58 protein-coding genes (2 of these 58 running past the window's edge) are annotated in these 55,024 nt (G+C 68.4%); 33 read left to right on the forward strand and 25 right to left on the reverse strand.

The features are described from left to right. The 6 genes from ACODSC_RS12600 to ACODSC_RS12625 form a co-directional block, all read right to left on the reverse strand. A protein-coding gene (locus ACODSC_RS12600) for a murein hydrolase activator EnvC family protein (RefSeq protein ID WP_488814308.1) crosses the window boundary here: on the reverse strand, positions 1–1,046 show its 5' portion. Its footprint begins 34 nt before the window's first position; 1,046 of the gene's 1,080 nt are visible here — the first part of the coding sequence; it begins with the start codon at positions 1,044–1,046; the stop codon falls past the left edge of the window. A 1-nt stretch (position 1,047) separates the two neighbouring features. After that, positions 1,048–1,512: a 23S rRNA (pseudouridine(1915)-N(3))-methyltransferase RlmH gene (rlmH, locus tag ACODSC_RS12605; RefSeq protein WP_488814310.1), complete on the reverse strand. Its 465-nt coding sequence runs from the start codon at positions 1,510–1,512 to the stop codon at positions 1,048–1,050. 4 nt (positions 1,513–1,516) lie between these two features. After that, positions 1,517–1,942 (reverse strand): ribosome silencing factor, encoded by a 426-nt coding sequence (gene rsfS / locus ACODSC_RS12610; RefSeq protein WP_488814312.1) that lies wholly within the window; start codon positions 1,940–1,942, stop codon positions 1,517–1,519. 144 nt (positions 1,943–2,086) lie between these two features. Further along, positions 2,087–2,752 carry a nicotinate-nucleotide adenylyltransferase gene (locus ACODSC_RS12615; protein WP_488814314.1) on the reverse strand — a complete coding sequence of 222 codons (666 nt, stop codon included), beginning with the start codon at positions 2,750–2,752 and terminating at the stop codon, positions 2,087–2,089. 79 nt (positions 2,753–2,831) lie between these two features. Beyond that, positions 2,832–3,734, reverse strand: a complete 903-nt coding sequence (locus ACODSC_RS12620) for an alpha/beta fold hydrolase (RefSeq protein ID WP_488814477.1) — start codon at positions 3,732–3,734, stop codon at positions 2,832–2,834. A 2-nt stretch (positions 3,735–3,736) separates the two neighbouring features. Then, on the reverse strand, positions 3,737–4,225 hold the full coding sequence (locus ACODSC_RS12625; protein ID WP_488814315.1) for a Fur family transcriptional regulator: 489 nt from the start codon (positions 4,223–4,225) through the stop codon (positions 3,737–3,739). A gap of 117 nt (positions 4,226–4,342) precedes the next feature. Here ACODSC_RS12625 and ACODSC_RS12630 point away from each other — a divergent pair, with 117 nt between their 5' ends. Then, a complete protein-coding gene (locus ACODSC_RS12630) occupies positions 4,343–5,122 on the forward strand; it encodes a SapC family protein (RefSeq protein WP_488814316.1) in 780 nt (259 codons plus the stop codon). A 58-nt stretch (positions 5,123–5,180) separates the two neighbouring features. On the opposite strand, the gene ACODSC_RS12635 is transcribed toward ACODSC_RS12630, so the two are convergent. From ACODSC_RS12635 to phyR, 3 genes are all read right to left on the reverse strand, one after another. Beyond that, a complete protein-coding gene (locus ACODSC_RS12635; protein ID WP_488814317.1) occupies positions 5,181–5,588 on the reverse strand; it encodes an acyl dehydratase in 408 nt (135 codons plus the stop codon). A 23-nt stretch (positions 5,589–5,611) separates the two neighbouring features. Then, positions 5,612–6,643 (reverse strand): NADP-dependent oxidoreductase, encoded by a 1,032-nt coding sequence (locus ACODSC_RS12640; RefSeq protein WP_488814318.1) that lies wholly within the window; start codon positions 6,641–6,643, stop codon positions 5,612–5,614. 328 nt (positions 6,644–6,971) lie between these two features. Continuing rightward, the gene (gene phyR / locus ACODSC_RS12645) at positions 6,972–7,766 is read right to left on the reverse strand and encodes an anti-anti sigma factor/receiver protein PhyR (RefSeq protein WP_488814319.1); all 795 of its coding nucleotides are present in this window, start codon (positions 7,764–7,766) and stop codon (positions 6,972–6,974) included. Between the two features lie 198 nt (positions 7,767–7,964). Here phyR and nepR point away from each other — a divergent pair, with 198 nt between their 5' ends. The 7 genes from nepR to obgE all read left to right on the forward strand — a co-directional run bounded on the left by nepR (position 7,965) and on the right by obgE (position 14,664). Beyond that, on the forward strand, positions 7,965–8,168 hold the full coding sequence (gene nepR / locus ACODSC_RS12650) for an anti-sigma T factor NepR (protein ID WP_488814320.1): 204 nt from the start codon (positions 7,965–7,967) through the stop codon (positions 8,166–8,168). After that, complete coding sequence (locus ACODSC_RS12655) at positions 8,165–8,776, forward strand: sigma-70 family RNA polymerase sigma factor (RefSeq protein WP_488814321.1); 612 nt, start codon at positions 8,165–8,167, stop codon at positions 8,774–8,776. Before nepR ends, ACODSC_RS12655 begins: the two co-directional genes overlap by 4 nt. 102 nt (positions 8,777–8,878) lie before the next feature. Further along, entirely contained in the window at positions 8,879–10,543 is a 1,665-nt protein-coding gene (gene phyK, locus ACODSC_RS12660; protein WP_488814478.1) for a sensor histidine kinase PhyK, read from the forward strand. Positions 10,544–10,625: 82 nt separating this feature from the next. Next, positions 10,626–10,763: an entericidin A/B family lipoprotein gene (locus tag ACODSC_RS12665; protein ID WP_008264300.1), complete on the forward strand. Its 138-nt coding sequence runs from the start codon at positions 10,626–10,628 to the stop codon at positions 10,761–10,763. A 90-nt stretch (positions 10,764–10,853) separates the two neighbouring features. Then, positions 10,854–12,308 (forward strand): NAD-dependent succinate-semialdehyde dehydrogenase, encoded by a 1,455-nt coding sequence (locus ACODSC_RS12670; protein ID WP_488814323.1) that lies wholly within the window; start codon positions 10,854–10,856, stop codon positions 12,306–12,308. Between the two features lie 121 nt (positions 12,309–12,429). Then, positions 12,430–13,548 (forward strand): alanine dehydrogenase, encoded by a 1,119-nt coding sequence (gene ald, locus ACODSC_RS12675; protein WP_488814325.1) that lies wholly within the window; start codon positions 12,430–12,432, stop codon positions 13,546–13,548. 69 nt (positions 13,549–13,617) lie between these two features. Further along, positions 13,618–14,664: a GTPase ObgE gene (obgE, locus tag ACODSC_RS12680; RefSeq protein WP_488814327.1), complete on the forward strand. Its 1,047-nt coding sequence runs from the start codon at positions 13,618–13,620 to the stop codon at positions 14,662–14,664. Here obgE and ACODSC_RS12685 read toward each other — a convergent pair whose 3' ends face one another. Continuing rightward, positions 14,665–15,792: an AI-2E family transporter gene (locus tag ACODSC_RS12685; RefSeq protein WP_488814329.1), complete on the reverse strand. Its 1,128-nt coding sequence runs from the start codon at positions 15,790–15,792 to the stop codon at positions 14,665–14,667. A 110-nt stretch (positions 15,793–15,902) separates the two neighbouring features. Here ACODSC_RS12685 and ACODSC_RS12690 point away from each other — a divergent pair, with 110 nt between their 5' ends. The 12 genes from ACODSC_RS12690 to ACODSC_RS12745 all read left to right on the forward strand — a co-directional run bounded on the left by ACODSC_RS12690 (position 15,903) and on the right by ACODSC_RS12745 (position 25,709). Beyond that, entirely contained in the window at positions 15,903–17,471 is a 1,569-nt protein-coding gene (locus ACODSC_RS12690; RefSeq protein WP_488814331.1) for a helicase HerA-like domain-containing protein, read from the forward strand. A 49-nt stretch (positions 17,472–17,520) separates the two neighbouring features. Next, positions 17,521–18,081, forward strand: a complete 561-nt coding sequence (locus ACODSC_RS12695; RefSeq protein ID WP_425981774.1) for a NifU family protein — start codon at positions 17,521–17,523, stop codon at positions 18,079–18,081. A gap of 235 nt (positions 18,082–18,316) precedes the next feature. After that, positions 18,317–18,670, forward strand: coding sequence for a hypothetical protein (locus ACODSC_RS12700; RefSeq protein WP_488814333.1), 354 nt, complete (start codon positions 18,317–18,319; stop codon positions 18,668–18,670). Between the two features lie 123 nt (positions 18,671–18,793). Beyond that, on the forward strand, positions 18,794–19,123 hold the full coding sequence (locus tag ACODSC_RS12705; protein ID WP_426024510.1) for a helix-turn-helix domain-containing protein: 330 nt from the start codon (positions 18,794–18,796) through the stop codon (positions 19,121–19,123). 10 nt (positions 19,124–19,133) lie between these two features. Beyond that, entirely contained in the window at positions 19,134–19,814 is a 681-nt protein-coding gene (gene tsaB / locus ACODSC_RS12710; protein ID WP_488814335.1) for a tRNA (adenosine(37)-N6)-threonylcarbamoyltransferase complex dimerization subunit type 1 TsaB, read from the forward strand. Continuing rightward, on the forward strand, positions 19,811–20,254 hold the full coding sequence (locus ACODSC_RS12715) for a GNAT family N-acetyltransferase (RefSeq protein WP_488814337.1): 444 nt from the start codon (positions 19,811–19,813) through the stop codon (positions 20,252–20,254). The genes tsaB and ACODSC_RS12715 overlap by 4 nt, the downstream gene beginning before the upstream one ends. Before the next feature lie 27 nt (positions 20,255–20,281). Further along, positions 20,282–20,767 (forward strand): Fur family transcriptional regulator, encoded by a 486-nt coding sequence (locus ACODSC_RS12720; protein WP_159847368.1) that lies wholly within the window; start codon positions 20,282–20,284, stop codon positions 20,765–20,767. Positions 20,768–20,811: 44 nt separating this feature from the next. Further along, the gene (miaB, locus tag ACODSC_RS12725) at positions 20,812–22,209 is read left to right on the forward strand and encodes a tRNA (N6-isopentenyl adenosine(37)-C2)-methylthiotransferase MiaB (protein ID WP_488814339.1); all 1,398 of its coding nucleotides are present in this window, start codon (positions 20,812–20,814) and stop codon (positions 22,207–22,209) included. Further along, complete coding sequence (locus ACODSC_RS12730; RefSeq protein WP_488814340.1) at positions 22,209–23,195, forward strand: PhoH family protein; 987 nt, start codon at positions 22,209–22,211, stop codon at positions 23,193–23,195. The genes miaB and ACODSC_RS12730 overlap by 1 nt, the downstream gene beginning before the upstream one ends. Then, positions 23,192–23,641 carry an rRNA maturation RNase YbeY gene (gene ybeY, locus ACODSC_RS12735; RefSeq protein WP_488814342.1) on the forward strand — a complete coding sequence of 150 codons (450 nt, stop codon included), beginning with the start codon at positions 23,192–23,194 and terminating at the stop codon, positions 23,639–23,641. Before ACODSC_RS12730 ends, ybeY begins: the two co-directional genes overlap by 4 nt. 4 nt (positions 23,642–23,645) lie before the next feature. After that, entirely contained in the window at positions 23,646–25,283 is a 1,638-nt protein-coding gene (gene lnt, locus ACODSC_RS12740; RefSeq protein ID WP_488814344.1) for an apolipoprotein N-acyltransferase, read from the forward strand. A 12-nt stretch (positions 25,284–25,295) separates the two neighbouring features. Further along, positions 25,296–25,709, forward strand: coding sequence for a helix-turn-helix domain-containing protein (locus ACODSC_RS12745; protein ID WP_488814346.1), 414 nt, complete (start codon positions 25,296–25,298; stop codon positions 25,707–25,709). Between the two features lie 3 nt (positions 25,710–25,712). Here the strand turns inward: ACODSC_RS12745 and greA are convergent, their stop codons facing one another. Next, positions 25,713–26,192: a transcription elongation factor GreA gene (greA, locus tag ACODSC_RS12750; protein ID WP_488814347.1), complete on the reverse strand. Its 480-nt coding sequence runs from the start codon at positions 26,190–26,192 to the stop codon at positions 25,713–25,715. A 64-nt stretch (positions 26,193–26,256) separates the two neighbouring features. Between greA and ACODSC_RS12755 the strand changes: the two genes are divergently transcribed. Beyond that, a complete protein-coding gene (locus ACODSC_RS12755) occupies positions 26,257–27,486 on the forward strand; it encodes a BaiN/RdsA family NAD(P)/FAD-dependent oxidoreductase (protein WP_488814349.1) in 1,230 nt (409 codons plus the stop codon). Between the two features lie 39 nt (positions 27,487–27,525). Continuing rightward, the gene (locus tag ACODSC_RS12760) at positions 27,526–29,169 is read left to right on the forward strand and encodes a M28 family metallopeptidase (protein ID WP_488814351.1); all 1,644 of its coding nucleotides are present in this window, start codon (positions 27,526–27,528) and stop codon (positions 29,167–29,169) included. 8 nt (positions 29,170–29,177) lie between these two features. Here ACODSC_RS12760 and ACODSC_RS12765 read toward each other — a convergent pair whose 3' ends face one another. Next, a complete protein-coding gene (locus ACODSC_RS12765; protein ID WP_488814352.1) occupies positions 29,178–31,499 on the reverse strand; it encodes a sensor histidine kinase in 2,322 nt (773 codons plus the stop codon). Between the two features lie 127 nt (positions 31,500–31,626). Here ACODSC_RS12765 and ACODSC_RS12770 point away from each other — a divergent pair, with 127 nt between their 5' ends. After that, positions 31,627–32,022, forward strand: coding sequence for a metallopeptidase family protein (locus ACODSC_RS12770; protein WP_488814354.1), 396 nt, complete (start codon positions 31,627–31,629; stop codon positions 32,020–32,022). Between the two features lie 2 nt (positions 32,023–32,024). Here the strand turns inward: ACODSC_RS12770 and ACODSC_RS12775 are convergent, their stop codons facing one another. Continuing rightward, positions 32,025–32,720: a MarC family protein gene (locus tag ACODSC_RS12775; RefSeq protein ID WP_488814355.1), complete on the reverse strand. Its 696-nt coding sequence runs from the start codon at positions 32,718–32,720 to the stop codon at positions 32,025–32,027. 83 nt (positions 32,721–32,803) lie between these two features. Here ACODSC_RS12775 and pyrF point away from each other — a divergent pair, with 83 nt between their 5' ends. Then, positions 32,804–33,535, forward strand: coding sequence for an orotidine-5'-phosphate decarboxylase (gene pyrF / locus ACODSC_RS12780; RefSeq protein WP_488814357.1), 732 nt, complete (start codon positions 32,804–32,806; stop codon positions 33,533–33,535). Between the two features lie 50 nt (positions 33,536–33,585). On the opposite strand, the gene ACODSC_RS12785 is transcribed toward pyrF, so the two are convergent. Next, complete coding sequence (locus ACODSC_RS12785; protein WP_488814358.1) at positions 33,586–34,779, reverse strand: hypothetical protein; 1,194 nt, start codon at positions 34,777–34,779, stop codon at positions 33,586–33,588. Positions 34,780–34,877: 98 nt separating this feature from the next. Next, the gene (locus tag ACODSC_RS12790) at positions 34,878–35,135 is read right to left on the reverse strand and encodes a DUF1674 domain-containing protein (protein ID WP_488814359.1); all 258 of its coding nucleotides are present in this window, start codon (positions 35,133–35,135) and stop codon (positions 34,878–34,880) included. A gap of 96 nt (positions 35,136–35,231) precedes the next feature. Here ACODSC_RS12790 and htpX point away from each other — a divergent pair, with 96 nt between their 5' ends. Further along, positions 35,232–36,206 carry a zinc metalloprotease HtpX gene (gene htpX, locus ACODSC_RS12795; protein WP_488814479.1) on the forward strand — a complete coding sequence of 325 codons (975 nt, stop codon included), beginning with the start codon at positions 35,232–35,234 and terminating at the stop codon, positions 36,204–36,206. A 107-nt stretch (positions 36,207–36,313) separates the two neighbouring features. Then, a complete protein-coding gene (locus ACODSC_RS12800; RefSeq protein ID WP_488814361.1) occupies positions 36,314–37,918 on the forward strand; it encodes a M20/M25/M40 family metallo-hydrolase in 1,605 nt (534 codons plus the stop codon). Between the two features lie 174 nt (positions 37,919–38,092). On the opposite strand, the gene ACODSC_RS12805 is transcribed toward ACODSC_RS12800, so the two are convergent. Further along, a complete protein-coding gene (locus ACODSC_RS12805; protein ID WP_488814362.1) occupies positions 38,093–39,268 on the reverse strand; it encodes an acetyl-CoA C-acetyltransferase in 1,176 nt (391 codons plus the stop codon). A gap of 160 nt (positions 39,269–39,428) precedes the next feature. Between ACODSC_RS12805 and trhA the strand changes: the two genes are divergently transcribed. The 3 genes from trhA to ACODSC_RS12820 all read left to right on the forward strand — a co-directional run bounded on the left by trhA (position 39,429) and on the right by ACODSC_RS12820 (position 41,221). Then, complete coding sequence (gene trhA / locus ACODSC_RS12810; RefSeq protein ID WP_488814363.1) at positions 39,429–40,145, forward strand: PAQR family membrane homeostasis protein TrhA; 717 nt, start codon at positions 39,429–39,431, stop codon at positions 40,143–40,145. A gap of 102 nt (positions 40,146–40,247) precedes the next feature. Next, positions 40,248–40,871 (forward strand): polyhydroxyalkanoate synthesis repressor PhaR, encoded by a 624-nt coding sequence (phaR, locus tag ACODSC_RS12815; RefSeq protein WP_488814365.1) that lies wholly within the window; start codon positions 40,248–40,250, stop codon positions 40,869–40,871. Further along, positions 40,868–41,221 carry a hypothetical protein gene (locus tag ACODSC_RS12820; protein ID WP_488814367.1) on the forward strand — a complete coding sequence of 118 codons (354 nt, stop codon included), beginning with the start codon at positions 40,868–40,870 and terminating at the stop codon, positions 41,219–41,221. The genes phaR and ACODSC_RS12820 overlap by 4 nt, the downstream gene beginning before the upstream one ends. A gap of 212 nt (positions 41,222–41,433) precedes the next feature. On the opposite strand, the gene ACODSC_RS12825 is transcribed toward ACODSC_RS12820, so the two are convergent. The 3 genes from ACODSC_RS12825 to ACODSC_RS12835 all read right to left on the reverse strand — a co-directional run bounded on the left by ACODSC_RS12825 (position 41,434) and on the right by ACODSC_RS12835 (position 44,543). Further along, positions 41,434–41,859 (reverse strand): hypothetical protein, encoded by a 426-nt coding sequence (locus ACODSC_RS12825; protein ID WP_488814480.1) that lies wholly within the window; start codon positions 41,857–41,859, stop codon positions 41,434–41,436. An 84-nt stretch (positions 41,860–41,943) separates the two neighbouring features. Further along, complete coding sequence (locus ACODSC_RS12830) at positions 41,944–42,858, reverse strand: hydroxymethylglutaryl-CoA lyase (protein ID WP_488814369.1); 915 nt, start codon at positions 42,856–42,858, stop codon at positions 41,944–41,946. Further along, entirely contained in the window at positions 42,858–44,543 is a 1,686-nt protein-coding gene (locus ACODSC_RS12835) for an ArnT family glycosyltransferase (protein WP_488814370.1), read from the reverse strand. The genes ACODSC_RS12830 and ACODSC_RS12835 overlap by 1 nt, the downstream gene beginning before the upstream one ends. Positions 44,544–44,619: 76 nt before the next feature. Between ACODSC_RS12835 and ACODSC_RS12840 the strand changes: the two genes are divergently transcribed. After that, a complete protein-coding gene (locus ACODSC_RS12840; protein WP_488814371.1) occupies positions 44,620–45,348 on the forward strand; it encodes a glycosyltransferase family 2 protein in 729 nt (242 codons plus the stop codon). 247 nt (positions 45,349–45,595) lie between these two features. Here the strand turns inward: ACODSC_RS12840 and groL are convergent, their stop codons facing one another. Both groL and groES read right to left on the reverse strand, forming a co-directional pair. Further along, entirely contained in the window at positions 45,596–47,242 is a 1,647-nt protein-coding gene (gene groL / locus ACODSC_RS12845) for a chaperonin GroEL (RefSeq protein WP_488814372.1), read from the reverse strand. Between the two features lie 108 nt (positions 47,243–47,350). Then, positions 47,351–47,638: a co-chaperone GroES gene (gene groES, locus ACODSC_RS12850; RefSeq protein WP_008259448.1), complete on the reverse strand. Its 288-nt coding sequence runs from the start codon at positions 47,636–47,638 to the stop codon at positions 47,351–47,353. Positions 47,639–47,924: 286 nt separating this feature from the next. On the opposite strand from groES, the gene ACODSC_RS12855 reads away from it, so the two are divergent. Further along, on the forward strand, positions 47,925–48,353 hold the full coding sequence (locus ACODSC_RS12855; RefSeq protein WP_488814373.1) for a YMGG-like glycine zipper-containing protein: 429 nt from the start codon (positions 47,925–47,927) through the stop codon (positions 48,351–48,353). Between the two features lie 57 nt (positions 48,354–48,410). On the opposite strand, the gene pgi is transcribed toward ACODSC_RS12855, so the two are convergent. After that, positions 48,411–50,018 (reverse strand): glucose-6-phosphate isomerase, encoded by a 1,608-nt coding sequence (gene pgi / locus ACODSC_RS12860; protein ID WP_488814374.1) that lies wholly within the window; start codon positions 50,016–50,018, stop codon positions 48,411–48,413. Positions 50,019–50,124: 106 nt separating this feature from the next. Between pgi and ACODSC_RS12865 the strand changes: the two genes are divergently transcribed. Beyond that, positions 50,125–50,601 carry a hypothetical protein gene (locus ACODSC_RS12865; RefSeq protein ID WP_488814375.1) on the forward strand — a complete coding sequence of 159 codons (477 nt, stop codon included), beginning with the start codon at positions 50,125–50,127 and terminating at the stop codon, positions 50,599–50,601. Positions 50,602–50,608: 7 nt separating this feature from the next. On the opposite strand, the gene recQ is transcribed toward ACODSC_RS12865, so the two are convergent. Both recQ and ACODSC_RS12875 read right to left on the reverse strand, forming a co-directional pair. Then, positions 50,609–52,504 (reverse strand): DNA helicase RecQ, encoded by a 1,896-nt coding sequence (recQ, locus tag ACODSC_RS12870; RefSeq protein ID WP_488814376.1) that lies wholly within the window; start codon positions 52,502–52,504, stop codon positions 50,609–50,611. A gap of 102 nt (positions 52,505–52,606) precedes the next feature. Beyond that, positions 52,607–53,584, reverse strand: coding sequence for a complex I NDUFA9 subunit family protein (locus ACODSC_RS12875; RefSeq protein ID WP_488814377.1), 978 nt, complete (start codon positions 53,582–53,584; stop codon positions 52,607–52,609). Between the two features lie 114 nt (positions 53,585–53,698). Here ACODSC_RS12875 and ACODSC_RS12880 point away from each other — a divergent pair, with 114 nt between their 5' ends. After that, positions 53,699–54,130 (forward strand): DUF488 domain-containing protein, encoded by a 432-nt coding sequence (locus ACODSC_RS12880; RefSeq protein ID WP_488814378.1) that lies wholly within the window; start codon positions 53,699–53,701, stop codon positions 54,128–54,130. A gap of 405 nt (positions 54,131–54,535) precedes the next feature. Here the strand turns inward: ACODSC_RS12880 and ACODSC_RS12885 are convergent, their stop codons facing one another. Further along, positions 54,536–55,024, reverse strand: partial view of a M1 family metallopeptidase gene (locus ACODSC_RS12885; RefSeq protein WP_488814379.1) — the 3' portion only. It continues 1,467 nt past the right edge of the window; only the last 489 of its 1,956 coding nucleotides appear in the window; its start codon lies off the right edge, out of view — the gene reads right to left on this strand; its stop codon occupies positions 54,536–54,538.

The raw sequence follows: 55,024 nt of genomic DNA on the forward strand, positions 1-55,024 counted from the left end.
TCGTCGCGGCGCAGCTCGAAATAGACGTCGCCGTCGGGACCGCTGCGGCCCAGGGTCTGGCCGTCGGCGACGCGGGCGTCGGCCTGGACGTCCACGCTTTCCAGTCCGGCGATGACCGCACGCCAGCCGGGGCCCAGATCCAGCACGACCACCTGGCCCCAGCCGGTCAGCGGCCCGGCGTAGGCGACCTTGGCGTCGGCCGGTGCGGCGACGGTCGCGCGGTCGGCCCGCCAGCGCCAGCCGGACGTTCCCTCGCCCCAGGTCTGGCTGGGATCGCCGGCGACGGGCGAAGAAAGCCGCGCGCGACCGGCGGGCAGGCGGGCCGTCGGCGCCTCGGGCGCCTCGGTCGCCGGCACGGCCCCGCCCAGTTCGCGGATGCGGCGTTCCAGCACCTGGGCGGCGCGTTCGGCGGCGCGCGCCTCCGCGTTCAGGACGGCGGTCAGGGCGGTCTTGCGCGCGGTCAGGTCCTCGATTTCGGCGCGGCGATCGCCTTGCGCGCTCTCGGTCGTCAGCAGACGTTCGGACGACAGGACGGCGAGACGACGGATGCGCATGATCTCCACCTGACGATCGGACAGGGTCTTGGCGCGCTTTTGAAGGTCCGGGGTCATCGCCTTGAGCAGGATCGAGGCGCGCACCGTGTCGATGGCCTTGTCGGCGGGCACCAGCAGGGGCGGCGGCGGGCGGCGGCTCATCATCTGCAAGGCGCTGAGCAGACGGCCCTGGGCGCCGCGCTCGCGAGCCATCTGGGCGACCAGTTCGGCCTCGCGCGCGCTGAGCTGGCGCAGACGCGCGCGCTGGTCCTCGATCTGGCGGTCGTCGGTCTGTTCGTCGGCACGCAGGTCGGCGAGACGGCGCTCCAGCCGCGCGAGTTCGTCCTTGGCCGCGTCCGCGTCGGCGCGCAGGCGACGCGCGCGCACGGCCTCGTCGCGATATTGGGCCTGAATGCGCGACAGCTCGCTCTCGGGCGCCTGCCTGCCCGCAGCCGGCGCGGCGCAGACGAAGCCCGTCAGCAGGGCGAGGGAAAGAGCGGTGGCGCGACGCATGTCAGTCGCGATGATAGGGCGATCCGGCCAGGATGGTCACGGCCCGATAAAGCTGTTCCGCCAGCATGGCGCGCGCCAGGGCGTGGGGCCAGGTCTGGGGCCCGAAGGCCAGGGTGGAGGCGGCGGCGGCGCGCACGCTCTCGTCCAGTCCGTCCGCCCCGCCGATGGCAAAGATCAGGCGGCGTTCGCCCTGGTCGCGCAGTTTGGCGATGTGGTCGGCGAAGGCGCGCGATGAATAGGTCTTGCCGCGTTCGTCGCAGGCGATCAGATGCGATCCTTCCGCAGCGGCGAGGATCAGCTCGGCCTCCGGCGCCTTGCCCGGCTTGCGGGCCTCAAGGTCGATCAATTCGAGGGGGCCGAGGCCCAGCACGCGTCCCGCAAGGGTGGCGCGCCGGGCGTAGTCGTCGGCGAGCGTCGCCTCAGGCCCCCGGCCCGGTCGGCCGATGGCGACGACGCTCAGCTTCACGGTCTTAGTCGCGGACCATGCGGTGGGCGGAATCGACGGCCCAGATCTTCTCGATATTGTAGAAGGTGCGCACTTCCGGGCGGAACAGGTGGACGATCACGTCGCCGGCGTCGATCAGGACCCAGTCGCAGTGCGGCAGCCCCTCGACCTTGGCCTTGCCCAGACCGTTTTCCTTCAGCGTGCGCAGCAGGTGATCGGCGATGGCGCCGACGTGGCGGTGCGAGCGGCCGGAGGCCACGATCATGGTGTCGGCCATGGCGCTTTTGCCCTTCAGGTCGATCAGGACCATGTCCTGGGCCTTGTCCTCGTCGAGGCGGCTCAGCAGGGCTTCTTCGAGCGGGGTGGAGCCGATCGGACGCGGGGCGGAATCGCCGAACGCGTGGGAGGATTCAGATCCGTCTTCGGAATGGAGAGGTTCGATAGCATCCATCTCGTGCGCCGTGTTCGAAACGGCGGCGTCTTGCGTATCATACGCGGGCGAGGGGGTCAGCGGAGGGCTCCGGGAGCATTGACTAAAGAAGCCCTTTAGCACGGATGGGCCGCAACGTGAACCGGCGCCCGAATCATACGGCGATCACGAGGTGGCGTGTCGCCCTGTCGAGGTCCGGATCGCGGTGGAGGACAGAGGATTGAGCGGCGCCGTCAGATAGGTCCAGGCGGGCGCGGCGAGCGTGGGCAGAAGGCCGGCCTGCTGGGCGGGAATGCGGAACCCGGCGAACCGGGCGGCGGCCGGGGCGGTGCGGCTGTCCAGCAGGGAACCCGGCCGGGCGATCACCGCGACGGGCATCAGCCGCATGATGTCGGTCCAGCCCCTCCAGCGATGGAAGCTGGCCAGATTGTCCGACCCCATCAGCCAGACGAAATGCACGCCCGGATGACGCGCGACCAGGAGGCGAACCGTATCGACGGTCCAGGTCACGCCCGCGCGCGTCTCGAAATCCGAAACGATCATGGACGGGCCGCGGGCCTGGGCGCGGGCCGAGGCCATGCGGTCGGCCAGGGGGGCGCTGTGGCGGGCGTCCTTCAGAGGGTTCTGCGGCGAGACCAGCCAGACGACGCGGTCCAGGTCCAGCCGGCGCATCGCCGTCTCGCCCACGTGCGCATGGCCCTCGTGGGCGGGATTGAAGGAGCCCCCGAACAGGCCGACCTTCATACCCGGCGTCAGGATCAGTCCATCGCGCAGCGCCCCGGATCGGGGGCCGGCGCCTTTGGGCGCGGGACCGGCGTGGAAGAAGGACAAGCGGCGTCTCGGGCGGCGGGAGTTTTGCTCAGCGGCGCCCTTATAGCGCGGGTCTTTGTTCAGCCTACAGAAATCATTCTCAGACGGCGGCTTCGAACAGGGCGTCGCGCGCGACGTCGGCGTGGGTCATGGGAAATAGGTGGCCGCCGCCGGACACGACCTCGACCGTGACGTTGGGCGACACGCGCGGCGAGACCGGCGCCTGGGTCAGGGCGCCGTGTTCGGCCTTCAGGATTCTGACCGGCCCAGGATAGCGCCGCAGCGCTCGCCAGGGATCGTGCGCCTGGGCCGCATAGTTGGCGGCCTCCCAGGCCGGCGTGGCGGTGAGGCTTAAGCCGCCCTCCCCTTCGCCCTTTTGCTCACTCAGGCCTTCCGACAGATAGTCGGCCAGCACCATGTCGGGCCAGCCCTTGAAGGCGCCGCGCCCGCGATAGGCGGCCATGGCCTGTTCGCGGCTGTCGAAAAGGCTGCGGCGGCGCAGGGTCGCCTTGGCGATGGGAATCGCCGCCATCAGCCGATGGGCGAAGGGCAGGTTGAAGGCGAAGACCGCCGAGCGTTTCCAGATCACCGGATCGAACAGCACCAGGCTGGAGACCCGGTCCGGCCGTTCCGCCGCCGCCAAAAGCGAGGCCGTGCCGCCCATCGAATGACCGGCCATCACGACCGGCGGACCGTCGATGGCCTCGAGCAGGGCCAGCAGGTCGTCGCGGTGATCCAGCCAACTGGTCTTGGGTCGCGTGAACACCGGCAGGGTCGAGCGGCCGTGCCCGCGCAGGTCCGGCGCCCAGATGCGAAGCGAGGCCGAAAGCGGCGACAAAAGGCTGCGATAGGTGGCGGCGTTGAAGCCGTTGGCGTGGGAGAAGACCAGATCGACCGGTCGGTTCGGATCGCCGAAATCCAGCACCGCCATCTCGCCGGCGCCCCAGCGATTGTCGATCGGCACGGTCAGGCGGCGCGGCGGAGACATCAGCGCCGCATCCATGCTCAGGCCGCCTCGCGGCAGGCGGCGCAACGGCCGTGCGCCTCGATCGTGGTGCGGGCGATGGCGTAGCCGGCGGCGGAGGCGGCGGCGGTCATGGCGCTCTGGTCCGGCCCGCTGACCTCACGTGTCGCGCCGCAGCAGTCGCAGATCAGGAAGGCGGCGGCGTGGGCGGCGTCCCCGTCGTCGCTGCAGGCGACATAGGCGCTGATGGAGGCGATCCGGTGCGCCATGCCCAGCCGCTCCAGAAACTCCAGGGCGCGATAGACGGTCGGGGGCTTTGCGGCCTGGCCGTCCTCGCCGAAGCGCGCGATCAGGTCATAGGCCTTGACCGGCTCGCCCGCCGCCAGCAGCAGCGACAGGACCCGACGGCGCTGGGCGGTCATCCGCTCACCGGCCTGGGTCGCGCGCGCCTCGGCTGACGCCAGGGCGCGGTCCAGCGCGCCGCCGTTCAGGCCTGAGTGGTCATGATCGTGATCGCAGGCGGAACCCATGCGCCACAGCTAATGGCTGGGAGCCCCTACTGCAACCGACGCATCGCGGGTTTGCCGCTGGGACAGGGTTGGGCTAGAAGGCCCGCCTCATATCTCCATCCAGAGCGTCCTCGCTTCATGACCGACACGAACAACTCGCCGCTCGAGGGCAATGTCCTCTTCTATATCAACCCCGAGCCGCTGGATCAGGGCGTGCACGGCGCGCTGGGCGTCAATCCGGCCGACAAGCCCTACGCCTTTGTCGCCCAGACCAATATCGTGCCGCTGACGGTGACCGAGTTCGCCGCCGCCGCCCTGTCCTATCCGATCATCTTCACCGGCGAGAACCGCCAGCCCGTCGTGGTCATGGGCCTGCGTCAGGGCGAGAACCTGTTCGTCGCCGACGACGGCGAGTTCCGCGGCGACGCCTATGTGCCCGCCTATGTTCGCCGCTATCCGTTCGTCTTCGCCGACGACAAGCAGAACCAGCGCCTGATCCTGTGCATCGACCGCGGCGCGGCCATCGTCGCCGAGGGCGGCCAGAACCCGCTGTTCGTGGATGGCAAGCCCAGCGACTACACCAATATGGCGATGGAGTTCTGCAACAACTTCGAGCAGGAGCGCCAGCGCACCGAAGGCTTCGTCAAGCTGGTCAACGACCTGGACCTGCTGGACATCCGCGAGGCCCTGTTCACCCCGCGCAACGCCGACGGCACGCCGGGCGAGCCGCAGAAGCTGGCCGAATACTACGCCGTTTCGGAAGACAAGCTGCGCGCCCTGCCGGCCGAGAAGCTGGCCGAACTGCGCGACAACGGCGCGCTGGGCCAGATCTACGCCCACCTGGTGTCGCTGCTGGGCTGGGACCGCCTGATCGCCCTGACGTTCCTGCGTCAGGCGCAACCGGCGACCGTCAACTAGGCGATCGACGATCCGAGACGTTCAGCCCCGCCGGTCGCCGGCGGGGCTTTTCTTTGGCTCAACGCCGCGAGAACAGGGCGCGCGTCAGGCAGGAGAAGACCAGCCGCCCGGCCTCGTCCAGCAGGTCGTGCGAGGCGATGACGATGCCCTTCTCGTCGCCGACCGGATCCTTGCCCATCACCGTCATCCGCCCGCGCAGCAGTTCGCCGGCGGGCGGATTGCGCATGTAACGCAGGCCGTCGACGGCCAGGACCTTGGTCTGGGCCCAGCCGCCGGACTTGTCGGCCGCCAGACGGCTCCACAGCACATAGACCATGGCGTCCGGCGCGCCGTAGGCGGCGTCCCACCCCGGCGAGAACCGCTCGATGAAGACGTCCATCGCCGCCTGATCGACGGCGCAGGCGCCTAGCGGCACGACCTGCCCCACTTCCAGATCCTCGAAATGGACGTGCAGCGGATCGCTCATGGACGCGGCTTTCTCTGAGGGCTTCAGGCGGGTTCTTCGGAAACGCGGACCAGCAGCTTGCCGTCGTGATCGCCGGTGAACAAGCGGTTCAACGAGTCCACCGCCCCCTCCAGCCCGTCATCGACGTGAACCTTCCACTTCACCCGGCCGTCCGCCAGCCACGGCCCCATCTCGGCGACCATTTCGCGGGCGCGTCCCGCATAGTCCAGAACCAGGAAGCCCTGGACGTTCAGTCGGTGGGTGATCAGGCGGGCGAAGTTCGGCGACGGCGGCGCCTTGGTCGCATTGTAGGCCGACACCAGGCCGCAGACGGCCATTCGGCCGTGAATCTTCAGACGGTTGAACACGGCGATCATGATGTCGCCGCCGACATTCTCGAAATTCAGGTCCACGCCGTCCGGCGCCAGGCGGTCCAAGGCCTCGCCCACGTCCTCGTTCTTGTAGTCGATGGCGGCGTCGAACCCGAGATCGTCTGTCAGCCACGCGCATTTCTTGGGTCCGCCTGCGATGCCGATGACGCGGCAGCCGCGCTGCTTGGCGATCTGGCCGGCGATCGAGCCGACGGCGCCCGCCGCCGCCGAAATCACCAGGGTCTCGCCAGCCTTGGCCTTGAGCACGTCGGTGACGCCGAAATAGGCGGTCATGCCCGTCATGCCGAGCACCGACATATTCGCCGTCAGCGGCAGGCCGGGCGCACGATGAACCGGCCGAAGCCCACCCTCGGGCACGGCGGCATAGTCGGCCCAGCCGCCGGACGTCGGCGTGACGACGTCCCCGACCTTGAAGCGGTTCGACCGGCTGGATTCGACGACGCCCAAGGTCAGGCCGCGCATGACCTCGCCGAGCCCCACCGGCGGCAGATAGCCTTCGGAATCGTTCATCCAGGTCCGGTTGGTTGGGTCCAGCGACAGATAGACAGTGCGGACCAGCACTTCGGATTCCTTCAGATCCGGAATCGGGGTCTCGACCAGTTCCAGGTCGCCCGGCTGGATCAGGCCTTTGGGCCGCTGGCGCAGCACCCACTGGCGGTTCGTCTTGCCATTCGCCGAAGCCATGCCGGTCTCTCCTGTCCGCTCGTTCTTGAACTTTACCTTGGCGCGTGCGCGCGTCGGGGTCGATACCAAAGAAAAAAGCGGCCCTTTCGGACCGCTTTGGAGTGGCATCATCGAGAATGAGGCGCGGAGGCGACAGATCGGCTTTCGCCAATCTTTTAAGTCGGGGGGCGTCGCCGCCTCCGCATGCCGATAACGACGAATTCAGGCGCCGGTTCCCCACCCCTGCTGAATTTCTTCCAGGCGAGATGCCGCCTGCCCAGGGCGACCGTCTGAGCGCGCAAAGGCCCCGGCTCATGACAGCGACCGGGGCCTAGGAAGACGCCTGGATTTAGGCTGCGACTTTCTGGCGCGACGGGTGGAAGAACAGCGCCTGGCTGATCGCCGCCTTCACCGTTTCCGGCTGGAAGGGCTTGGTGATCAGGAAGGTCGGCTCGGGCCGTTCGCCGGTCAGCAGCCGTTCCGGGAAGGCGGTGATGAAGATCACCGGCACGTCCATGTTCTTGAGGATGTCCTTGACCGCATCGATGCCCGAGGACCCGTCGGCCAGCTGGATGTCGGCCAGGACCAGACCGGGCTTGTGACGCGCGACCGCCTCGATGGCTTCGTCATGGGTCGTGGCGGTGCCGGTGACGCGGTGGCCCAGTTCCTTGACCAGGCTCTGGATGTCGGCCGAGATGATGGCCTCGTCCTCGATCACCAGCACATCGGTGGCCAGTTCGGCGTCGATGTCAGACTGGGCGTCGGCGATCAGCCGCTCGACGTCGCGGGGATCGGCCGACAGGATCTGCGCGGCCTCGGAAGGCGTGAACCCTTCAAGCGCGGTCAGCAGAAAGGCCTGGCGCGAACGCGGCGCGATCCGCAGCAGGCGCTGAGACGCATCATTGCCCGTCGTCTCAAGCGCGCCGGTCTCAAGCTGGGCGCCGGTCGAGGACCAGATGGCGTGGAAGACATGATAGAGAGCCACGCGCGGCGTCATATCCGGCGAAAGCTGCTGCTCGCCGGCGGCCAGGGCTTCGAGTGCGACGCGGACATAGTTGTCGCCCGTGGATTGATCGCCCGTCAGAGCGCGTGCGTAGCGACGCACATAAGGAAGATGCGGCGCAAGTCTGGCCAGAAGGCTCATTAAGGTAGTCCCCGACAAATCGCGGCCCGGCTCACAAGGCAAGGCGCTACAGAGGCAGACAACGTCCCAAACGCAGCCCGGTTCCGCCACGTCTGAAGAAGCTTGAGCATAAAATGCGTCGGAGATAGGAACCCCAGAGCGTCGGCGACGTTACCGACCGCGTGTTTTACGCTGCATCCTGGGTGGGCGGTTCTGTCTATGATTGATTCTACCGACGCCTCGCGGCGCAAAGGCGCCGATAAAACGGGGGAGGCGGGGCTGGAAGAAGCTCGACTTCGTCAACAGGCCATCGGCGTCAAGCTGCGGCACATGTTCGACGAGGTCGTCAACGAGCCCGTGCCTGACGAGTTCCTTGAAATCCTGAAACGCGCCGACGCCAAGGCGTCGGGCGGTGGCGCATGAGCGGGTCTCGCCTCGGCGCCGCGCCGAAGCCTGCTTCCGCCGACGACGAAGGCTTCAAGCGCGAACTGGTTCAGCTGATCCCGCACCTGCGCGCCTTCGCTCGCACGCTGACCGGCGATCCGACCGCCGCCGACGATCTGGCGCAGGACGCCATGATGAAGGCGTGGGACGCGCGCGCCAGCTATCAGATGGGCACGAACATGAAGGCCTGGACCTTCATGATCCTTCGCAACCAATTCTATTCGGAGAAGCGCCGGTCGTGGCGCCAGTCACAGCTGGACCAGGAGGCCGCCGAGCGGACCCTGGTCGCCGTCGACGATCCCGAGGCGCCGGTCGCCCTGGACGAACTGCGCCAGGCCTTGAAGACCCTGCCCGAGGAACAGCGTGAAGCGCTGATCCTGGTCGGCGCCGGCGGCTTCGCCTACGAAGAAGCCGCCGAGATCTGCGGCTGCGCGGTCGGCACGGTCAAGAGCCGCGTCAGCCGGGCGCGGCGCGCCCTGCAGGCCACGCTCGAAAAGGGCGGCTACGGTCGCGACGGCAAGGCGGCGGGCGACGCGATGCGCTCCATCCTCGGCGAGGCCGACAGGCTGGCCGGCGCCAGGAACTAAGGCGCGGTGTCCGAGCCGACCAGAGCCGAACCTTGGCCGCGCCTCGGTCGAAAGTGGAATGCAGACCGGTTTCAGGGCATCCGCTTTCGGCTGGGCGCCGCCATGGCCATGGCGCTGTTGCCGATCTTCGTGCTCAGCCTGATTCAGACCCAGGCGGACTTTCGTCGTCAGGCTCAGGATCGCCAGGTCGATCTGCAAGTGGCCGCCGAACGCAGCGCATCGGACGCCAAGTCCCAGCTGGACAGCGCCCAGGTGCTGTTGCGCGCGCTCAGTCCCGACGCGGTCGGCCCCTATTGCACCCCGCGCCTGACGTCCCTCGTCGGTCAGCTGGAAGGTTACGAAGGCCTCTATCGCATCAGTCCGACAGGAGAAGCGGTCTGCGCGTCCGGCCGGGCTGATGTGCGTTCCGGCGTGGCCCCCGCCGCCCAATCACAGTGGTTCCAACGGCTGCGCAGCGGCGAAGAGCTGGTGGTGACGCGGGCGCCGGACGACGCCGGCTATAAGACCGCGCTTATCGTGGCGATCCGCGCCGAGCGGCCCATGGGCCGGTTCGACGGGGCCATGGCCGCCGTCATCCCTCTGTCCGCGCTTCAACCGGACATCGACGACCCCGCCCTGCCCTCCGGTTCGCAGGCCGCCCTGACCGACAGCGCCGGAAACATCCTGGTCGCCAGCGACGCCGACGCCTTCCGGCTGGCGGGCGGGGGTGACCTGTCCGGCTGGGTGGCGCGGGCCCGGGACGAGGGGTCGGCCGTGTTCGAGGCCAAGGATATTCAGAACCAGCGTCGCGACTACGCCGGCGCGGCGCTGGCGGGCGGCGACCTTTACGTCCTGCTGTCGGCGCCGGCGCCGGGCCTGCTGTCCTGGGCGCGGCTCAATCCGATCGGGACGTTGCTGCTGCCGTTGGGCGCGTGGCTGACGGCGTTCGCTGCGGTGATGTTGCTGTCCGAGCGTATCTTCATTCGCTGGCTGGACTATCTGGAGCGGGTCGCGGCCATCTATGCGCGGGGCCGGTTCTCGGTTCGGCCGTTGCAGGCGATGAACGCCCCTGCCGAAATCCGCACCATGGCCCGCACCCTGGATGAGATGGCCGAGGCCATCACCGTCCGGGACCGGGAACTAACCGACGCCCTGGCGGAAAAGGACGCGCTGATGCGCGAGATCCACCACCGGGTGAAGAACAATCTGCAAATCATCTCGTCCCTGCTGTCGATGCAGCAACGGGCCCTGACGGACGCCCCGGCCAAGGCGGCGTTGGGCGATACGCGCCAGCGTATCTCGGCCTTGGCCCTGATCTACCGCACCCTGTATCAGAGCAACGACATCCGACACGCCGACGCGCGCGAGTTCCTGAACGAGCTGGTCGGTCAGCTGATCGCCAGCGAGGCCGGGCGCGGGCCCGTAGTGATCAGTTCGGTGGACGCCGATTCCCTCTATGTCGATCCCGACAAACTGGCGCCCCTGGCCCTGTGGCTGGTCGAGGCGGTGAGCAACGCCCAGAAGCACGCCTTCTTCGGGCGCGGCGGCGAGTTGAAGGTGCGGTTCCGCGTTCACGGCGAGACCTCGGTGCTGGAGGTCGAGGATGACGGACCCGGCGCGCCGCCGAGCGCGGAGGCCGGGGTGGGTCGCACCCTGATGAGCGCCTTCGCCAAACAGCTGCGCGGCGAGACCGAGTTCGCGGCGGCGCCGGGCGGGGGCACCATCGCCCGCATGACCTTCGCCACGCCCGAGGCGCTGACGCCGGTGGATCCGGCCGACAAGGCCTGATCGCACGGAACCGTAACCGTGGCGCCGCGTTGTTGTGGCAAGACCGGCGGAGTTCACCCCGGCTAACCTCGGAGCTTTACTCATGCGCAAGATTTTCGTTCTGGTCGCCGCCGCCGCCGCCCTGACCACCGCCGCCTGCAACACCGTCGAAGGCGTGGGTCGCGACACCCAAGCCGCCGGCTCGGCCGTTTCGGGCGCCGCTCAAGACGCCAAGAACTGATCACGACGCAGCCTCGGCTGCATCTGGACACTTGCAAGGCCCCGCTTCGTCGGGGCCTTGTTCGTTTCAGGACTTCATCAGGAGATTTCCGTGAACCAGACCGCTCGTAACGCCGGCCTCGCCCTGCTTCGCCAGCACGCGCTGATCGCCGGAGAACCTGTCGCGGCCAACGGCGGCGGCATCGCGGTGGACGATCCGGCGACGGGTGAGATTATCGGCCATGTTCCCGACCTGGGCGCCGCCGAGACCGAACGCGCCATCCAGGCGGCGGCCGACGCCTTTCCCGCCTGGTCCCGCTCTGATCCGCACAAGCGCGCGGCCTTCCTGCGCAAATGGGCCGAACTGATCGACGAGAACACCGAGGGCCTGGGCGCCCTGATGGCGCTGGAGAACGGCAAGCCGTTCGAGGAGGCCAAGGGCGAGGTGACCTACGCCAACGGCTTCATCAAATGGTTCGCCGGGGAAGCGGAACGCCTGATCGGCGAGACGCAGGACAGTCCGCTGGGCCATCTGCTGCTGACCTACCGCGATGCGGTGGGGCCGTGCGCCCTGATCACCCCCTGGAACTTCCCGGCCGCCATGCTGACGCGCAAGCTGGGGCCCGCCTTCGCTGCGGGCTGCACCGCCGTGGTCAAGCCGGCCAGCCAGACCCCCTTCACCGCCATCGCCCTGGCCGAATTGGCCTATCAGGCCGGCCTGCCCAAGGGCGCCCTATCCATCGTGACTGGCGAGGCGTCGGTGATCGGCAAGACGCTGACCGAAAGCCCCCTGATCCGCAAACTGTCCTTCACCGGCTCGACCGGGGTCGGCCGCAAGCTGGCGGAACAGTGCGCCCCGACCCTCAAGCGGGTGTCGATGGAACTGGGCGGCGCCGCCCCTTTGATCGTCTTCGCCGACGCCGACCTGGACCTAGCCGTCGCCGAGACCATCAAGGGCAAGTTCAGAAACTCGGGCCAGACCTGCGTTTGCCCCAACCGGGTCTATGTCGAACGGTCGGTCTCGGAGGCATACGCCGAAAAACTCGCCGCCGAAGTGGCCAGGATCAAGGTCGGCAACGCCTTCGACGACGGGGTCAAGGTCGGCCCCCTGATCGAGGACAAGGCCATCAATAAGGTCGAGAGACACGTCGCGGCGGTCAAGGCCGACGGCGGGCGGGTGCTGACCGGCGGATCGCGCCACGCCCTGGGCGGCCGCTTCTTCCAGCCGACCGTGACCCTGGGCGGCGACGACGCCCTGTTCCGCGAGGAAGAGACGTTTGGGCCGATGATCCCCGTCTTCGCCTTCGACACCGAGGAGGAGGCGCTGGACAAGGCCAACGCCAGCGAGTTCGGCCTGGCGTCCTATCTGTTCACCCGCGACCTGGACCGCGCCATGCGGTTCAGCCGCCGGATCGAGGCAGGCATGTGTGGGGTCAATACGGGTCTGATCTCCACCGCCGTCGCCCCCTTCGGCGGGGTCAAACAGTCCGGCTACGGCCGCGAGGGCTCCATCCACGGCATCGACGAATATGTGGACGTCAAGACCGTCACCTTGGCGCTGAAGTAAAAGGCAGCGTCCACGCCGGGTCTGGAAAAGAACGCGCGTCTTTCCCGGCCCCGGCGCTATATCTTCGGCCGCGCGATCCGCCCGCAGAGGCGGACCGTTCACCACCCCAGGAGAGGTTTTCATGCGCGTCGGCGTTCCCAGCGAGATCAAGACGAACGAACACCGGGTCGGCCTGACGCCGACGGCGGTGCGCGAATATGCAGCCCACGGCCACGACGTCTCGGTTCAGCGCGGCGCCGGCCTAGGCGCCGGCTTCACCGACGCCGACTACGAAAAGGCGGGCGCGACCCTGGTCGCCGACGCCGCGACGATCTTTGCGAACAACGACATGATCGTGAAGGTCAAGGAGCCGCAGAAGGTCGAGTGGGAGATGCTGCGCGAGGACCAGATCCTCTACACCTATCTGCACCTGGCGCCCGATCCCGAACAGACCAAGGGCCTGCTGGCGTCGAAGTGCGCCGCCATCGCCTATGAGACCGTGACCGACGCGCGTGGCGGCCTGCCGCTGCTGGCGCCCATGTCGGAGGTGGCCGGCCGGATCGCCGTCTTCTCGGCCGCCGAGACCCTGCTGAAGCACAATGGCGGCATGGGCCTGCTGTTCTGTGGCGTGCCGGGCGTGGCCCCGGCGCGGGTGCTGGTTCTGGGCGGCGGCGTGGTCGGGCTGAACGCGGCGCGGATGGCCATGGGCCTGGGCGCCGAGGTGGTGGTGCTGGAGCGGTCGATCCCGCGCATGGCCTATATCGACGAGATCACAGGCGGGCGGGTCATCACCCGCTATTCCTCGATCGGCGCGATCGAGGAAGAACTGATCAAGGCCGATGTGGTGATCGGCGCCGTCCTGGTGCCGGGCGCCTCGGCGCCGAAGCTGGTCAAGCGTGAACATCTGAAGACGATGAAGCCGGGATCGGTCCTGATCGATGTCGCCATCGATCAAGGCGGCTGTTTCGAGACCTCGCACGCGACGACCCACCAGGACCCCACCTATGTCATCGACGGCGTGGTCCATTACTGCGTCGCCAACATGCCGGGCGCCGCGCCCCGCACCAGTTCCGAAGCCCTGAACAACGCCACCCTGCCCTTCGGCCTGGCTCTGGCGGACCACGGTCTTGAGGCGCTGAGGAAGGACCCGCACCTGGCGCGCGGTCTGAACGTGCTGAAGGGCGAGATCACCTATCCGGCGGTGGCCCAGGCCCTGGGGATGGACTGGAGCGATCCGTTCGGGGTGTGGGCGAAGGGGTGACGCGCTATCCTTGTCCTGCAAGGGAGAGGGCGGCTGTAAATTTTCGTCGTCTTGCGGCATAAGCCCGCGATGAAGTTCCTCGACCAGGCCAAGATCTATATCCGCTCCGGCAACGGCGGCGCGGGCTCCGTGTCGTTTCGACGCGAGAAGTTCATTCCCAACGGCGGCCCGGACGGCGGCGACGGCGGCAAGGGCGGCGACGTCTGGATCGAGTCCGTCGATGGGCTGAACACCCTGATCGACTATCGCTACCAGCAGCATTTCAAGGCCCAGACCGGCCACCACGGCCAGGGTCGCCAGATGCACGGCGGCAAGGGCGAGGACATCCATCTGAAGGTGCCGGTCGGCACCCAGGTGCTGGACGAGGACAAGGAAACGGTCCTCTTGGACATGGATGCGCCCGGCAAGATGGAACTGCTGCTGAAGGGCGGCAACGGCGGCTGGGGCAATGTGCGCTTCAAGGGTCCGACCAACCAGGCCCCGACCTACGCCAACCCCGGCCAGGACGGTCAGGAACGCTGGATCTGGCTGCGGCTGAAGCTGATCGCCGACATCGGCCTGGCGGGTCTGCCGAACGCGGGCAAGTCGACCTTCCTGTCGGCCGCCAGCGCCGCCAAGCCCAAGATCGCCGACTATCCCTTCACCACCTTGGCGCCGAACCTGGGGATGGTGGACCTGTCGCCGTCCGAAAGGTTCGTCATCGCCGACATCCCCGGCCTGATCGAGGGCGCCAGCGAGGGCGCAGGCCTGGGCACGCGCTTCCTGGGTCACGTCGAACGCTCGGCCAGCCTGATCCACCTGATCGACGGCACCCAGGACGATGTGGTCGAGGCCTACCGGATCATCCGGGGCGAGCTGGAAGCTTACGGCGAAGGCCTGGCCGACAAGGCCGAGATCCTGGCCTTGAACAAGATCGACGCCCTGACGCCGGAAGCCCGCGAGGAAAAGGCCGCCGAGCTGGAGGCGGTCGCCGGGCGGCGGCCCATGCTGGTGTCGGGCGTGTCGGGCGAAGGCGTGCCCGCCCTGCTGCGCGCCGCCTGGGCCGAGGTGAAGAAGACGCGCGGCGCCCTGGCCGGCGACAGCGAGGCGGACCAGACCAGCGGCTGGCAGCCCTGATCAGCCCTCGGGTGCAGTTTCCGACTTAGGCCGGGCTCTTTTCGGCGCATCGGTCTTCTTGGTCTCGTCGGCATAGGGTTCGCCGTCGCCGGAAAGCAGGATCGCCATCCAGCGCGAGCCCCTGAACTCGGCCAGGATGGCCATGGCCATGACCGCCAGCGGCGTGGACAGGAACATGCCGACCACGCCCCACATCTTGCCGCAGAAGGCCAGGGCCAGCAGCACCACGACCGGATCGATGTTCTGGTTGTCGCCCTGCATGCGCGGCTGAATCAGATTGCCGACGATGAACAGGATGGCCTGCAGCCCGATCAACAGGATCAAGGCCGGCCAGTAGCTGGGAAACTGCACCAGGGCGAACAGCGGCGGCGCCAGCCCCGCGACCGCCCCGCCCAGCACGGGGATGAAGCCGACGATGAAGATGACGAAGGTCCAGAACTCGGCGTTCTGAAGCCCGACTGCGCGCATCAGAATCCAGGCCACGACGCAGATCATCGCCCCCGTCACCGACTGCACCCAGATATAGCCCTCGACCCCGCCGCGCACGCGCTGGAACACCGCCACCGCCTCGTCGCGCTGGGCCTTCTGGGGGAACATGGCGACGATCTTCTTTCGAAAGCCGACCTGCGAGGCCAGAAGGAACCCGAGATAGACCAGGACGAAGAAGGCGCCCGACGCCACGCCCTGCACCTGGAAGGCCATGGAGGTCAGATAGCCGCGTACATCGACGCCGTTGATCAGGTCCTGGGCCGTCGGCGGATTGTCGAGCCGAACAAGGCCATAGACGTCGCGGATAATCTGATCGATGCGCGGGCCGATGTTCTGGGACACGCCCGAGGCCTCGCCGAAGAAGCTGGCCGCGCCGTTCACGATGATGGCGATGGAGGCGAAGAAGGCCAGGACCACCAAGGTCAGGGCTGCGATCCCGGCCCAGCGGTGGTTCAGCGGCGTGCGCGCCTCGACCGAGCGCTTCACCCCGTCGATCATGATCAGCAGGAAGATGGCCATGGCCAGCGGGGTCAGGATGTCCCGCAGCCAGTAGATGGCCGCTCCCGCCGCCACCGTGGCGATGACGCCCAGGGCGTTGCGCGACACGGCCGACGACGGCATGGAAACGGGGTTCTTCATGGCTTCGCTTGTCGGCGGCGCAGCGGACGGCGTCAACACGCGCTGAACGGCGACGGTTCCGGCGCGAACGGCTCTGCGCTAGACCTAGGCGATCATATCCGGAGACCTGCATGTCCGACGCCCTTCTCGGCCTGTTCCTGGGCCAGTCCGACGCCGCCGAGCCGCAGTCGCTGCTGTTCAACCGCGCCAACCGCCACGGCGTGGTCGCTGGCGCGACCGGCACCGGCAAGACGGTGACGCTGCAGATCATGGCCCAGGGCTTTTCGGACGCGGGCGTGCCGGTCTTCTGCGCCGACGTGAAGGGCGACCTGTCGGGCATCTCCCAGGTCGGAACGCCGAACGAGAAGCTGACCGCCCGGGCCGAGGGAATGGGCCTGACCCTGACGCCGCGCTCCGCCCCGACGGTCTTCTGGGACCTGTACGGCCAGAAGGGCCATCCGATCCGCACCACGATCAGCGAGATCGGCCCGGTGCTGATGGCGCGGATCCTTGACCTGAATGACGTGCAAGAGGGCGTGCTGACCGTGGCCTTCCATGTGGCGGACAAGGAAGGTCTGCTTCTCCTCGACTTCGACGATCTGAGAAGTCTTTTGGCCTATGTTGGAGAAAACGCTAGCCGGATCGGCCGGGAAGTCGGCGCCGTCGCTCCTACGTCAATCTCCGCCATTCAGCGAGCGCTGCTGCAGTTGGAACAACAGGGCGGGGCCGCCTTCTTCGGCGAGCCGGCGTTGAATCTGAACGACATGATCCGCGTCGGCCTAGACGGCCGCGGCCAGGTCAATGTTTTGGACGCCACCCGGCTAATGAATAACCCGCGCCTATACGGCGCTTTCTTGCTTTGGTTGCTGTCAGAGCTGTTCGAGCAGATGCCCGAGATCGGAGACCCTGAAAAGCCGCGCTTGGTGTTCTTCTTCGATGAAGCACATCTTCTTTTCCGGGATTCTCCCAAATCCCTCCTCGAGAAGATCGAGCAGCTTGTCCGTTTGATCCGATCTAAGGGGGTAGGCGTGTATTTTGTTACGCAGAACCCGGCCGACGTCCCGCCAACGGTGCTGGGACAGTTGGGCAACCGTATCCAGCACGCCTTGCGGGCTTATACGCCGTCGGAGCAGCGCGGCCTAAGATCAGCTTCCGAGAGCTTTCGGCCCAATCCAGCCTTCGACACGGCCGAGGCCATTCAGGGTCTGGGCGTGGGCGAGGCCTTGGTCTCGGTGCTGGACGAGAAGGGCGCGCCCACCATCGTGGCCCGCACCAAGATTCGCCCGCCCGCCTCGCGCCTGGGTCCCGCGACCGACGCCGAACGCGCCGCCATCATGGCCGCCAGCCCGGTGCGCGGCCTGTACGACCAGGTGCTGAACCGCGAATCCGCCGCAGAAATCCTGGCCAACCGCCACAGCGCCGCCGATCAGGCCGAGGCGCAGGCCCAGGCTCAAGCGAAGGCCCAGGCCGACGCCGCCAAGGCTGCGGACATTCAGGCGAAGGCCGACGAGAAGGCTGAAAAGGAACGGGCCAGGGAACAGGCCCGCGCCGCACCGCGTCCTGCGCCCGCCCCGCGCGCGCGCGCCTCCAACCGTCAGACGCCGATGGAGGCCCTGACCAAGTCGGTGTTGCGCACCGCCGGATCGACCCTGACCCGCGAACTGATGCGCGGCATTCTGGGCGGGCTGAAACGGCGCTAGGTCGGGGCAGGGTCTTGCAACGCGGCGGGGGCGAGCGCATCTCCCGCCCATGTTCATCCAGACCGAACCCACGCCCAATCCGAACGTGCTGAAGTTCCTGCCCGGCCGCGACGTGTCGCCGGCCGCCGCGCTGGAATACCGCACCATCGACGAGGCGACGGCCTCGCCCCTGGCCGAGGCCCTGTTCGAGCTGGAAGGCGTCGACGGCGTCTTCTTCGGCGCCGACTATGTGTCGGTCACCCGCCAGCCCCAGGGGCCGGACTGGTCGGAGATGAAGGCGCCCATTCTGGGCGTCGTCATGGATCATTTCGTCTCGGGTCAGCCGCTGACGCGGGGCGCGAGCGCCGAGGCCGACGGCCATGCCGAGGACGACAGCGAGATCGTCGCCGAGATCAAGGCCCTGCTGGACAGCCGCATCCGCCCGGCCGTGGCCCAGGACGGCGGCGACATCCTGTTCGATTCCTTCGACGAATCGACCGGGGTTCTGAACCTGCGCATGCGCGGCGCCTGCGCCGGCTGCCCGTCGTCGTCGGCGACGCTGAAGGCGGGCGTCGAACAGATGATGCGCCACTATGTGCCGGAAGTGACGCGGGTCGAGCAGACGATCTGATCGACAGAACGGTTTCGTCCTCGCCAGACTCGCCGTCGGGCGCCATCCTAGGTTGGTGCCCCGTTCGTTCCTGATCCTGAAGTTCTCCGCCTCGGCGAAGCCCTCGCCGCCCTGCGACGCGAGCGCGGCCTGTCGCAGGCCGAAGCGGGCGCCCGGGTGAACATGACCAGCCAGGGCTGGGGCTTGTACGAATCCGGCCGACGCCCCGGCCTGTTCCGACGCCCTGGCGCTGCTGGTGTCCGGCAAGGCCGAACCGCCGACGACAGCCGTTTCAACTGGTGTGGAAGGCCGGGGGCGCACCTTCGACGGCGGACCTGCGACCCTGAACCGTATTCGGGTCGGCAACCTAGACCTGTCGCCCTGGGCGGAACCCGGCGTCCAATTGGAATACGAGCCGAATCTGTGGCCCCGGCAGGGCCAGGGCTGTGTGATCGAGATGTCGGACGGGACGACGCGGGTGCGGCTCTTCGAACGGGCTGACGAGCGGGAGCTGCACGTGCGCGGGGCGGGAGGGCTGGACCGAACCGAGACCATAGACCGCCGTCTGATCGTGCGAACCTCCGCAATCGTCGCCCGACTAGAACAATGAAACGAAAACGTTGCCTTCTCGGTTAGGTTGTGAAACTGTCCGCTTATGGACAAGGCTGACGTTAAAACACGCAGGACGGCTCGCGCGGTCGAGCCTCTTGATGCTCTTGTCGGCGGGCGGATCATGGCCCGCCGCACGGCGCTCGGCCTGTCGCAGACGGCCCTTGGCGAAATGGTTGGCGTCAGCTGCCAGCAACTTCAGAAATACGAAGGCGGACGAAATCGGATTTCGGCGGCGCGTCTGCATCGCCTCGCCCTGGCCTTGGGACTTCCCGTCGAGGCCTTCTTTCCCGATCGACCCGAGGCGAGCGACAATCCCGAACTGGTATTGATCCGGTCCCTGGCCACCACGCCCGAAGGGCGGGCCATGGCCGACGGCTTTTCCCGCATCGACGACCGCGCCGTGCGCCAGGCCCTGACGCGACTGGTGGAGGTTCTCGCCAGAGCGGCCTAGAAGGCCGTTCATGAGACTTCTGGTAATCGATACGGCGCTTGGCGCCTGCACGGCGGCGGTGTTCGAGGACGGCCGCCCCCTGGCGATGCGGTTCGAACCGATGACCAAGGGCCATCAGGAGCGTCTGGGCGGTCTGGTGCGTGATGCGATGGCCGAGGCCGGCGGCGAACTCGACGGCCTGGACCGGATCGGCGTCACGGTCGGGCCGGGGTCTTTCACCGGTCTTCGCGTCGGATTGGCTTTCGCACAGGGCCTGGGCGCGGCCTTGGATCGACCGGTGGTCGGCGTCTCGGCGCTGGACGCCCTTGCCGCCTCGCTGGACGAGGTTGCAGGCCCCGTCGCCGCCCTGATCGACGCCCGCAGGGGCCAGGTCTATGCGCGCATGTTTTCGGACGGCCTTCCCCTCGGCCCCGACGAGGCCCTGGCGCTGGAAGACGCGGGGGTAACAATCACGCAACTCGGGCCTGATGTCCGTCTGGTCGGCAATGGTGCGGCCGTGCTGGTCGCCGCCTTCCCCCAGCTGAAGTTCGCCCCGCTGGACGACCGCGTCGCGCCCTCCCCCCAGGCGCTGGCCCGTCTGGTCGCCGCCGCCGATCCCGAAACGCATCCGCCGCGGCCGCTCTATCTTCGCGCGCCGGACGCCACGCCGCCCAGCCGCTTGCCCGGCCAGCCGCGCCAAGCCCTCGCATGACGGAGACCGACCCGGCCGTTCTCGCCGACATCCATGCGGAGGCCTTTGCGGCGTCCTGGAGCGAGGCGGAGTTCGCGGACCTGCTGGCCCAGCCCGGCGTCTTGGCCGTGGTCGAGGCCGACGGCTTCATCCTGATCCGCGTCGTGCTGGACGAGGCGGAGATATTGACCCTGGCGGTTCGTCCAAAGGCGCGGCGGCTAGGCTTTGGCGGGGAGTTGGTCGGGCGCGGCGCCGTGGCGGCGACGGCCGCCGGGGCGGCGCGCCTGTTCCTGGAGGTGGCCGAGGACAACGTCGCCGCCCGCGCCCTGTATGACCGCGCTGGTTTCGGCCCGATCGGTCGTCGCAAGGCCTATTACGCCCAGCCCGACGGCGGCCGTACCGACGCCCTGGTCCTGGCCCGCGATCTCTCTTCCGATCAGAGCAAGGTGGCGCTTCCCTGATGCCGCTCAAGCCCCTATTCTAGCACCATGGACCGGATCGAAAAACTCTGCGCCGACCGCGGCATGCGTATGACCGAACAGCGTCGGGTGATCGCCCGCGTGCTGTCGAACGCCGAAGACCACCCCGATGTCGAGGAGCTGTACCGCCGCGCCTCGGCCATCGACCCCCACATCTCGATCGCCACCGTCTATCGCACCGTGCGCCTGTTCGAAGAGGCGGGCGTGGTCGAGAAGCATGACTTCGGCGATGGCCGCAGCCGCTACGAAGAGGCGGGCGACGACCACCACGACCACCTGATCGACACCAAGTCGGGCGAGGTGATCGAATTCTTCGACGCCGAGATCGAACGCCTGAAGTCCGAGATCGCGGAGCGGCTGGGCTTCCAGCTTATCGGCCACAAGCTGGAGCTTTACGGCGTGGCGATCGAGGGCGCCGAGCCGTCCAAGCGCGAAGGCCTGATCTTCACCCGCCACGCCGCACGGGTCGATCCCGCCGACGTGGATGCAGGCTGACCACCTGTCTTGTCGCCGCACGTCCGGGCGATCATAAGCCCCGGATGACCGAGACACTGGCTCCACACGCCGAGACGATGGCCGCGCCCGAGAAGCGTCTGTTCATCAAGACCTACGGCTGTCAGATGAACGTCTATGATTCGGAGCGCATGGCCGATGTGCTGCGTCCGCTGGGCTATGCCGTCACCGAAGACGTGAAGGCCGCCGACTTCGTCATCCTGAACACCTGCCACATCCGCGAGAAGGCGGCGGAGAAGATCTACTCCGAGCTGGGCAAGCTGCGCGAGATGCGCGACGTCCGGCGCGAAACCGGCAGCGACCTGACCATCGCCGTCGCCGGCTGCGTCGCCCAGGCCGAGGGCGAGGAGATTATGCGTCGCCAGCCGGCCGTGGACATCGTCGTCGGCCCCCAGGCGTACCATCAGCTGCCCGAGCTTCTGACCCGCACGGCGCGGGCGCGGGGCGAGCGGATCGGCGCCGACTTCGCCCCCGACGACAAGTTCGACGCCCTGCCCGCGGCCCGTTTCACCGAGGGACCGACCGCCTTCCTGACGGTGCAGGAGGGATGCGACAAGTTCTGCACCTTCTGCGTCGTGCCCTATACGCGCGGCGCCGAATGGTCGCGGCCGATGGCCTCGGTGCTGGAAGAGGCGCGGCGTCTGGCCGGACGCGGCGTGCGCGAGGTCACCCTGCTGGGCCAGAACGTCAACGCCTATGACGGCGAACGGCCGGACGGGAAAAAGGCGACCCTGGCCGAACTGGCCTATGCCCTGGCCGAGATCCCCGGCCTGAACCGCATCCGTTATACGACCAGCCACCCCAACGATATGGCCGACGAACTGATCGCCGCCCACGGCGAGCTGGACGCCCTGATGCCCTATCTGCACCTGCCGGTTCAGGCAGGGTCGGACCGAATCCTGCGGGCGATGAACAGAAAGCACGGCCGCCAGAAATATTTCGACCTGATCGACCGCATCCGCGCCGCGCGACCGGACATCGCCATCGCGGGCGACTTCATAGTCGGCTTCCCCGGCGAGACGGACAAGGAGTTCGAGGACACGCTGGATCTGGTGCGGCGCGTGAACTACGCGGGGGCCTTCGCCTTCGCCTATTCGCCGCGTCCGGGCACGCCCGCCGCCGGCATGGGCAAACAGGTCGAGCCGGAAGTCGCCAAGGAGCGGCTGCACCGCCTGATCGCCCTGCTGACCGAACAGCAGACCGCCTTCAACCTCGCCCAGGCCGGCCGGACCCTAAATGTGCTGTTCGACAAGCCCGGCCGACACGGCCACCGTCGCCAAGCGATCGGTCGATCCCCATATCTGCAATCTGTCCACGTCGATGACGCGGATCATCTGATCGGACAGATCGTTCCGGTCGAGATCGTTGCGGGCCAGCAGAACAGTCTGATGGGCCGGCTTATTGCTCAAGAAAAGGCGGCCTAGTGGCGCGAGAATCCGAATTCGTCCCGTTGAATGACGCCGAGCTGCGTGCGGTCGTCGGGCCGAACAGTCGTCACGTCGCCCTGATCGAGGACGCCTTCAAGGTGCTGGTCGAGGCGCCGGGCGGCGGGGTTTCGGTCAACGGCGGCACGCGTGACCGCACCGACGCGCGCCAGGTCATCGAGGATCTTGCCAAGCGCGCGGCCCTGGGCGCCGAGGTCACCGAGGCCGACGTGCGCGCGGCCCTGGGTCAGGCGCGGGGCGGCAAGGGTACGCCGGGCATGGCGGCGGCGGGGGTGTCGCTTCCGGGCGGCAAGCGCGGCTCCATCGTGCCCAAGACCAAGGCCCAGGCCGCCTATCTGGACATGCTGGGGCGGTGCGAACTCTCGTTTGGCGTCGGTCCGGCCGGCACCGGCAAGACCTTCCTCGCGGCCGCCTATGGCGCTTCGCTGCTGCGGCGGGGGCAGGTGGACCGTCTGGTCATCACCCGCCCTGCGGTCGAGGCGGGCGAGAAGCTGGGCTTCCTGCCAGGCGACCTGAACGAGAAGGTCGATCCCTATCTGGCGCCGATCTGGGAGGCGCTGAACGACATTCTGGGCGCCGAGGACGTGCAGCGCCGCCGCGACAAGGGCGAGATCGAGGCCGCCCCCATCGCCTTCATGCGCGGCCGCACCCTCAGCCACGCTTTCGTCATCGTCGACGAGGCGCAGAACACCAGCCGTCTGCAGATGAAGATGGTCCTGACCCGTCTGGGCGAGGGCGCGCGGATGGTAGTGACGGGCGATCCGTCGCAGATCGACCTGCTGAACCCGCGCGATTCCGGCCTGGCCCACGCCCTGCGCATCCTAGACGGGGTCAAGGGCGTCGGTATCCTGAAGTTCGAGGCCTCGGACGTCGTGCGCCACGCCATGGTCGAGCGGATCGTGCGCGCCTATGACGCCGACGCCGCAAAAGGTCGTCCGGCCCCGGACCTCGAAGATCCCGCATGATCGAGATTGAAGTCGAGGCCGAGGCCTGGACCGGCGCCCTGCCGGACGCCGAGGCCGTGGTGGACAAGGCGGCGAAGGCGGCCTTGGGCGTCGTTGAGGGCGACATCGTCATCCTGCTGACTGACGACGAAAGTGTTCGCGCGTTGAACGCTCGGTTCCGCGACAAGGACAGGCCGACCAACGTCCTGTCCTTCCCTGCGCCGGAAAACGCCGCGCCGCATTTGGGCGACATCGTCCTGGCCTACGGCGTCTGCGCGACCGAAGCCGAGGCCCAGGGCAAGACCCTAGCCGATCATCTGAGCCATCTCGTCGTTCACGGCGTGCTGCACCTACTGGGCCGCGACCACGAGGACGACGGCGAGGCCGAAGAGATGGAGGCCGAGGAGCGCGAGATCCTGGCCCAGATCGACGTCGCCGATCCCTACGCCTCCGAGCAGCAGGACTGACCCCATGTTTCCCGACGCCCTGCTGGACCGTTTCGCCGCCCCGATCCGCGCCCTGCCCGACAAGAAACGCGCCCTGACCTGGCGGCTGATCCGCATCGGTCTGGCGCTGCTGGCCGGCGCCGGGACCGCCTTCGCCCATCCGCCGTTCGGCGTGCTGATCGGCTTGCTGGGCTATCCGCTGCTGATGATCCTGTCGGAGCGATCCGCCACCGTGCGCGGCGCCTTCTGGATGGGTTGGCTGGCGGGCTTCGCCTATTTCTTCATCGGCTGCTGGTGGGTGGCCGAGGCCTTCTTCGTCAATCCCGAACAGGCGTGGATGGCGCCCTTCGCCGCCAGCTTATTGCCGGCCGGTCTTGGTCTGTTCTGGGGCGCGGCCTGCGCCCTCTATCGCCGGTTTGCACCGCTGGGCGCGGTTAGGGTGTTGTTGTTCGCGGCCCTGTTCTGCGCCGCCGAATGGCTGCGCGGCCATGTGCTGACCGGCTTTCCCTGGAACCCGGCCGGCGCGACCTGGCGTGCGGGCGGCGGCATGTCCCAGTTCGCCTCGGTCTTCGGCGTCTATGGGTTGAGCCTGGTCACGGTCGCTGCGACGGCCGCCTTCGCCCCGCTGATCGGACCGGGCGCCAGGCGCAGCCGACTGATCTCCGCCGGCTTGGGGGCGCTGGCCCTGATCGCTGTCGGGTCTTTCGGCGCCGTCAGACTGGCGCAAGCCGACCTGCAGTTCACCGATACGATCGTACGTCTGGTCCAGGCCGACGTGAAGCAGGAGACCAAATGGTCGCCAGAGGCCTATCGCTCCATCGTCGATCGTTACGTCGCCCTGACGGGACAGGCGGCGGCGCGCACGCCCGATGTCGTGGTCTGGCCCGAGGGCGCCCTGCCCGCCTCGGCCAACGACGTCTTCGCCTCGACCGACGCCCAAGCCATCGCCGGCGCCTTGCGGCCCGGACAGACCCTGCTGATGGGTCTGGCGCGCGGCGAGGCGGACCCGACGGCGCCGGACGGCGGGCGCTATTACAACAGCCTGTTCGCCTTAGCCGACGAGGGCGGGGCGGGCCTGAGGGTCGCCGCCGTCTATGACAAGCACCGGCTGGTGCCGTTCGGCGAATATCTGCCGCTGGGCGGGATCATGACCAAGATCGGCCTGCGCAGCCTGGTGCATATGCCCAGCGATTTTTCCGCCGGACCCACGCCGGCGCCGATTTCGATTCCAGGCGCGCCGCCGGCCCAGGTGCTGATCTGTTACGAGAGCCTCTATCCCGGCTTCACCCCCGGCGCAGCGGGTCGGCCCGAGTGGATCGTCAATGCGTCCAACGACGCCTGGTTCGGCGCCACATCCGGCCCGCGTCAGCACCTGAACCTAGCCAGCTACCGCGCCATCGAGACCGGCCTGCCCATCGCGCGCGCCACGCCGACGGGCATTTCAGCCATGATCGACCCCTGGGGCCGGATCGTGGACGGCCAGCGGCTGGACCCCGGCGTCATGGGGGTGATCGACGCGCCGCTGCCTCGCCCCACCGACATCACGCCCTATGGTCGGTGCGGCGACTGGCTGTTCCTGGCGGGCCTGCTGGCGGCCTGCGCCCTATCCTTGTGGCCGTGGGTGTCGCGATCTAGGGTAGGTTCGAATCGGTCTGCGATCTGAGCGGGGAAAGATATGGCGCGCGAAAAGGACGAGGATCCGCACCCCGTTGATCGTCACGTCGGTCGTCGCGTCCAGGAGAAGAGGCTGAACCTCGGCCTGACCCAGACCGCCCTGGCCAAGGCCGTGGGCGTCAGCTTCCAGCAGGTCCAGAAATACGAGAAGGGCACGAACCGCGTCTCGGCCTCGAAACTGTTTGAAATGGCCGAGTTCATGAAAGTGGGCATCCCCTTCTTCTTCGACGGCTATTCCGCCCATCAGCCGGGTATGGCCGAGGAGGCCGCCGCCGACTTCGACCACGACTATCCCATGACCAAGCAGAGCCAGGAAATCGCGCGACTGGCGCCCCGCCTGCCGCCGCGAAAGCAGAAGGCGGTCGTCCAGATCATGCGCGAGATGCTGGACGAAGGCGGCGACAACGACGCCTGAGGTCTAGCCGACCGCCACGACCTCGACCGACTGTCCCGCCACCACCGCCTCGTCGCCGACCCGCTTGCCCATCAGGGCCCGGGCCAGGGGCGAGACGTGGCTGACGGAGCCCCTGGCCGGATCGGCTTCGTCTTCGCCGACGATGCGCCAGGTCTGGGCGCGGCCATCGTCGCGCTCGATGGAGACCGAGCCGCCAAACCGCACCGCGCCGTCGTCCTCGGTCGGCTCGACCAGTTGGACAGAAGCCCGGCGGGCGGACCAGTAGCGCAGGTCCCGTGTCGCACGCGCCATGGCGGTGCGGTCGCTTTCGATGGACCCCTGAACCTGGGCGGCGGTGTAGGCGGCGCGGGCCGAGGCCAGTTCGGCCTCGATCAGGGCCAGCCCCTCGGGCGTGACCAGATTGGGATGGGGCGAGATCGGGCGGTCCGCCAGGTCGGCGGCCGTGGCCTCGAGATCTTCTTCGCGGGTGAATGCAACGCTCATGGCACGGAACATAGCGATGACGGCGCCTATAGCCAGCGGCGCCGCAAGCGCGCAAAGCCACGCCATGCAACAGTCCCCCCGCTCGACGCCCTCCCGACCTGTCCATGTGATCGGGGCCGGTCCCGCCGGACTGATGGCCGCCGAGCGGCTGGCGCTGGCGGGGGTCTCCGTCGTGGTCCACGAGCGCATGCCGTCCGTGGCGCGCAAACTGCTGATGGCGGGGCGGGGCGGGCTGAACCTGACCCATTCGGAGCCGCTGGACCGTTTCCTGACCCGCTATGGCCCGGCACAGCCGACGGCCGCCGGGTGGATCGACCAATTCACGCCCGCCGACCTGACCGCCTGGGTGGAAGGTTTGGGGCAAGAAACCTTCATCGGCTCCAGCGGTCGGGTGTTTCCCAGGGCGATGAAGGCCTCGCCGCTGGTGCGGGCCTGGCTGGCGCGGCTGGACAAGCTCGGCGTCGAGATCCGCACCCGGTCGCGCTGGACCGGATGGCGCGACGGCGCCCTGGCGTTCGAGACCCCGGATGGAGAGCGGCTGGAACGGCCGGACGCCGTGGTCCTGGCCCTGGGCGGCGCCAGTTGGCCGCGCCTGGGCTCCGACGGCGCCTGGAGGCCCTGGCTCGAGACTGCTGGCGCGTCGGTCGCGCCCTTCCGCCCTGCCAATGTCGGGTTCGACCTCGGCTGGTCGTCCCTGTTCCGAGACCGGTTCGCCGGCCAGCCGCTGAAGGGCGTCGCCGTGACCCATGGGGACAAGACGGCGCGGGGCGAGGCGATGATCGCTCGCTATGGAATCGAAGGCGGCGCCATCTACGCCCTGTCGGCGGCGCTGCGGGCCTCGGTCGAGGCGGACGGGCGGGCCGATATCCAGATCGACCTGAAGCCGGACGTGGCGGTCGGCAAGCTGACCGACCGGCTGTCGAAGCCGCGCGGCAAGGCCAGTCTGTCGAACCATCTGCGAAAGGTGGTCGGACTGGAGCCGGTCGCCGTCGCCCTTCTGTACGAGGCCGGTCCCCTGCCCGTTTCGCCCCGCGCCCTGGCCGAGCGGATCAAGGCCATGCCGCTGACTCTGACGGGCGTGCAGGGGTTGGAGCGGGCGATATCCTCGGCCGGGGGCGTGGCGCTGGACGGCGTCGATGAGCGGCTGATGCTGGTCGCACGACCCGGCGTCTTCGTCGCCGGAGAGATGCTGGACTGGGAGGCGCCGACCGGCGGTTATCTGCTTCAAGCCAGCTTCGCCTCGGGCGTCGTCGCGGCATCCGGCGTGATCGACTGGCTCGACAGTCGGGACTGAGGAAGGCAGGGTCGGGCCTCGCCGAGCAGGAGTTTCCCGATGCGACACGCCCTTTCCGCCGTTTCCGCCCTCGCCCTGACGATCGCCTGCACGCCCGCGCTGGCTCAGGAGACGCCGAACATCGACGCCGCGCGGATGAACGAGGCGGTGCGGGTTCTGGCCTCGGACGACTTCGAAGGCCGCGCGCCCGCCTCGCCCGGCGAGGAGAAGACCGTCGCCTGGCTGGTGGAACAGTTTCGCGCTGCCGGCGCCGAAGGCGGTGGGCCGGACGGAGCCTTCGTCCAGGTCGCCCAGCTGTCGCGCACCCGCCAGGACGGCCCCGCCGCCATCGCCGCCCAGGTCGGCGGCAGGACCATCGCCCTTGAGCGCGGCCCGGACGTCCTGGTCTCCAGCGACCGCCCCAGCGACCACATCACTGTGACCGACGCCCCTGTGGTCTTCGTCGGCTATGGCGCCACCGCGCCGGAACGCCAGTGGGACGACTTCAAGGACGTGGACGTGCGCGGCAAGGTGATCGTCGTCCTGGTCAACGATCCCGATTTCGAGGCGCCCGCAGGTGATCCGGTCGCCGGCGAGTTCGACGGTAACGCCATGACCTTCTATGGCCGCTGGACCTACAAATTCCAGGAGGCGGGCCGTCGCGGGGCCGCCGGGGTGTTGGTGGTGCACGAGACGGCGGGCGCCGGCTATGGTTGGTCGGTGCTGCAGAATTCGTCGTCCGCGCCCAAGTTCGACATCGTCCGCGCCGACCCCGACGCCGAACGCGCGCCCTTCCAGGGCTGGATCCAGCGCGCCAAGGCCGAAGAGTTGTTCACCGCCGCCGGCCTCGACTTCGCCGCCCTGAAGGACAGCGCCCGCAGCGCCGACTTCAAGCCGGTCGTCCTGCCCGGCGTGACCATGAGCGTCGATTTCGGCCAGATCGCAGACCGGGTTCAGACGAAATCCGTCCTCGCCCGCATTCCCGGCTCCGAACGGCCGAACGAGACGGTGATGTACGGCGCCCACTGGGACGGCTTCGGCGTGGGCACTCCAGACGCCTCCGGCGACAAGATCTACAATGCGGCGGTCGACAACGCCACCGGCGTCGCGGCCCTGCTGGAACTGGCTCACGCCTTCGCCGAGGGGCCGCGACCGAAGCGGTCGGTCGTGCTGGCCGCCTGGTCGGGCGAGGAGGCGGGCCTGTTGGGCTCGACCTATTACGCCGCCAATCCAGTCTGGCCGCTGGAGACGACGGTCGCCAACATCAATGTCGACAGCCTGCTGCCGGGAACCGAGATCGACCCGAACGTCGTGGTCATCGGCAAGGGCAAGAACCAACTGGACGACGTCCTGGCGCGTCATGCGACCGCGACGGGCCGCACCCTGATCGCCGATCCGGCGCCCCAGGCCGGGGCCTTCTATCGCTCCGACCACTTCCCCCTGGCCCTGCGCGGCGTGCCGGCCCTGTTCCCGGCGGCCGGCTTCACGGGCGCCAGCGCCGCCAGCCGGGACTATGTCGAGAACCGCTATCACCAGCCGTCGGACGAATGGGATTCGACCTGGCGCATGGACGCCGCCGCCGCCGACGTGGCCCTGATCTACGCCGTGGGCCGCGACCTGGCCGATTCCGACGCCTGGCCCGAATGGAATGCGGGCGCCGAGTTCGGCCCGGCCCGCGATGAATCCAAGGCGGCCCGCCGCTAGGGGCGGCGTCAGCCTTCCAGCTGAAGCTCGGGCGCAGCGGCCGTGGTCACCGCGCCCAGCGGCAGGTGCAGGATGAAGGCGGCGCCCTTGCCCGGCTCGCTCTCCACCTCGGCCCAGCCGCCGTGCAGTTCGACCAGGGCCTTGACCAGGGCCAGGCCGACGCCGGGGCCGCCGCGCTCACGCCGCACGAACCGGTCGAAGACGTGGGCCTGCAGGTGATAGGGGATGCCGCGCCCGGTGTCGGATACGGTCAGCCGCACCTCGGACGGGCCGGTCTCGGCCGTCAGGGTCACGGCCCCGCCGCTGGACACCGCGCGGGCGGCGTTCTCCAGCAGGTGCTCCAGCGCCTGGCCGATCCGGTGCGGGTCGGCACGCAGGGTGCGCAGGTCCGGCGGGCAGGTCACGGTCAAGGTCGCCCCGCGCCCCTCGACCTTGGCGCGAATCTTTTCGCTGGCCTCGACGAACAGGTCCGAGACCCGCATGTCGCCCAGCGACAGCTCCATCTCGCCGGCGTCGATCTGGGCCATGTCCAGCACGTCGTCGATGGAGCGGGCCAACTGGCTGGCGGCGACGCGGATGGCGCCGGCATGCTGGCGGCTGCGCTCGGGCAGGTCGCCCATGGTCTCCAGCAGTTCGGAATAGCCGACGATGGTCGTCAGGGGCGTGCGCAGCTCATAGGAGACGCTGCCCACGAACTCGCGCTTCAGCGCCTGGCTTTCGGCCAGGGCCTGTTCGCGCTGGACCAGGGCCTGTTCCAGACCGCGGCGGGCGGTCACGTCCGAGAAGGCGACCAGGGTCGCGCCGTCCGGCAGCGGCCGGGTCTGCCAGGCGGCGACGCGTCCATCGACCGTGCGGCCCTCGCCTGAGATCGCCACGCGGCTTTCGGGATCGGGATCGGCGACGCGCGCCTTCAGCCCCAGCCAAAGGGCCGGATCGGGCAGCACCGCCTTGCACAGTTCGGCCAGGGCGTCGAAGTCCGAAGCCGCCGCGATCCGATCGACCGACAGATTCCAGAAGGTCTCGAACGCCTCGTTGTGCAGCCTCAGCCGACCGTCCGAGCCGAACACGGCGACCGCATCGTTCAGCTTGTCCAGGGTCGCGCGCTGGACCTGGATCTGGGCGTTGAACCGGCTGCGCAGCTTCAGTTCGTCGGTGATGTCCGAGAAGATCAGCAGGATGCCGCCTAGCGGATGCGGCTGGCGCACGACACGCAGGGTGCGGCCGTCCGGCAGGGACCAGCTGTCGTCCGGCGAGGCCTCGGACGCGCCATAGAATTCCAGCTCGCGCGCCTTCCACCCGGCGTAGTCCACCACCTCGGGCAGGCTGCGGCGCTGGCGCAGGCGGTCCAGAAGCTCGGCATGGGTCGGGCGTTCGTCCAGCCAGGCCGCGTCGATGTCGAACAGGGTCTGGAAGGCGGTGTTGTGGAAGGCCAGCCGCTTCTGAGGGCCGAAGATGGCCACGGCGTCGGCCAAGTGGTTCAGCGTCTCGTCATGGGCGTCGACGTGGCGGCGCAGGGTGTCGCGTGTCTCCTCCGCCTCGGTCACCTCGATGGCGAAGGCGGTGACGGCGCCGCCGCCCGCCGGCTCGGCAATGATTCGCCAGGCGCGCCGCGCGCCCCCGCCGGTCGTCCAGCGGAAGCCCTCCTGACGAACGCCAAGGCGCGCCGCCTCGGCGACCAAGGCGTCGGCGCCGCGGTCGAACGACAGACCCTTCTGGATGGCGTCCTCGACAGTTTCGGCGTTGATCTCGGCCAACCAGGCGCGGTTGGCCCAGGCCAGTTTGCCGGTCCCGTCCACCACCCATGTCGGGGTTGGCGAGGCGTCGCCCAGCATGGCCAAGCCGCTCTCCGTCGCATCCGCGCCGGTCAGGGTGAAGCGCGAGGCCGGCGACAGCCGCAGCCAGGCCGTGCCGCCAGCGACCCGGCCCTCGATCCGCCACGGCTCCACGTCGTCCAGCGCGACCAGCCCCTCGAACGCCTGACCCGAACGGACCAGGGCGTCGATCAGGGCGTCATGGCTGTGTTTCAGCTGGGCCAGGATCGCCCCGCCCACATCGTCGCCGTCCGGCGCCAGACGGGCGATCAGTTCGGCCGAACCGATAGGCGCGCCCGCCGCCATGCCGTCGGGGGTCAGGGCCATGCTGATGTCGTCGAAGGCGCGCAGCATGGCGTCGTGCCGGCCCAGGTCCGCCAGGGCGGCGACGCGTTCGGCCTCCGCCTCGACCGCGGTGGCGTTCAGCCGTCCACGCAGCAGCAAGGCCCAGGCGCTGACGGCCATGGCCAGTCCGGCTGCGCCCGCTGTGGCGACATAGGCGATGTCGGCCTCGGCCATTCTTGTCCCTGGAGAGTCTGCGCCCCGATTCGGTAACCATACCCCAAGCGCGAGAAAATGCGGCAGTCTCGTGATCGCGTCACTGCGCCCTGTTGCGAACCCTGGCCCGGACGGCGATAGCGGAGACATGACCGATCCCGTCGCCCCCTCCCTCGACGACTTCGCCCGTATCGCGCGCAAGGCGTTCGACGCCCTGCCGGCGCCGTTTCGTCAGGCCGCCGGCGAGGTGGTGTTCCGCATCGACGACTTCGCCGACGAAGCCACGCTGGCGGAGATGGAGATCGAGGACCCGTTCGAACTGACGGGGCTGTATCACGGCGTGGACATCGGGCGGCGCGACAGCCTGGGACCGGCGGCCGAGCCGTCGCGCATCTTCCTCTACCGCCGTCCTATCCTGGACGAATGGTGCGAGCGCGGCGACGTGGGGATTTCCGAACTGATCGCTCACGTCCTGATCCACGAGATCGGCCACCACCTGGGCCTGTCCGACGACGACATCCACGCCATCGAGGACGAGGACTGAGCCTACTTCGTCGCCGGATAAGGCGTCGTCACCGCGCCGGAGATCATGCCGGGGATGGCCTCGCCCAGGCCCAGCAGGATGAACTGGATGGCCAGGGCGCACAGGATCAGGCCCAGCACCTTGACGATGATGGCCATGCCCACCTCGCCCAGCAGGCGGCTGAGCGACCCGGTCAAGGCGAAACAGACGAAGGACACGGCGCAGGCGGCGGCGATGGCCACAAGCGAGCCCATGGTCCCCGCATAGCCCAGCTTGGCCGCCTCGCCCGCCTGAATGATGACCGCCGAAATGGCGCCGGGGCCGATCATCAGCGGAATGGCGAAGGGCACGACCAGCCGCTGGAACCGCCGGCGCGCATAGCCGCGCACGTCCTGGCTGTCGAGCAGGGCGTCCTTGTCGGCGAACATGGCCAGGAAGTCGCCCCGCGCCATGTCCAGCCCCAGGAACAGCAGCAGTATGCCCCCCGCGATGCGGAACGCGGCCAGCGAAATGCCGAAGAACTGCAGCAGCCCCAGGCCGGTGAACAGGAAGAAGGCGAGGAAGACGGCGGCGAAGGCGCAGATCAGGGCCGAGACCGAAATCCGCTGGCGCAGCGTCGCCCCGGCCGTGGCGGCGGCGAAGATCGGCAGGTTGCCGATCGGGTCCAGAAGCGCGAACAGGGTCACGAACAGGTTGACACCCAAATCGACTGCGTTCATCGCCTGTCCTCGCCCTCAATCCGTCACGCCGCCCTGCCGACGCACCCTCGCGTCCGGCATAGCCGCTCAGCGCGAGTCCGTCGATGACCCAGACCAACACCGTGGCGCCCAATCGCGGTCCCGACGAGCGGATCATCTGCGCCCTGGACGTGCCGACCGCCGCCGAGGCCGCCGCCCTGGTGTCGCGGGTCGAGGACGCGGTGGGGTTCTACAAGATCGGGTTGCAGCTGTTCGCCGTCGGCGGCATGGACCTAGCGCGCGAGCTGAAGGCGCAGGGGCGCAAGATCTTCCTGGACTGGAAGCTGCACGACATCGGCGCGACGGTGGAGAAGGCGACTGCGAACCTGGCGAGCGCCGATTGCGACCTGCTGACCGTCCACGCCCGACCGCAGGTGATGGCGGCCGCAGCGCGCGGCGCGGCCGGTTCGAACATGAAGGTGCTGGGCGTCACGGTCCTGACCAGTCTGACGGCCGAGGACCTGTCGGCCGACGACCACAGCCTGTCGCCCGCCGCACTGGTCGAGCTGCGCGTGCGCCAGGCGCTGGACGCCGGCATCGACGGCGTCGTCTCCAGTCCGCACGAGGCGGCCCGGGTGCGGGCGCTGGCCATTGAGGCGGGACGGCCGGACTTCCTGATCGTGACGCCCGGCGTGCGGCCCGTCGGCGCCGCCCAGGACGACCAGGCGCGGTCGGCGACCCCGCAGGAAGCGCTTCAGGCCGGGGCGACCCATCTGGTGATCGGCCGTCCGATCACGGCCGCAGCCGACCCGCGCGCGGCGGCTCTCAGCATCGCACAGGACATCGCCCTGATCTGAGGTCCAGACCAGGGCGACGGTTCGTCATCAATGTTCGCTTAGCGAGGCGATCAGCCCCGCTCGCCCGGCTCCTGGGCGTAGCCGTGATGGCGCGGCGGGGCCTGTGGTGCGACGGCTTCCGGCGGCGGCAGGTCGCCGTAATAGCCCTGAGGCGGGGGCGGAGGCGCGGGGATGGTGTTCACCTCGGGCGGCGCCACATAGACCTGGGCCGGCGCGACGTTCACCGGCGCCGACTGAACATAGACGGGCGCCTGATCGACATAGACCGGACCGCCGGTCTCGATCTGCGGCGGAGCCATATTGACCTGGCCGGGCGCGACCTGGATGCGTTGCGGACCGATATTGACCGGGGCCGACTGCACATAGACCGGGGCCTGATCGACATAGACTGGCGGGCCGACATCGACCTGGGCCGGCGCCAGGTTCACCTGCGACGAGGCCACCTGAATGCGCTGCGGGCCGATGTTGACCGGCGGCGCCTGCACATAGATGGGCGGCTGCTCGATATAGGTGGGCGGACCCATCTCGATCTGGGGCGGGGCCATGCTGACCTGCGACGGGGCGACATAGATGCGCTGCGGCGCGATCTGGACCGGCGGCGCCTGGACATAGACCGGGGGCTGCTCGACGTATTGTTGTTCGTAGCGCTGCTCATAGCGCTGTTCGTAACGCACCGGCGGGCGAACCGGCGGGCGGCAGTTGCAGTCGGCCGGGCGACCCTGCTGATACGGACGCCAGCCGACATAGTCGCGGCCGAAGCCATAGACCGGATAGCCGACAGGCGCGCTGACGGGGGGCCGTCCGACCAGGACAGAGGTCGTGCTCACGCCGCCGCCGTAACCGCCGCCGTAGTAGCCGTCCGAATAGCCGCCGCTGCCGACATAGGTCGTGCCGCCGCCGACATAGCCGCGCTGGAAGCTGGACGAGCTGGAATAGGACCGGGCGTTGATCGCCGAATAGCTGGAGGCGCCCGCATAAGCGTTCGCATTGGCGTTGGCGTAGGCCCCGCCGTTCACGTTCACATTGACGTTGTGGTTGGCGTTATAGTTGCCGCCGCCGTAATGGCCGCCACCGCCTTGGTAGCCGCCGCCACCGCAGCCGCCGCCGCAGCCGCCGGGTTGACCGCCATGGCCGCCGCCATAGCCGCCGCCGTGGCCGTGGCCTCCAGGCCCTCCGGCGAGAGCGGGCGCTGCCGAGAGCAGCAGAGCCGCCGATGCGGCGGTAAGTATCGACTGTATCGTCACGGGACAGACTCCTCTGAGTTGTCCCTGCACTGGCAAATCCGGCGCCTGTTTCTTAAGCCGTGGTTAACCGTTTTCCCCGCGCCGACAGGATCAGAGGGTCAGAAATCGACCGCCAGCCCCTTCTTCTCCCAGTCGCCGAAGCGGGTCGGTTCGGGACCGGACGGACCGCCGTATTCCGTGTCCGCCTGAACCGCCTCCTGGCGCGCGCGACGATCGGCCGCCTCCTGAAGGGCGCGACGGGCGGCCTCGCTGACGGGCCGTTCGGGCGTGGCGTGGGGCACGTCGGCATTGAAGGCGGGGGTCGGCGGAGCCGTTTCGGCGTCGTTGTCCGGGCCGGGGGTGGGATGTTCGGTCACAGGGCGGCTCCCTTGAGGCTTGATGCGCCTTCTCTCAAATAGAGGATCAAACCCGTGACGCCAGACACAGCGGCCGGATCGGGTGACGGAACCGCGATGAATCACCTGAAGACCTTCATCCTGCTGGCGGCGATGACGGCCCTGTTCGCAGGCGTCGGCTATATGATCGGACGCGGTCCGGGCATGGCGATCGCCCTACTGCTCGCAGGCGGGATGAACCTGTTCAGCTACTGGAACGCCGACAAGATCGTGCTGAGGATGTACCGGGCCCAGCCTGTCGACGAGCAGCACCCCAACGCCGTGGTCCGAAACTATGTCGCCGACGTGCGCCAGATGGCCCGCGACGCCGGCCTGCCCCAACCGCAGGTCGCCATCATTCCCAACGACCAGCCCAACGCCTTCGCCACCGGCCGCAATCCCCAGAACGCGGCCGTCTGCGCCACCACCGGCCTGCTCGACATGCTAACGCGCGAGGAGGTGCGCGGGGTGATGGCGCACGAACTGGCCCATGTGAAGAACCGCGACACCCTGATCATGACGGTGACGGCGACCATCGCCGGCGCCATCGCCGCCCTGGCCAACTTCGCCCTGTTCTTCGGCGGTGGAGACGACCGCGAACGGCCGGGCGGGATCATCGGAACCCTGGCCCTGATGATCCTGGCGCCCATGGCGGCCGGTCTGGTGCAGATGGCGATCAGCCGGGGCCGCGAATACGAGGCCGACCGCGTCGGCGCCGAAATCGCGGGCGACCCCGAGGCCCTGGCCAGCGCCCTGCAGAAGATCGACGGCTACGCCAAGCGGATCACCAATCAGACGGCCGAGCGCAATCCGGCCTCAGGCCAGATGTTCATCATCAATCCGCTGGCGGGTCGCGGAGCCGACAACCTGTTCTCGACCCACCCGGCGACGCTCAATCGCGTCAAGGCGCTGATGGAGCTGGGCGCCAAGATGGGGATGCAGCCGCGCACCCGAACGCCGGACCTGGCCCAGCCTCGCCCCGCCGCCGGCTTCACGACCTCGACCACCGGCGTGCCCGCGGCGCCGACGGAGCCGCGCGGCCCCTGGGGCTGAACATGGGGCTGATCGTCGCGGCCTGAACACGGTTTGCGGTTTGCACTCCGTAGGCGGATCGCATCAGATGCGCTCCTGTTCAGCCATCGGTCTTTCTTGGGGAATCCATGTCGCGTCTGCTCGCCTTCGTATCCGCCGCCGCCCTTCTCGCCACGCCGGTCGCCGCCCAGTCGGTGGACCGCGTCGCCGTCAACGGCATCATCGACCAGGGGCTGAACCACAGCCAGGCGATGCAGACCGCCGCCTATCTGACCGACCGGATCGGCGGGCGGATGACCAACTCGCCCCAGATGCGCGAGGCCGAGCGGTGGGCACAGCAGCAGTTCCGCGATTACGGCCTGTCCGACGTGCGCGCCGAAGGGTTCGAGTTCGGGCGCGGCTGGTCCATCGTCCGTTCCAGCGCCCGTATGACCGCGCCGCGCCCGCTGGACCTGCGCGCCATCCCCGTGGCCTGGACGCCGTCGACCAATGGGACCATCAGCGGCGGCGTCATCGTGGCCCCGATCTCCAAGGTCGAGGACTTCGACAAATGGCGCGGCAAGCTTTCGGGCAAGATCGTCATGCTGTCTCAGCCCGGCACGGGGTCAGAGCCGACCGAGCCGGCTTTCCGACGCTGGACCAGCGCAGAGCTGGCCGAGCGCAACGTCTATAACCAGCCGCAGCATTCACCGGCCGCCATCGAACGCTCGCTGAAGACCGTCAACTTCGCCAATGAACTGGACGCCTTCCTGGTCGAACAGGGCGCCCTGGCCTGGGTGCGGATTTCCCAGCGCGACGGCGGCCTGCTGCACGGCACGGGCTACACCTATCAGGTCGGCGCCACGCCTAAACTGGCGGGGATGGAGCTGGCGGCCGAGGACTATCGCCGCCTGGCGCGCCTGGCCCTGACCGATGCGCCGCCGACGCTGGAGCTGAACAGCGAGGTCCGGTTCCACGACGAGGACGTCAACGCCTACAACATCCTGGCCGACATCCCCGGCACGGCGCGCGGGACCGAATACGTCATGGCTGGCGCCCACTTGGACAGTTGGGTCGCCTCGGACGGCGCCGTGGACAATGCCGCCGGCAGCGCGGTGGTCATGGAGGCCGCGCGCATCCTGAAAGCCCTGAACGTGCGGCCCAAACGCACCATCCGTTTCGCCCTATGGAACGGCGAGGAACAGGGCATTCTCGGCTCGCTGGCCTACGTCGACCAGCATCTGGCGACGCGTGCGCCGTCGAACGATCCGGCGCTGGCGGGCCTGTCGAACAATCGCACCTGGCGCAGCCGCTGGCCCGTCGAGCCGCGCGCGGGCTATCGCGACCTGGTCGCCTATTTCAACCTGGACAACGGCTCGGGCAAGATCCGGGGCATCAACGCCGAGGGCAATGTCGCCGCCGCGCCGATCTTCCAGGAATGGCTGGCGCCCTTCGCCAGCATGGGGGCGACGACGGTCTCGCTGCGCAACTCGGGCGGCACCGACCACGTCTATATGCAGACGGTCGGCGTGCCCGGATACCAGTTCATCCAGGACCCGCTCGACTATTCCAGCCGCCTGCACCACACCAGCATCGACAGCTATGACCATCTGAAGGCCGAAGACCTGCGTCAGGCGGCCGTCATCCTGGCCAGCTTCCTGCTGAACGCCGCCAACCGCGACGAGCACCTGCCCCGCATGCCGCTGCCGACCCAGCCGACGCCGAGCGACCCGTTCGAATATCCGGCGGACTAAAAGATCGCCTACCCTCTCCCATAGGGAGAGGGCTTGAGCGCCCGAGAGCGTCAGCGATCGGTCTTGGCGCGAAAGGGTGAGGGGTTACACTATGCGACGCGATCAGCACCGTAACCCCTCATCCGGCCCTTCGGGCCACCTTCTCCCAACGGGAGAAGGGACCATTCTGTCAGATCACGCCCGCTCCACGCACATCGCCACACCCATGCCGCCGCCGATGCACAGGGTCGCCAGACCCTTCTTTGCGCCCGACCGCTTCATCTCGAACAGCAGCGTGGTCAGGATGCGTGCGCCCGAGGCGCCGATGGGGTGGCCGATGGCGATGGCGCCGCCGTTGACGTTGACCTTGGCCGGGTCGAGGCCCAGCTCCTTGACCACGCAAAGGCTCTGGGCGGCGAAGGCCTCGTTGGACTCGACCAGATCAAGGTCGGCGACGCTCCAGCCCGCCTTCTCCAGCGCCTTCTTGGACGCCGGGATCGGCCCGGTGCCCATGATCGACGGATCGACGCCCGCCGTGGCGTAGGAGGCGATGCGGGCCAGCGGCTCCAGCCCGCGCGCCCTGGCCTCGTCCGCGCTCATCAGCACCAGGGCGGCCGCGCCGTCGTTCAGGCCGGACGCATTGGCGGCGGTGACGCTGCCGTCCCTGGCGAAGGCGGGCTTCAGCTTCTGCATCAGCTCCAGCGTCGCGCCGTGGCGGATGTACTCGTCCTTATCGACCGTCACGTCGCCCTTGCGGCCGGGAATGACCACGGGAACGATCTCGTCGTCGAACTTGCCGGCGTTCTGGGCCGCCTCGGCCTTGTGCTGGCTGGCGAGACCGAATTCGTCCTGGGCTTCGCGGCTGATCGACCATTTGTCGGCGATGTTCTCGGCCGTCTGGCCCATGTGATAGCCGTTGAAGGCGTCCCACAGCCCGTCCTGGACCATGGTGTCGACCAGGGCGACGTCGCCCATCTTGTGTCCGTTACGCAGGGCTTGGGCGTGCGGCGCCTGGCTCATGCTCTCCTGTCCACCAGCGACGACGATCTTCGCATCGCCCAAGGCGATCTGCTGGGCGGCGATGGCCACGGCGCGGAGGCCAGAGCCGCAGATCTGGTTCAGGCTCCAGGCGGCGGCTTCCTTGCGCACCCCGGCGCCGACCGCGGCCTGGCGCGCAGGCCCCTGACCGGCGGCGGCCTGAAGCACATGACCCAGGATCACCTCGTCCACCTCGTCGCCCGAGACGCCCGCCCGCTCCAGCGCCGCCTTGATGGCGATCTCGCCCAGCTGGGACGCCGGCAGGGACGACAGCGCGCCCAGGAAAGAACCGACCGGCGTACGCGCGGCGGAAACGATGACGACGTCGGTCATGGGATTTCACTCTCTGCTGAATAGGTCTGCGTGGCCGTTTTGCCGCATCGCAGCGTGTTCGTCACCTGCGACGATAGGAGCCCGGCCGGATTCAGCCAATCGTCATCCTGTCGGCGCATTATCAGGGAACGATAGACGCGATCCACGGATTGGAAGGGCCATGCTCCGCACGCTGAAACGTCTCGTCACCCACGTCTGCACGCCGGACGAACTGGACATGATCGACCACTATCCGACCCGCGCCGAGAAACTGGCGGACCTGTGGGTCCATATCGTCGGTCTGATGCTGGCGGCGGTCGGCGGCATCATCCTGGCGGGTCTGGCGGGCGTCTATGCCGGCATCGGCGGCGTCATGGCGACGGCCATTTATGCGCTGTGCCTGGTCGGCATGCTGACGGCCTCGACCATCTACAACTGGACCAATCCCTGCGCCGCGCGGCCCGTGCTGCGTCGGCTGGATGAGGCGGCCATCTTCCTGATGATCGCCGGCAGCTACACCCCCTTCACGACCCAGCGGTTCGAGGGCCTGTGGTCCATAGGCTTCACCACCCTGATCTGGACCCTGGCCTTCACGGGCGCGGGGGTAAAGCTGTTCGCGCCGCGCATATCGGACAAGTTCTGGAGCGGCGTCTATGTCGTCTTCGGCTGGCTGGCGGTCGCGGCCCTGAAGCCGATGGTCGAGACGGTGCATCCCGTCGCCCTGGCCCTGCTGGTCATCGGCGGCCTGATCTACACCGCCGGCGTCTTCGTCTTCGTCAGCCCACGCGTGAAGTTCCGCCGCGCCATCTGGCACGGATTCGTCGTTACGGGCGCGACCGTCCATTGGACAGCGGTGCTGGTCGGCGTCGTCCTGGCCCCGGCGATGAGCCACGGCTGATCCGTCCGCACACTTTCTGTGTGGGGTGCGCATTGACGCCCCCTCTGGCGCTTCGCGGCGCAAGGGGGGATAGTGATGCGTTGCAACATCGCGAGAACAAGCGTGGCTGACGAAAAAACCAAGGGTGGAAACAAGAACGAGGCGAATGCGGTCGTCATCAAGAAGTATGCGAACCGCCGTCTCTACAATACGCGGACCAGCGCCTATGTGACGCTGGAGGACCTGGCGACCATGGTGCGCGAGGGCGTCGATTTCGTCGTCTATGACGCCAAGACTAACGACGACCTGACCCGCCAGATCCTGACCCAGATCATCTTCGAGGAAGAGAGCCGGGGCGAGGCCCTGTTGCCCGTCCAATTCCTGCGCCAGCTGATCGGCTTCTACGGCGGCTCGATGCAGGGCGTCCTGCCCTCCTATCTGGAGATGTCGCTGGCCAACTTCGGCCGCCAGCAGGAACAGTTCGCCAGCCAGATGAGCCGCGCCTTCGGAACCGGCGCCGGCGCGACCATCATGGAGGACGCCGCGCGCGCCAACATGGCCATGTTCGAACGCGCCATGCAGATGTTCCCCCCCTTCGCCCGGGCTCGGCCCGAACCGACGCCCGCCGAGCCCGAGGAAGGCCTCGCCCCGGCGCCGGAGGCGCCCGACGCCCTGGACGAAATGCGCCGTCAGATGGACGAGATGCGCCGCCAGATCGACAAGCTGGCGGGCGCCAAGCCCAAATGACCGACCGGATTCAGCCCGTCGGCGGTCCGGACCGCGTCGATCGCCGCGAAGGCGAACGCCGCGAGCGGGAGCGACGGGCCCGCTCGGCGTCGCGCGCCTTGGTCCCGGTCGATGCGCCAGAGCCCGTCGAGCCCCAACCTGCCCCGGCAAGAGCTGCCGTCCCCCCGGCCTCCGAGGCCGGAGCCGCCGCCTTCGTCGCCCAGCAGATGGGTCAGAGCGGCCAGAAGCGCGGCCTGCGCGGCGGCCCGCCGGTGCTGGATGCGGCCCGTTCCGCCTATCTCGGAACCGAATATTCTGGCGCCGCCGAGCGGCGCCCGCCGACCGGCAAGACGGCCAAGACCGACATCTGACGCGGCGGCACGGGGTTTGCTGGTGATGGGGCCTGACGCCTCTTGCCGGACCCGCCCATGCCCGCCGCCCTCACCCTCGCCGCCAAATTCCTCGACGTCGCCGTCGTCGCCCTCATCTTCACGGCTTTTTCGTAGGGCCTACCGCGCCGACCGCGACTTGAGGCACATCGTTTTGGGCCTATCGGCCTTCGGCCTACTTGAGGCCGTGCCCCTCACGCCCCGCCGAAATCGAAATCCTTGCGCGACGAGATAATCGTCACGATGAAGCCGGCCAGCACGTCCAGCAGGATCATGATCACGATCAGGAAGAAGGTCGAGGTCGCGAACCCCGGCAAGAGCAGGAACTCCACCAGCACGGCGATGAACAGGATCATCGACAGGGCGTGATTGATGATGGCGACGCGCTGGCTGGACGTCGACTTCACCAGCTCGAAGAACAGCAGGATCAGACCCAGGAACAGGATCAGGTCGCCCGACCCGATCGTCCATTGCGCGCCCGACGTCATGGTGATCGAGAACAGAGGATCGCGCAGCAAGGCGTCCGCCTGAACGACCGCGCCGCCGCCCGAACCGCCGAACAGCACCACGATATTGTAGAGCACCACGGGGATCAGCAGCAGCGGAATGGCGATCAGCATGGTCGGTCCTTGTTCGCGCCCGACCTGACGGCCACGCTTGTTCATCATGAATAGCGCCGTTCTTCGTCGCCCGCCATCGCCGGCTCAGTCCCTGGGGAAACCGCCCGCACGGCTGAGCGCCGACGGCGCCGGCCGGCCGATGGCCTCACCGATCCAGCGCGCCGTGGCGATGAGAGCGTCCAGGTCATACCCAGTCTCGAACCCGCCCCGCGCCAGCATATAGACCAGGTCCTCGGTGGCGATATTGCCCGTGGCGCCCGGCGCAAACGGACAGCCGCCGATGCCGCCGACCGAGGCGTCCAGCACGTCGATCCCGGCCTCGACCCCTGCATAGGCGTTGGCTAGGCCGGTGTTGCGGGTGTCGTGGAAATGCAGGCGCAGGGTCGCGTTCGGCGCGACCTTCTTCGCCGCCTCGACTTTTCGCGTCACCGCCCAGGGATCGCCCGCGCCGATGGTGTCGGCCAGACCGATCTCGCCCACGCCCATCTCGGCGATGGCCCCGACCATGTCCGCGACCTGATCCACCGACACCTCGCCGTCGAACGGACAGCCCCAGACGCAGGAGATCATGGCCGACAGCGACGGCGCGCCGTCGGTGGCTTCGGCGTTGTGCCGCCGCGCGACGATCTCGCCCAGCATGACCAACTGATCCTTCACCGCCAGGCCCTGGTTCTTCAAACCAAAGCCGTCGGTGGCCGCGACGGAGACATTGACCTCGTCCACCCCGGTCGCCAGCGCCCGATCATAACCCTTGCCGTTCAGCACCAGGCCGATGCGGCTGCGTCCCGGCTCGCGCGGCAGGGCGGCCATGACCTCTTCAGCGCCGGCCATCTGCGGCACATATTTGGGATGGACGAAGGAGACGGCCTCGATCCGCTTTGCCCCCGCCCCTTCCAGCCGTCGCACCAGATCGGCGCGGACGGCGGGGGCCAGCACGGCCTTCTCGTTCTGCAAGCCGTCGCGCGGACCGACCTCGACGATCTGGATAAAGCGGCCCATCACGAGCCCCCTGCGCCGCCGCCGGACCCGTTTCTGGGCGGCGGCGCATAGACGGTCAGGTTCATCTCGTCCCCGCCGGAGTAGTTGTAGCCGCGCACCACGCCCACGGCCCGGCCTGACACGCCCAGCCGCCCGGCGGCGGCGCGGAAGGCGTCGGCGTCGCGCGCCTCGACGATGGCCGGCCGCCCTTCGGCCAGCGCGCGGGCGGCGCCTTCGGCGTCCGTCAGATCGGTGTCGCGTCCGGTCAGGAAGACGAAGCTGGGCTCATGGAAGGTGGTGATGGCGACCGGGCCGGGGGTGCGACCCTGTCGCGGGTGCAGATCGGCCGCCTCCAGCGTCTTCTCCAGCTGGGGGGCGATAGCCAGGGGGCGCAGCTGCCGGATCGTGCCGGCCAGCGCCCCGTGCGCCACGATGCCGAAGGCCAGCGAGGCGACCAGGGCCGCGACCGGCGCCCGGTTCAACAGCAGGAAGCCGCCCATGGCCGCCGCCGCCAGGGTCGTGACCACGGTCAGGGCGGCCCAGGTCTGGGCCGTCGAGGTGCCATAGACCGTCAGCCCATAGACGGTGATGCCGATGATCAGCAGGCCGGCGAAGGCCGCCAGCACCGCGCCGGTGATGCGCGAGACCTTGCCGATCGGCCGCGCCAGGGCGGCTGCGGCCAGCAAGGCCAGCGCCCCGAAGGTCGGCAGGGTGTAGTGCCACAGCTTGGTCGGAGCCAGTTCGAACATCAGCCAGCCGGGAACCAGCCAGCAGACCAGGAACCGGATCGCCGGCTCGGCCCGCCGGCTCCAGCCGGTCGAGACCGCGGCGGGCAGCAGCAGGGTCGAGGGGAAGAACAGCAGGGGCGCCAGCAACAGATACATGCCGGGGAAGCCCGAGTGGCTTTCGTGGGCGCCCGCGATCTTGGGCGCCAGGTCGCCGCCGATGGCCTCGCGCCAGAACCCGCCGTCGGTGGCGATGGTGATGGCGATGGCCCACGGCCCGACCATCAGGGCGACCAGCGGCAGCCCCCAGCCCCAGCCGAGGCGATAGAGCCATTTCACGTTCCGGTCCCAGATCGACAGGGCGATGATGGCCAGGGCGATGACCAGAAACCCGATCGGCCCCTTGATCAGGATCGACAGACCGATGCCGATCCAGAACAGCAGCTTGTGCAACCGGATCGGTCGTTCGCCCGCCTTGGTCGCCATATAGATGCGCGCCAGCGCCGCCATGGCCAGGGTGGTCGCCCCGCACAGCATGGCGTCGGTCTTGGCGATCCCCGCCTCGGTGGACAGCAGGAAGGTGGCCCCCATGATGGCCCCGCCGAAGAAGCCGACCCGGCCGCCCAGCATGGCCGACCCGGCCCAGGCCACGGCCCAGGCCGCCAGCATGGCCCCCAGCAGGGACGGGATGCGGTAGGGCGCGATCTCGCGGTCCTCGACGTCCGAGGTCAGGCCGACGGCGACGGCCTGCATCCAGTAGATGCCGACCGGCTTCTTCCAGCGCGGCTCGTCCTGATAGCGGATATCGACATAGTCGCCGCTTTCCAACATCTGGGACGTGGCCTGGGCGAACCGGCTCTCGTCACGGTCCAGCGGCGGCAACAGCAGCAGTCCCGGCAGGCCGGCGATCAGCGTCAGCAGCGCTGCGAGGACCGGGCCTCTCCAGCCGGCGATGCGGCGATCCAGATCGAAAGTCTTCATATGAGACTCCTTACACGGCGACCGCGCCGTCGTCAGCCGTCTCCCCTAAGCAGCCGATCTCGTCTATGGAGCGCCAATGACCGTCGAGACACCCGAGATTTCAGTCGTCGTTCCCGTCCACAACGAGGCCGGCGCCGCCGTGCCCCTGGCGCGAGAGATCGCCGCCGCCTTCGACGGGCGTTCTTATGAGATGATCTTCGTGGACGACGCCTCCAGGGACGCAACCCTGGCCGAGCTGAATGCCGCCATGACGGAGCTTCCCACGCTGCGTGTTCTGGCCCACGCCAGCAATGCCGGCCAGAGCCGCGCGGTTCGCACCGGCGTCCTGGCGGCCCGCGCGCCGGTCGTCGTCACCATGGACGGGGACGGCCAGAACCCGCCCGCCGACGCGCCACGCCTGGTGGACGCCTTGCTCGCCGCCCCCGCTGACGTCGGCCTGGTGGGAGGCAAGCGCGCCAAACGCCAGGACAGCGAGGCCAAACGCCAGGCCTCGATCTGGGCCAACCGCATCCGCCGCCGCCTGCTGGGCGATGACGCCGACGACACTGGCTGCGGCCTGAAAGCTTTCCGCCGCGACGTCTTCCTGCGCCTGCCCTACTTCGATCACATCCACCGCTATCTGCCGGCCCTGATGATCCGCGAGGGGTTCAAGAACCAATACCTCGACGTGGATCACCGCCACCGCGAGACGGGCCAATCGAAATACACCAACTGGGGCCGGCTGCGCGCCTCCTTCTCGGACCTCTTGGGCGTCATGTGGCTGAAGACCCGCTCGCGCAGGCCAGGCGCGATCTCGGAGTTCTGAGACAAACTCACCTCCCCATCGGCGCAGGCCGATGGGGAGGACAGATCGCGTAGTGATCAGGAGGGGGCGACCCGAACTGGGGTGATGACCCCGCCGGCCTCTGACACCCGGTCGCCCCCTCCTGGCGCTCGCTGACGCGATCGCCTGTCCTCCCCGTTCGCCTCCGCGAACAGGGAGGTAAGCCAAACAAAAAGGGCGGGGTCTCGCGACCCCGCCCTTCTGCATTTCAGCGTCGGAGGGCTTGGACTTAGAAGTCCATGCCGCCCATGCCGCCCATTCCACCCATGTCGGGGGCCGACGCGCCGCCCGACTTCTTGGGAGCGTCGGCGACGGCGGCTTCCGTGGTGATCAGGATACCGGCCACCGAAGCGGCGTCTTGCAGGGCCGTGCGAACGACCTTGGCAGGGTCGATGACGCCCATCTGCACCAGGTCGCCGTATTCTTCGGTCTGGGCGTTGAAGCCGAACGAAGCGTCGCCGTTTTCCAGAACCTTGCCGACCACGATCGAGCCTTCGACGCCGGAGTTTTCGGCGATCTGACGGATCGGAGCCTGCAGAGCGCGACGGATGATCGCGATGCCGGCGTTCTGGTCGGCGTTGTCGCCCTTGACGTCGGCCAGGATCTTGGAGGCCTTCAGCAGGGCGATGCCGCCGCCCGGAACGATGCCTTCGTCAGCCGCGGCGCGCGTGGCGTTGAGGGCGTCGTCGACGCGGTCCTTCTTTTCCTTCACTTCGACTTCGGTCGAACCGCCGACGCGGAGAACCGCGACGCCGCCGGCCAGCTTGGCCAGACGTTCCTGCAGCTTTTCCTTGTCGTAGTCGGAGGTGGTGTCTTCGATCTGGCGCTTGATCTGGGCCACGCGCGCTTCGATCTCGTCCTTGCCGCCGACGCCTTCGACGATGGTGGTGTCGTCCTTGGTGATCGAGACCTTCTTGGCCTTGCCGAGCATGTCGAGCGTGACGCTCTCAAGCTTGATGCCGAGATCTTCCGAGATGACCTGGCCGCCCGTCAGGATGGCGATGTCTTCCAGCATGGCCTTGCGGCGATCACCGAAGCCCGGCGCCTTGACGGCGGCGACGCGCAGGCCGCCACGCAGCTTGTTGACGACCAGGGTCGCCAGGGCTTCGCCCTCGATGTCCTCGGCGATGATCAGCAGCGGACGGCCCGACTGCACCACGGCTTCCAGGATCGGCAGCATGGCTTGCAGCGAGGTCAGCTTCTTCTCGAACAGCAGGATGAGCGGCTCTTCGAGTTGAACCTCCATCTTGTCGGCGTTGGTGATGAAGTAGGGCGACAGGTAGCCGCGGTCGAACTGCATGCCTTCGACGACGTCGACGGTGGTGTCGGCGGTCTTGGCTTCTTCGACGGTGATGACGCCTTCGTTGCCGACCTTGGCCATGGCCTGGGCGATCAGTTCACCGATTTCGCTGTCGCCGTTAGCCGAGATGGTGCCGACCTGGGCGATTTCCGAGTTGTTCGAGACGGGCTTGGACTTGTCCTTGATCTCTTGCAGGACCAGCGTGACAGCCTTGTCGATGCCGCGCTTCAGATCCATCGGGTTCATGCCGGCGGCGACGGCCTTGAGGCCCTCTTGCACGATGGCCTGAGCCAGGACGGTCGCGGTGGTGGTGCCGTCGCCCGCCTTGTCATTCGTCTTCGAAGCGACTTCGCGGATCATCTGGGCGCCCATGTTCTCGAAGGCGTCTTCCAGCTCGATCTCTTTGGCGACCGACACGCCGTCCTTGGTCGAGCGCGGAGCGCCGAAGGACTTCTGGATCACGACGTTGCGGCCCTTGGGACCGAGCGTCACCTTGACGGCGTTGGCGAGGACGTTGACGCCGCGCAGCATCTTGTCGCGCGCGTCGGTGTTGAAGTGTACGATTTTAGCGGCCATGCGGGCAGCTCCTTTGAAAAGGTGAGTGGTGAATCGAAAGTCGTGATTGGTGCGGTTCGTAAGAGCGCGATCACGCGCCGCTCACGAGTCACGCATCACGATTCACGTTCAGGACAGGACGCCCAGGACGTCCGACTCTTTCATGATGATCAGGTCGTCGCCGTCGATCTTCACTTCCGTGCCCGACCACTTGCCGAACAGGATGCGGTCGCCGGCCTTCAGTTCCAGGGCGTTGACCTTGCCGGATTCGTCACGAACGCCGGGGCCGACGGAGACGACTTCGCCTTCCTGCGGCTTTTCCTTGGCGGTGTCGGGGATGATGATCCCGCCCTTGGTCTTGGATTCTTCTTCAACGCGCTTGACCAGCACGCGGTCGCCGAGCGGACGAAACGCCATCGGTTCTCTCCCTTGATCCCCCGGATGGGGCGATTTGAAACGGTCGGTCAGCCTCGTCGCGATCGCCGTTTTGGCAGCCGACCGTCGAGAGTGCTAACGCGAGCGGGAGTTAGGCAGAGGGGGCGACGCCGTCAAGCGCGGACGCACGAAACTTCCGCGACAAATGAACCGGAAATGAACGCGCCCCTCCGGCCGCGTTCAAGCACGGCGGGTTAGAACCAACCCAACGCTCGACGCATTCCCTTGTCGGACCTTCGATCGAGCACAAAAATAAAGGAGATCGACCATGTCGAAGATGCTGAAGATCACCGCCGTCGCCGCCGCTCCCGTCGTGGCCATGACCCTTATGGCGGCGCCCGCCTCGGCCCAGTCCTATCGCGATCGCGACAACAACAGCGGCCAGAACGCCCTGATCGGCGCTGCCGTCGGCGGGCTGGCCGGCGCCCTGGTCGGCAATGGCGACGGGACCTACATCGCTGGCGGCGCCCTGGCTGGTGCGGCCCTTGGCGCTGTGGCGACCAATCGCGGCTCGGGCTGCGAATACTATCGCGGCGGCCGCTGCTACCGGAACCAGGGCCACTGGGAGCGCGATCACGGCATCAACAGCCGCGACCCTCGCTGGGAACAGCGCCGCGACTACCGCGACTACCGTCGTGACACGCGTCACGACCGCCGGGACTATCGCCGCGACTACCGCTACGACCGCCGCTGGTAAGCCGGTCCCAGTACAAAACGACCCGAGGGCTCGGCCGCAAGGCCGGGCCCTTTTTCGTCAGCCCATCAGCCGGGTCATCAAGGCGGAGGTGGACGGGTCCAGATCGGCGGACGGAGCGCCGGCGTGGACGTCCTTCAGGATCGCTTTGGCCAGCACCTTGCCCAGTTCGACGCCCCATTGGTCGAAGCTGTTGATGTCCCAGATCACGCCCTCGACGAAGGTCTTGTGCTCATAGAGGGCCAGGAGCGCACCCAGGGCCTGGGGCGTCAGCCGCTCCATGACGATGGCCGTCGAGGGCCGGTTGCCGGTGAAGGTGCGATGAGAGGCCAGACGCCCAGCCTGGTCCTCCGACAGCCGCTGGGCCAGGCCTTCCGCCTTGGCCGCCTCGATCGTCTTGCCCAGCATCAGGGCCTGCCCCTGGGCGATCGCATTCGACCAGAGCGGCGATTCCGGCGCATCGGCGTGGGTTTTGGCCACGATCACGAACTCGGCCGGCACGGTCTGCGGACCCTGGTGTATCTGCTGGAAGAAGGCGTGCTGGCCGTTGGTGCCCGGCTCGCCGAACACCACCGGGCAGGTCTGGCGCGTCACCGGCGTGCCGTCGCGATGCACTCGCTTGCCGTTCGATTCCATCTCCAGCTGTTGCAGGAAGGACGGCAGGCGGCGCAGAGCGTGGGCGTAGGGCGCCACCGTCCGCGCGGGGCGGTTCAGCCCGTCGACGTTGAACACCTGGGCCAGGGCCAGCAGGATCGGGGCGTTCTTTTCAACCGGCGCCGAGACAAAATGGTCGTCCATGGCCGCCGCCCCGGCCAGCATCTGTTCGAACACGTCCCAGCCCAGGGCGATGCCGCACGACAGGCTGACCGCCGACCACAGCGAATACCGCCCCCCGACCCAGTCCCGGAAGGCGAAGGTGCGGCCGCAGCCGAAGGCCTCCGCCTTGTCCGGCGCCGCCGTCACCCCGATGAAATGTTTGGTCATCCCCTCGGCCGGCAGGGACGCGGCCAGCCAGGCCTTGGCCGCCTCGGCGTTGGCCAGGGTTTCCTGGGTGGTGAAGGTCTTGGACACCACCACGACCAGGGTCGTCTCGGGGTCCAGCCCCGTCAGGGCCTCGGCCATGTCGCGCGGGTCGATATTGGCGACGAACCGCAGGTCGATCCCCGGGTCCAGCGGACGCAGCGCATCCCAGACCACGCGCGGGCCCAGGTCAGACCCGCCGATCCCGACATGGACGATGGCCTTGAACGTCTTGCCCGTCGCCCCCGCCTCGGCGCCCGAACGCACGGCGTCGGCATAGGCCTTCATGTCCGCCCGCACGGCGTCCACCTCGGCGGAGACCGGCTCGCCTAGGGCCTTGAAGTCGGCGCCGGGTGCGGCGCGCAGGGCCGGGTGCAGCACCGCCCGCCCCTCGGTCAGGTTGACGGCCTCGCCGCCGAACAGGGCGGCGCGCCATCCCTCGACATCGCAGGCGCGCGCCAGGTCCAGACAGGCGTCGAAGGCCGCCTTCGTCCAGCTCTGCTTCGACAGATCCAGATAGAGCCCCGCCGCCTCGACCGACAGGCGCGCCAGTCGGTCGGGATCGGCGGCGAACTGATCCACGATCCGGGTTTCGGCCGCCTCGGCGGCGGTGCGATCAAAGGTTTTCCAGGCGTCGTCGCGGCTCATGGCGTCCTCGGTCGATAGGGGCGTTGGAGAGGGTAAACACTCGTTTACGGGTCGGGGGTAAACAGGTTCAACGTCCTAGCCGACGGTGAAACAGGAAGTCATCCCCATGTCCTGCGGCCTTGCTCTCACGATCGCCCTGGCGATGTCCAATCCCGCCGTCGCCCTGGCGGCGGATCAGCCGGCCGCCGTGCCCGGGGCGCCGATCTCGGTGGCGAGCGAGCCGCTGTTCGCCGACATCGTCTCGCGCTCGGGCAGTCTGAAGGCCATGGTCGATGGTTGGGCCGCCGCCAAGGCCGCCGATGACGCCGCCTTCTTCACCAGCCAGGCCTTCACCGGCTTCAAGGCCCAGGCCGGCGAATTGGCCGCTCTGGACATGCAGGGCCATTTGATCCTGAAGGAGCGCGGCACCGACGGCGACCTGAAGTGCATCCTGCGCGGCATCTCCGAGGACATCCCCAAGAAGGTCGAGGCGGTCCAGGCGGCGGCCGACCCCGCCGAGCGCGCCACCGCCCTGTCGGAACTGTCGTATTTGCTGAACGACAACGTCGAAGTCATCACCGCGCCGCCCAAGCCGGAAGTTTGAACCCGAGCTAGAGGGCGCCCAGCGTCTCCAGGACGCCCTTGCCATAGCGATCCAGCTTGGACTGACCCACGCCGGAAATCGCCCCCAGACTGTTCAAGTCGCCCGGCTCCGCCTGGGCGATTTCCAGCAGGGTCTTGTCCTGGAAGATGACATAGGGCGGGACGTGCTGTTCGGAGGCGCGGTCGCGGCGCCAGGCGCGCAGGGCCTCGAACCGGGCGCGGACGTCGGCGTCCATCGTCTCCAGCGCGGCGTTGCGGCCCTCGCCGGTGCGGTCGCGGCGATTGCGCGGATTGCCCGAGCGCGTGCCGGCGTCGAAGCCTGCGGGCACGCGGCGAACCTCGATCTTGCGTTCGGCCTTGTAGACGGCGCGCACCGCCTCGCCGTCGCCCAGACCGACTAGGGGCTTGCCGTCGTTGGCGTCCTCGACCAGCAGGCCTTCGAACAGCAGGTGATCGACAATGTCGCGCCAGCCGTTGGGCGAGATGTCGGCGCCGATGCCCCAGGTGGACAGCTGTTGCTCCCAGGGCTGGACCGCCTTGGTCCGGCCGGTCAGGTGGTCGACGATCCGGCCCCGCCCGAACCGGCCGCCCAGCCGCTGCACCGCCGCCAGGGCCTTTTGCGCGGGGACGGTGGCGTCATAGAGCTGGGGCGGGTCGCCGCAGATGTCGCAGACGCCGCAGGGGTCCGCATCGGTCTCGCCGAAATAGCGCCGCACGGCCTGGGCGCGGCAGACGGCGCCGTCCAGCATGGCGAACAGCTGGCGAGCCTTGCGCACCTGGACCTGTTTGACCTCCTCGGCCATCGGCCGGCTGTCCAGCCGACGCAGGGCCCAGGCGATGTCGGACGGGCCATACAGGGTGATGCCCTCGGCCGGTTCGCCGTCGCGGCCGCCCCGGCCGATCTCCTGCCAATAGGCCTCCAGCGAACCGGGCGGATCGGCGTGGATCACGAAGCGCACATCGGCCTTGTCCACCCCCATGCCGAAGGCGATGGTGGCGACCATCACGGCGCCCTCCTCGGCCAGGAACCGCTCCAGCCGGCGGTCCCGCTCCTTGGCGTCCATACCGGCGTGATAGGCGATGGCGTTGGTGCCGGCGTCGCGCAGCGCCTGGGCCACCCGGTCGCAGCCGTCGCGGCTGCCGCAATAGACCACGCCTGACTTGCCCCGCCGTTCGCGCACCAGTTCGATGACGCGGGCGTCGGTCTTGGCGCGCGAGGCGCTTTCCTTGCGCTCGGCCGACAGTTGCAGGTTCGGACGCGCAAAGCTGTCGACGAAGACCTTGGCTTCTTCGAGCCGCAGCGAACGCAGGATGTCGTCGCGGGTGCGGGCGTCGGCGGTGGCGGTCACGGCGATGCGCGGCACATCAGGGAACCGCTCGACCAGCAGACCCAGGTTGCGATAGTCGGGGCGGAAGTCGTGGCCCCATTGGCTGACGCAGTGGGCCTCGTCGATGGCGATCAGGCTGAGGGGAAGCTCGGCCAGCCGGTCCATCATGGCGCCGGCCGCCAGGCCTTCGGGCGAGACGTACAGCAGGTCAAGATCGCCGGAACGGGCGGCCGCCCAGATGGCCGAACGTTCGTCCATCGAGACGCCGGAATCGAGACGAGCGGCGGCGACGCCCTGCTGTTTCAAGGCCTCGACCTGATCGGTCATCAGGGCGATCAGGGGCGAGACCACCAGGCCCAGGCCGGGGCGCAGGATGGCCGGGATCTGATAGCAGACACTCTTGCCCCCGCCGGTGGGCAGGACAGCCAGCACGTCGCGCCCGGCCAGGATCTCGTCCACCACCTGGCTTTGCAGGCCGCGGAAATCGCCGTGGCCCCAGACGCGCGACAGCAGCGACCGGGCGTCGTCCAGACTGGGTGTTGGCGCGGGGCGGGTCTGGGTTTGCGTGGCCGGCATCCGAGAGTTGTGCACTATTTGTTCCGGCCTGCGAAGACCCCGGGCCGCTTTCGCGGGAGCGTCCCACCAAGGCCGGGGCGTCAGGTCAGGCGGGCCGAAGCCTCAGTGAGCGGGGGCTTCGGCGAACTGGCCGCCGACCCGGTAGCGCCACAGATAGGACGGGGCGATGGCCGCCATCCCGGCCGGATGGTCGATGCCGAGCGCGCTCAGGCCCAGGGCGTCGGGCGCGACCACATTGTCCTTCTCCAGCATCAGCACCTGATCGCGGGTCAGCGGCGGGGTGACGCCGACGAACCGGCTGAGTTGCAGCAGCGAGCCCAGGGGCTTGGCGAAGACGAACGGCACCGAGACCAGCATCCGGTCGCGGCCGGTCTCGCGGCGCACCAGCTCCAGCACTTCGCGGAAGGTGTAGAGGCTCGGCCCGCCCAGTTCGAAGGTGCGGCCCGCCGCATCGACGCGGGTCACGCCGCGCGCGATGGCCTCGGCCACATCGCCGACATAGACCGGCTGGAACTGGGTCTCGCCGCCGCCGATCAGCGGCAGGAAAGGCGACATCGTCGCCATGGCGGCGAAACGGTTCAGGAAGCCGTCGCCCGCGCCGAACACCAGCGACGGACGCAGGATCACCGCGTCGGGATAGACGGCGCGCACGGCTTCTTCAGCCTTGGCCTTGGACTTCCCGTAGGCCGAGGGGCTGGCGGCGTCGGCGCCGATGGCCGAAATCTGGACCAGGCGTTTGACGCCCGCCGCCCTGGCGGCCTCGGCGATGGTCTTGGCCGCCTCGGTATGGACGGCGTCGAAGCCGCGCTTGCCGCCTGCGTCGTGAAGGACGCCGACCAGATTGACTACGGCGTCGGCGCCGCGCACGGCGGCGGCCACGTCCTCGGCGCTGGTGATGTCGCAGCGCATGAACTGGATCTGACCGGGATCGCCCAGCGGCTGGATCTCGATGGCCAGGACCGGATTGCGCACGGCCACGCGAATGCGCCAGCCGCGACGCGCCAGCGCGCGCACCGCCTGCGACCCGATAAAGCCCGACCCTCCGAAGAGAGTCACGACGCCGGGGGCGAGGTCAGCCATGGGGAAAGCTCCAGTCGAAATCCGTGCTGCGGGATAGACGATAGGGCGCCGCACCGCAACGCGGGCGTTCACGGCGACGCTGGCGATCCGCCCGTCGTCGCCCATCTGGTGTGGATGAAGCTTTTCACCATCGGTTACGAAGGCGCGACCCAGGCGGAGGTGATCGCGCGCTTGAAGACGGCGGGGGTCGAGACCCTGGTCGATGTCCGCGCCGTCGCCGCCTCGCGCCGCGCCGGCTTTTCCAAGACGATCCTGGGCGAGAGCCTGAAGGCCGAAGGGATCGACTACGTCCACCTGCGCGGCCTGGGCACGCCCAAGGCCGGCCGCGACGCCGCGCGCAAGGGCCGGGTCGCCGAGATGCGCGCCATCTTCGCCGATCACCTGGCCGAACCTCAGGCCCAGATGGAGTTCGCCCGGCTGAAGGAATTGGCCGGGGATAAGCGCGTCGCCCTGCTGTGTTTCGAGGCCGACCACGCCGGCTGCCACCGCGCCGTCCTGGCCGAGCGGCTGGCGGCCGAGGACGGGATGACGGTGATCGACCTGTAGGACGGGCCGCAGGATTTCAGACTCGGTGCGAAAAACAGAGTCTGAATCGTCTGAAATCGCCGGTGATGGCCCGCGTCGGCGCGTCCGTGACCAAGCTGGTCGAGTGAAGCATTCAGACCCTGGTGCTGGAAAAACAGAGTCTGAATAGTCTGAATCGTCTGAAATCACGCTGGACGCAGTCGCGTTTTGGCCGTGCATCACTCGAGCTCCCCCCGGCTGTCCGGCCATTCGGCGCAAGTATAAACCGGGTTGGAGGCCTGTTAGGTGGATCACCGTCCTATTGGACGAAGGCGTTGAAATCCTTGGAGCGGGACCAGCGTCATTAGGAGGGTTGGGCGCGGCGGACACATGGCCTTCGGCGCCGCTGCCCCCTCCCCGCCAGGCGGAGAGGGGGGGGCTGATGGCTTACGGACGGCCGACCAGTTCGTCGACCGAACCGCTGGTCACGGGGTGATATAGCGGTCGGGCCTCGGCGTAGATGCGGCGCGCGATGGGGCGGCCCCAGTCGCCCTCGTTCCATAGGGTCTGGAACAGGGGCATGACGAACTTGCGCCGGCCCTGGCTGGTCAGGAACTTTTCGGCCGTGGCGACGGCGGGCTGGTAGCGGTGCGCCAGGGCGATCTGCAGCCAGGCGAAGGTCAGTTCGGTATTGCCTTCGTTGGCCAGGTTCAGGCTGCGCTCCAGATCGGCCAGCTGCGCATCCGTCAGCCAGTCGGCGTTTGCGCGCAGGCCTTCAGGACGCCAGCCCAGGAAGCGCTGGCGCTGTTGGGTGTTCCAGTCGGCCCAGGGAATGGCCGAGGCCGGACCCTTGTCCTTGAAGAAGGCGACGGCGGCGGCGTCGACGGGGACGAAGGCGTTCGACACCGGGGCCACGGCGTTGGACGGCAGGCCGGG

Source organism: Brevundimonas sp. FG128, from assembly GCF_057809775.1.

Bases quoted from the DNA above. Each gene is read 5' to 3' on its own strand.
- rsfS (WP_488814312.1), bottom strand. From the start codon at position 1,942: ATGGATGCTATCGAACCTCTCCATTCCGAAGACGGATCTGAATCCTCC.
- ACODSC_RS12620 (WP_488814477.1), bottom strand. From the start codon at position 3,734: ATGGATGCGGCGCTGATGTCTCCGCCGCGCCGCCTGACCGTGCCGATC.
- ACODSC_RS12625 (WP_488814315.1), bottom strand. From the start codon at position 4,225: ATGGGTTCCGCCTGCGATCACGATCATGACCACTCAGGCCTGAACGGC.
- ACODSC_RS12630 (WP_488814316.1), top strand. From the start codon at position 4,343: ATGACCGACACGAACAACTCGCCGCTCGAGGGCAATGTCCTCTTCTAT.
- ACODSC_RS12635 (WP_488814317.1), bottom strand. From the start codon at position 5,588: ATGAGCGATCCGCTGCACGTCCATTTCGAGGATCTGGAAGTGGGGCAG.
- ACODSC_RS12640 (WP_488814318.1), bottom strand. From the start codon at position 6,643: ATGGCTTCGGCGAATGGCAAGACGAACCGCCAGTGGGTGCTGCGCCAG.
- phyR (WP_488814319.1), bottom strand. From the start codon at position 7,766: ATGAGCCTTCTGGCCAGACTTGCGCCGCATCTTCCTTATGTGCGTCGC.
- nepR (WP_488814320.1), top strand. From the start codon at position 7,965: ATGATTGATTCTACCGACGCCTCGCGGCGCAAAGGCGCCGATAAAACG.
- ACODSC_RS12655 (WP_488814321.1), top strand. From the start codon at position 8,165: ATGAGCGGGTCTCGCCTCGGCGCCGCGCCGAAGCCTGCTTCCGCCGAC.
- phyK (WP_488814478.1), top strand. From the start codon at position 8,879: ATGGCCATGGCGCTGTTGCCGATCTTCGTGCTCAGCCTGATTCAGACC.
- ACODSC_RS12665 (WP_008264300.1), top strand. From the start codon at position 10,626: ATGCGCAAGATTTTCGTTCTGGTCGCCGCCGCCGCCGCCCTGACCACC.
- ald (WP_488814325.1), top strand. From the start codon at position 12,430: ATGCGCGTCGGCGTTCCCAGCGAGATCAAGACGAACGAACACCGGGTC.
- obgE (WP_488814327.1), top strand. From the start codon at position 13,618: ATGAAGTTCCTCGACCAGGCCAAGATCTATATCCGCTCCGGCAACGGC.
- ACODSC_RS12685 (WP_488814329.1), bottom strand. From the start codon at position 15,792: ATGAAGAACCCCGTTTCCATGCCGTCGTCGGCCGTGTCGCGCAACGCC.
- ACODSC_RS12690 (WP_488814331.1), top strand. From the start codon at position 15,903: ATGTCCGACGCCCTTCTCGGCCTGTTCCTGGGCCAGTCCGACGCCGCC.
- ACODSC_RS12695 (WP_425981774.1), top strand. From the start codon at position 17,521: ATGTTCATCCAGACCGAACCCACGCCCAATCCGAACGTGCTGAAGTTC.
- ACODSC_RS12705 (WP_426024510.1), top strand. From the start codon at position 18,794: ATGGCCCGCCGCACGGCGCTCGGCCTGTCGCAGACGGCCCTTGGCGAA.
- tsaB (WP_488814335.1), top strand. From the start codon at position 19,134: ATGAGACTTCTGGTAATCGATACGGCGCTTGGCGCCTGCACGGCGGCG.
- ACODSC_RS12715 (WP_488814337.1), top strand. From the start codon at position 19,811: ATGACGGAGACCGACCCGGCCGTTCTCGCCGACATCCATGCGGAGGCC.
- ACODSC_RS12720 (WP_159847368.1), top strand. From the start codon at position 20,282: ATGGACCGGATCGAAAAACTCTGCGCCGACCGCGGCATGCGTATGACC.
- miaB (WP_488814339.1), top strand. From the start codon at position 20,812: ATGACCGAGACACTGGCTCCACACGCCGAGACGATGGCCGCGCCCGAG.
- ybeY (WP_488814342.1), top strand. From the start codon at position 23,192: ATGATCGAGATTGAAGTCGAGGCCGAGGCCTGGACCGGCGCCCTGCCG.
- lnt (WP_488814344.1), top strand. From the start codon at position 23,646: ATGTTTCCCGACGCCCTGCTGGACCGTTTCGCCGCCCCGATCCGCGCC.
- ACODSC_RS12745 (WP_488814346.1), top strand. From the start codon at position 25,296: ATGGCGCGCGAAAAGGACGAGGATCCGCACCCCGTTGATCGTCACGTC.
- greA (WP_488814347.1), bottom strand. From the start codon at position 26,192: ATGAGCGTTGCATTCACCCGCGAAGAAGATCTCGAGGCCACGGCCGCC.
- ACODSC_RS12755 (WP_488814349.1), top strand. From the start codon at position 26,257: ATGCAACAGTCCCCCCGCTCGACGCCCTCCCGACCTGTCCATGTGATC.
- ACODSC_RS12760 (WP_488814351.1), top strand. From the start codon at position 27,526: ATGCGACACGCCCTTTCCGCCGTTTCCGCCCTCGCCCTGACGATCGCC.
- ACODSC_RS12765 (WP_488814352.1), bottom strand. From the start codon at position 31,499: ATGGCCGAGGCCGACATCGCCTATGTCGCCACAGCGGGCGCAGCCGGA.
- ACODSC_RS12770 (WP_488814354.1), top strand. From the start codon at position 31,627: ATGACCGATCCCGTCGCCCCCTCCCTCGACGACTTCGCCCGTATCGCG.
- ACODSC_RS12775 (WP_488814355.1), bottom strand. From the start codon at position 32,720: ATGAACGCAGTCGATTTGGGTGTCAACCTGTTCGTGACCCTGTTCGCG.
- pyrF (WP_488814357.1), top strand. From the start codon at position 32,804: ATGACCCAGACCAACACCGTGGCGCCCAATCGCGGTCCCGACGAGCGG.
- htpX (WP_488814479.1), top strand. From the start codon at position 35,232: ATGAATCACCTGAAGACCTTCATCCTGCTGGCGGCGATGACGGCCCTG.
- ACODSC_RS12800 (WP_488814361.1), top strand. From the start codon at position 36,314: ATGTCGCGTCTGCTCGCCTTCGTATCCGCCGCCGCCCTTCTCGCCACG.
- ACODSC_RS12805 (WP_488814362.1), bottom strand. From the start codon at position 39,268: ATGACCGACGTCGTCATCGTTTCCGCCGCGCGTACGCCGGTCGGTTCT.
- trhA (WP_488814363.1), top strand. From the start codon at position 39,429: ATGCTCCGCACGCTGAAACGTCTCGTCACCCACGTCTGCACGCCGGAC.
- ACODSC_RS12820 (WP_488814367.1), top strand. From the start codon at position 40,868: ATGACCGACCGGATTCAGCCCGTCGGCGGTCCGGACCGCGTCGATCGC.
- ACODSC_RS12825 (WP_488814480.1), bottom strand. From the start codon at position 41,859: ATGCTGATCGCCATTCCGCTGCTGCTGATCCCCGTGGTGCTCTACAAT.
- ACODSC_RS12830 (WP_488814369.1), bottom strand. From the start codon at position 42,858: ATGGGCCGCTTTATCCAGATCGTCGAGGTCGGTCCGCGCGACGGCTTG.
- ACODSC_RS12835 (WP_488814370.1), bottom strand. From the start codon at position 44,543: ATGAAGACTTTCGATCTGGATCGCCGCATCGCCGGCTGGAGAGGCCCG.
- ACODSC_RS12840 (WP_488814371.1), top strand. From the start codon at position 44,620: ATGACCGTCGAGACACCCGAGATTTCAGTCGTCGTTCCCGTCCACAAC.
- groL (WP_488814372.1), bottom strand. From the start codon at position 47,242: ATGGCCGCTAAAATCGTACACTTCAACACCGACGCGCGCGACAAGATG.
- groES (WP_008259448.1), bottom strand. From the start codon at position 47,638: ATGGCGTTTCGTCCGCTCGGCGACCGCGTGCTGGTCAAGCGCGTTGAA.
- ACODSC_RS12855 (WP_488814373.1), top strand. From the start codon at position 47,925: ATGTCGAAGATGCTGAAGATCACCGCCGTCGCCGCCGCTCCCGTCGTG.
- pgi (WP_488814374.1), bottom strand. From the start codon at position 50,018: ATGAGCCGCGACGACGCCTGGAAAACCTTTGATCGCACCGCCGCCGAG.
- ACODSC_RS12865 (WP_488814375.1), top strand. From the start codon at position 50,125: ATGTCCTGCGGCCTTGCTCTCACGATCGCCCTGGCGATGTCCAATCCC.
- recQ (WP_488814376.1), bottom strand. From the start codon at position 52,504: ATGCCGGCCACGCAAACCCAGACCCGCCCCGCGCCAACACCCAGTCTG.
- ACODSC_RS12875 (WP_488814377.1), bottom strand. From the start codon at position 53,584: ATGGCTGACCTCGCCCCCGGCGTCGTGACTCTCTTCGGAGGGTCGGGC.
- ACODSC_RS12880 (WP_488814378.1), top strand. From the start codon at position 53,699: ATGAAGCTTTTCACCATCGGTTACGAAGGCGCGACCCAGGCGGAGGTG.